We start from the raw sequence: 56,107 nt of genomic DNA on the forward strand, positions 1-56,107 counted from the left end.
ATGTTCCGCACCCGCACCCGCCGCGGTGACGTCGGGCGGCTGCGTGATCTGCTGGAGCTGCGCGAAATGATCGAAACCGAGCTGACCCGGCGGGTCGCCACGATGCACCGCCCGGAGCTGATCGGCGAACTCGAGGCGTGCGTGGCCCGGATGCGCCGCAAGGGCCCGGACAGCGCGGCGGCCGACCGGGAGTTCCACGACCTGCTCGGCGCGGAGGCGGGCTTCGCCCTCGCGCGCGAGCTGACCGGGTTGTTCTGGGACGTCTACCGCGCCACCGAAGCCGAGGTCGGTGGTCCGGCCTCGTCCCCGGCGAGCACGGCGAAGCGGCACCAGCGCATCGTCGACGCGCTGGTGCGCGGGGACGCCGACGCCGCCGTCGAAGCCATGCACCGGCACTTCGACGAAGTGCGCAAGCGCGCGAACGCGGGCCCCTACGGCGGCTTCGGCGAATCAACTCCGGGTTCGTGACCGGGCGATGCTCACCTGGGGGTGCAGCGGGCGTGGTTCCAGGCCCTCCACGTCCAGCACCAGATACCAGTGCGCGGTGGCGGGCACGGAGATCTTGAACAGCGGGGTGGTCGCCACGCCGCCGTGCATCTTGTAGTACTGCTTGCGCTGGTAGGCGTTGTAGTTGACCTCGGTCAGCAGGCGGACGTTGGCCATGGTGTTGAGGCGGACGGTGATCACCGTTTCGCGCTGCACCATGCCCAGGTCGAAAACTTTGTCGTGCACGGGATCCTCGATTCACCGGAAGCGGAAAAGGCGCTGGTCGCGGTGAATCGCTCAGTCGGGGCGGCTGCCCGGTTTGATGGAACGCCAGAGCGGCAGGTCGTCGCCGAGGTAGGAGACCACGTAGCCGAGGACGAGTTCCCGGCTCTCCGGCGCACTCCAGGCCGGAGGGCCGTGCGGGGTGGTGTTGGCGCCGCTGGACGCCGGGATCGGGGCCACGGGATGCGGCGCGCTTCCCTCGCCGGGCAAGGGGAACGGCTTCTCGGACGGCGAGGCCGAGCCGGTTTTCCGCGCGGTGGCGTGGCTTTCGATGGCCGGCGCCTCCGCGGTCTTCTGCTGGTAGGTGGTGGTGGTGGTGGTGGCCTGCACGTCGTCGTGCGCGAGGAAGACGTTCGCGGCTTGTGCGTGCTGCGATGGGGTCGGCTGGGGGAGCGGTCTCGCGGCTGTTTGCTGTTTCTGGCCGCCGCCTGCCTTGACGCACGCGCCGGGGAACCAGGCCGGACCGGAGGGGAAGCGGGGCAGCTGGGGTGCGGCTTCGACCACCTTGCTCACCGCTTCGCCGGTGAGGCCGAGGACCGGTGAGACCGTGCGCTCGACGAGACCGAGCAGCGGTGTGGTGGCCCGGACGAGGACGGCCACCGGTTCGCCGACGAGTTCGAGGATCGGCGCCACGGCTCCGGCCACCGCGTTGCCGGCGAGCCCGAGCACCGGTTCGAGCACGGTGGCCACTGGTCGAACCACTCCGGCCACCGTGTCGCCGGTCAGGTCGAGCACCGGCGACAGGACCTGCACCGGCTCTTCGAGGAGACCGAGCACGGGCGCCACCGCGTCGACCGCGTCGGCCACGGTGTGCTCGGCGAGGTCCACCACCGGCGCGACAGGCTCGAGGACGGTGTCCCGGGTGAGTTCGAGGATCGGCGCCACCGGTTCGGTCGCGGTGTTCACGGTTTTGCCGGCCAGGTCGAGGATCGGGGCCACCGGCTCGAGCGAGCCCTTGCCGAGCACCGAGCCGACCGGTTCGGCCACCGCGTCCGTGGTGGCGTCGAGGACCGGCAGTCCGGCCTTCGGCTTCACGGGCTCCGGCTTCACGGGCTTCGGTTCCGCGGGTTCTGTTTTCGTGGGCTTCGGCTTCGCTGGTTTTTGCCAGTGGCCCAGCAACGCGTCAATCGGATTCACCAGATCGTGTAAGGATTTCTCGGGCTGAGCCGGTGGCTCGACCAGTGGTTTCGCCTCCGCCGCGCTACTGAAAACGCACGAGACGGCGAACAACGCCAGCACCAGTCCGGCCAGCCACAGCAGCGCACGCACCAGCGTGTGCCGCTGCACTCTGCCGTCGGGCGAAGCCACCGCCGGACACCTCCGAAACCGGATGAACGCGCTCCCAGTACCCCCAGCCTCGATTATTCACGGCGATCCCGCTCGCCGGTGCGCCCGAACGGCCCAGCCTGGAAGAGGTTTGGCCTCCGCCGATCCGGGGGTACGCCCACCACCATGTGGTACGCGGTGAGCACTCCGGCAATCGTGATGATCCTCGCTCTGCTGCTCGAACGGTACGAGCGCAGATGCGATATCGACGCGCCACCCCGGCGTTCCCGTCGGCGTCAGACCTGGGACTCGGCCAGCAGCGCGAGCGCCAGCGCCTGGAGTTCCGGTCCGGCCTTGTCCGGCGTCCCGGTGTCGAACGGCGGGCGCGGGTCGTACTCGACGGCGAGTTGCAACGCCTGGGCCGTGCGGTCGTCGGCGAGCAGCGAGGCCAGGTAGAGCGCCATGTCCTGCCCGGCCGACACCCCGGCCGAGGTGATGATCTTGCCGTCGCGGACGTACCGCTCGTTGACGAAGGTAGCGCCGAGCGACTCCAGGTAGGCCTTGCCGGACCAGTACGTCGTCGCGCGCAGGCCGGTCAGCAGCCCGGCCTTGCCGAGGATCATCGAGCCGGTGCACACCGAGGTGGTCCACTTCGTGCGCCGGTGGATGCCGCGGATCCACTGCAGCACGCGGGGCCGCTCGAACACCGCGAGCACCGCCCGCTCGCTGCCGCCGGGCACCAGCAGCACATCGAGTTCGCGCACCTCGTCGATCGACTTCTCGGCGAGCAGCGCGACGTCGCCGGTGTCCGTGCGCACCAGGCCGGGACGTTCCGCGAGCATGGTCACGCTCGCCCCGGGCAGGCGCGCGAGGATCTCCGCCGGGCCGGTGGGGTCGAGCAGGCTGAACCGGTCGTAGAGCAGGATGCCGATCCGCGGCCCGGTGGCGGGGGCGGCGACGGCCGCCGGAGCGGCAACCGCGCCCACCCCCGCTCCGACGCCCGCCACGGTCGCGGCCCGCAGTACCGTGCGGCGTCGCATCAGCGCGTGTCCTCCACCCGGGACTTGCGCAGGCCCAGCAGCGCGTCCACCACCAGGAACCCGATCAGCGTCACGCCGAAGACCGGCAGGAACCAGGCCGCCAGCGCCCCGGCCACCACGAGCGCGACCAGCCCCGCCGGGGGCATCGACCGCCAGCCGCCGCGGGCGAAGGGCTTGCCCATGGCGAACCCGTCGCGGGTCGGCCTGCGGTGCCACCACATGCGGTAACCCAAGACGACCATGGTGATCAGCGCGAGGCAGACCACCGCCAGCACGAGCTGGTTCGGCAGCCCGAACAGCATGCCCATATGCGCGTCGATGCCCCAGCGCGCGAGTTTGGCGCCGAGCGGGTAGTCGTCGAACCGCAGCGTCTCCAGCACCTGGGCGCTCGCCGGGTCGATCGCCACGGTGTCCTGCTTCGACGGCCAGCTGGTCTCGATCTGCTTGACCAGGTAGACCTCGCCCTCCTTGGGCAGGGTGAGTTCGACCCGTCCGTCGAGGCCGTGCGCGCGGGCCGCGGCCAGCACCCGGTCCGGTCCGGCGTCGGTCACCGGTGCCGAGCCGCTGTGCTCGCTGTGCCCGGCGTGGCCACCGTGTTCGGCGTGCTCGGACATGCTGGCGGACAGCGCCGGTGTCTGCCACGACAGCGCCTGGCGCACGTCGGTGATGCTCTCCCCGGCGTACTGCGACCAGGTCAGCCCGGTCACCGACAGGAACAGCAGCACGATGGCGACCCACGAGCCGGTCGCGGCGTGCCAGGCCACCAGCTTCCGCCTGCCTTTCGCGCGCCGGTCGGCCGCGCGGTGCTGCCGCCGCTTCGACCACCACAGCACCAGCCCGCCGAGCACCACCACCCACAGCCAGCTCGCCGCGAGTTCGCTGTACAACCGGCCGAAGTCGCCGAGGTGCAGGCCGCGGTGCATTTGGTCGATCCAGGTGCGCACCGGCGTCGCCTGGCTGGACCCGTAGGTCTCCAGCACGCCGCGCACCTCGCTGTTGTACGGGTCGACGTAGGCGGTCAGCCAGTGGCTGGCTTCCAGATCGGGCCTGCTGAAGATGACCTGCGTGGTGTCGGTCGCCTCGGGGCCCGGCCGGACCCGCACCACCGTCGCGTCGGGCACCGCTTGGCGCGCGGCCGCGAGCTGGCTCTCCAGCGGCTGGGCCGAGGAGCCGGCGGGCACGGTCATCTCGTGGTCGTAGACGACCTGCTCCAGCTGCGGGGTGAAGATGTAGAGCAGCCCGGTCAGCGCGGCGACCAGCAGGAACGGGCCGATGAAGACACCGGCGTAGAAGTGCAGGCGCAGCAGCAGCGGACGCGCCGAGCGACGTCGCGCTCTCGCCGCTTCCGGGTCGGTTCCAACGAACTCGTCAGTGGTCACGTCGCTACAGTCGGCCGGAAGTCGCGGGAAGTTCCCGGAGATCCGGCGTTCGTCGCCTCAGCGGTGCGCGAGCACCAGCCAGGCGGCGGCCAGCCCGCCGGAGTTGGTCGCGGTGTGCACCGCCATCGGGGCCAGCAGGCTGCGCCCGGTGTGGCGCCACCAGTGCAGGAACACCCCGGCCCCGGCGGCGCCGAGCATCGCCAGCACGGAGATCAGCCACAGCGGGAAGCCGCCGAAGGCCTCGGCCACCGCGGCGTTGCGGACCAGGGCGAGCGAGGGCAGCAGGTGCCAGAGCCCGAACAGGCCGGCCGCGCCGAGCACCGGACCCCACCGCCAGCGCTGGTCCGCGCCGAGCAACGCGGGCAGCACGCCCCGGAAGGCGACTTCCTCGATCAGCACGGTGCCGAGCGGGATCCGGATCAGCGTCTGCCACAGGACCTCGGTCAGGTCGGGCGAGCCGACGCGGCCGTCGTCGAACAGCGGGCGCAGCGCCGGCACGGCGAGCGCGACGCCGAACGCCAGCAGCACCACGCCCATCCCGATCAGGCCGGCCACCGCGCCGCGGCCCAGGTGCCGCCTGCCCAGGCCCATCTCCGGCGACGCCACGCCGGACGCGCGGGCGAGCACCACGAGCAGCAGCGCGGCGATCGTGCCGCACACCGGGTACGCCCAGCCCGGGAGCACGCGGTTGGCCAGGAAGGTGGCGGCGGCGAGCAGGAGCACGGCCACCACGACGGCGAGCACGCGGGGACCACCGCCGGTGCGCACAGTCATGCCCCGACCGTAGATCGCCGCGCGCCGCTCCGCCGGGTCAGCTCAGGTCCAGGACGGCCTTGCCGCGGATCCGCCGGGACAGCAGGGCGTCCACCGCGCCGGTCGCCCGTTCCCACGGAACGCGGTGGCCGACCTGCGGGTCGAGCTCGCCGCGGCCGAGCAGTCGTGCCAGGTAGGCGAGGTCCTCGCCCAGCGGCACGGAGATCACGAACGGTTCGAGCCTGCGGTGGCCACCACGCAGGCGCTCGGCCTCCCAATCGATCGTGGTCGCCTCACCGGAAGCCTTGCCGACGGCCAGCGCGACCCCGCCCGGTTCGAGGCGGGCGAACGCCTCGGCCAGCAGCGGACCGCCGACGTTGTCCAGCACGCCGGTCAGCGGCTCGCCGGTCAGTCCGGTGACCACCTCCGCCGCACCCAGCCCGCGCAATCCCGCCCCCCGAGCGGGATCGCCGACGAGCGCGACGACCTCCGCGCCCGCACGGGCCGCCAACTGGACGGCGAACCGGCCGACGCCCCCGGCCGCGCCGGTGACCAGCACCCGCCGCCCGAGCACCGCGCCAAGCGCGCGCACCGCCTGCAACGCGGTGACCCCGGCGACCGGGAGTGCCGCCGCGGCGCCGAGATCCACGCCGTCGGGCACCACGGCGAGGTTCGCCGTGTCGACCGCGCGGTGTTCGGCCCAGCCGTCGCGCCAGCCGAAGGTCGTCACCCGGGCACCGGCCGGTGGGCCCGAGCCGTCCGCCGCGGGTTCGAGTACCACGCCCGCCGCGTCCCAGCCGGGCACTTCGCCGGGTTCGCGCTGCTGGGCGAGGTAGGCGACCTCACCGAAGTTGATCGAGACGGCCTTGATGCCGATCAACGCCTGCGAGGCGGTCGGCACGGGTTCGGGGACTTCGGCCAGCCGGAGGCCGCGGGGCGCGGCGGGATCGTGCACCAGCGCACGCATGGGAGTTCCTCTCCTGCTCAGCGGATCAGACCGGCGTGCTGTTCGAGGAACTTCGCCACGTCGCCGGGGTCTTCGAGGGGGAGCGGGTAGACCACCAGCCGGTCGACGCCGAGGTCGGCGTAGCGGCGGGCCTGCGCGGGATCCACGGCGACCGGGTCCAGTTGCATGAAGATGATCTCCAGCTTGCCCAGCCGAGCGGGCCGCTCGACCTCGTCGGCGGCGCGGCGGAGGCCTTCGAGGTGCCGGACGAGGTCGTCGGCGGTGCCGTTGCCGAACCAGCCGTGCCCACGGGAGACCGCCCGCCGGAACGCCGCCGGACTCGCCCCGCCGACGACGATCCGCGGCCCACCCGGCGACACCGGCCGCGGGTGCGCGTCGATCTCGGCGAAGTCTGCGAACTCGCCGTGGAACTCCGGGTTCGGCTCGGTCCACAACGCGGTCATGGCGTCGAGGTACTCGTCGGTGCGCTTGCCGCGCCGGGCCATCGGCACGCCGATCGCGGTCATCTCGGGTTCGAGGTACCCCGCGCCCACGCCGAGCAGCAGCCTGCCGCCACTGAGCACGTCCAGGCTGGCGGCCTGTTTCGCCAGCACCAGCGGATTGCGCTGCGGCAGGATCACGATCGCGCTGCCGACCTGGAGCCGCTCGGTGACCGCCGCGACGTAGGTCAGGTGGACCAGCGGATCGAGGAGGCCGTCGGTGGGCTCCATCGGCGAGCCGGGGGTCCGCGGGCTGGGCAGCACCACGTGTTCACCGGCCCACCAGGAGGTGTACCCCAGCTCTTCGGCCAGTCGCGCCAGGCGCCGCGTGTCGGCCGGTCCCAGCGTCGCTTTCATGTTCAACCCGTGCACACCCAGTTCCATGACGCCCATCGTGCGGTTGTCTCGTGGTTCTCGTCCAAGACCTGGTGTGATAGCCATCGGTTATCGAGACTCTCGCGTCACGCTTGCATGCCGCTGTCCCGGAGGCCGTAACACAGCGTCAGCTCGCGGCGTCTGACAAGACCAAACGAGCCACAGAGCGTGGCCACATTCGTCACCACTCCCGACTGGATAATCTTGATTATGGAAGCGCACCTGCGGGATCTCCGGTACTTCACCGCCGTGGCGGAGGAGTTGAGCTTCACCAAGGCGGCCACCGAGCGGCTGTACATCTCCCAGCCCGCGTTGAGCAAGCAGATCCGCCAGCTCGAGAACCTGATGCGCGTGACCCTGTTCAACCGCGACCACCAGCGCGTCACGCTGACCGCGGCCGGGGAGGCGCTGCTGCCGCGCGCGAAGCAGTTGCTCGGGTTGTGGGACGAGACCTGGCGCCAGGTGGCCGAAGCGGCGGCGGCCAAGGAGGCCACGCTGACGGTCGGCTTCCAGACGCGGCCCGGGCGCGGGCTGATGCCGCGTGTGACGGCCGAGCTGGCGAGGCTACTGCCCGGCTGGCGGCTGCTCTTCCGCCAGATCGCCTGGCGCGACTCGACCGCGGGCCTCGCGCGGGGCGAGGTCGACGTCGCGGTCGCCTGGCTGCCGGTGCCCGACAGCGGGGACCTGGCCTGGCGGGTGGTGGCCAGCGAGGACCGGTGGGTGGCGCTGCCGCGGGACCACCGGCTCGCCGAGATGGCGGAGGTGCCGTTCGCGGAGCTCGCCGACGAGCCGATCATCGCGCTGCCCGCGTCGGCCGGAGCCTTGCGGCGGTTCTGGCTGGCCGTCGACGAACGCGAGACACCGCCGCGCATCGCGACCGAGGCGGAGACCGCCGAGGAGACCTTCGAGGCCGTCGCCTCCGGGCTGGGCGTGGTGCTGCTCGCCGCGGGCAACGCCGCCATCTACGAACGTGACGACCTGGTGTTCCGGCCCGTCACCGGCCTCACCCCGGCGGAACTCGCCGTGGTCTGGCGAGCCGACGACGACCGCCGCGCCATCAAGGTCTTCGTCGAAGCCTTCTTCCAATGCCTGTGCGTCAGAAATCCCTGAACATGCCGTGAATGTGGCTTTCACGGCCGATTCCGCCGTGAAAGCCACATTCACGGCACCTGTCTGGCTTGGCGCGGGCGTCGTGGTGGCGGGTTTGTGGTGTTTTTCGGCTTTTTATCGGAAGCGGACGGCCGCCGCGAACTTGATGATCGACGGCATGGACCTCCCTTCCCTGACCGAACTCCGCACGCGCCGCAGCGCGAAGTGGCGGACCTTCCCGGACGACGTGCTGCCGCTGCCGGTGGCCGAACTCGACTTCCCGCTGCCCGGGCCGGTGGCCGAGGTGCTGCACGACGCGATCCGCCGCTCCGACACCGGGTATGCCGCGCCGACCGGCGAGCTCGCCGACGCCGTCACCCGCTACGCCGAGCGTTCCTGGGGCTGGCGGATCGATCCCGCGCACGTCCGCACGGTCGCCGATGTCGGGATGGGCATCGTGGAGGTCCTGCGGCGCGTGGCCGGTCCCGGCGATCGCGTCGTGCTGAGCCCGCCGGTGTACGAGCCGTTCGCCTGGTGGATCCGGGAAGTCGGCGCGGAGGTCGTCGAAGCCCCGCTGGCCGAGGGGCGCCTGGACCTGGAGGCACTCGACCGCGCCTTCGCCGGTGACGCGGCCGCCTACCTGCTGTGCAGTCCGCACAACCCGCTCGGCGTGGTGCACACCCGCGACGAGCTGGCCGCGCTCGCCGAACTCGCCGACCGGCACGGCGTGTACGTGCTGGCCGACGAGATCCACGCGCCGCTGGTGCTGCCCGGCGCGGAGTTCGTGCCGTTCCTGTCGGTCTCGGCCGCCGCGCGGCGGTGGGGGTTTTCGTTCCTGTCCGCGAGCAAGGGCTGGAACCTGGCCGGGCTCAAGGCGGCCACGGTGATCACCGCGGATCCGGCGCCGAAGCGCTATGTCGACCGGCTCTCGCCACATTCGCTCTTCCGCACCGGGCACCTCGGCGTCCTGGCCACGATCGCCGCGTTCGACGACGGCGGCCCGTGGCTCACCGAAGCGCTGGCGGTGCTCGATGACAACCGGCGGCTGCTCGGCGAGTCGCTGGGGCCCGCGATCGGCTACCACCCGCCCGACGCCGGATTCCTCGCCTGGCTGGACTTCCGAGCGCTGGGCTGGCGTGATCCGGCCGCGCACCTGCTCGCCGAGGCGAAGCTCGCGCTGAACGCCGGTCACCGGTACGGGCGAACCGGGATAGGGTTCGCCAGGCTCAACTTCGGCTGCGCGCCCGGCCTGCTCGCCGAGGCGGTCCAGCGGATCCACGCGTTGACCTCCGTTCGTCGGTAGTCGACGCGATCTCCTTGCTGTCAGTCTTTCACCGACCGTGAGAGCACAGTGGTGAGGAGATCCTGGGTGGCCACCAAGCGAATCCTGCGGCAGGCGGTGAGCACAGCCGTGGCCGGCGCCGCACTGGCCGCGACCGGCCTGGTCGCGGTGCCCGCCGCGCAAGCGGCCGACGACTACTACGCCGGTGCCGAGGGCAAGATCGGCACCGACCTGAAGGCGGCACTGCACACGATCATCAGTTCCGGCGTGACCACCCTGGACTACGACGACGTGTGGGAGGCGCTCAAGACCACCGACGAGGACCCGGCCAACGCGAGCAACGTGACCCTGCTCTACAGCGGGGAGTCACGCGGCAAGGACGCCAACGGTGGTGACTCCGGCGACTGGAACCGCGAGCACACCTGGGCCAAGTCCCACGGCGACTTCGGCACCTCGCCCGGCCCCGGCACCGACATCCACCACCTGCGCGCCACCGACGTCACGGTGAACAGCATCCGCGGCAACAAGGACTTCGACGCCGGCGGCGAGCCGGTCGACGGCGCGCCGGGCAACCTGACCGACGAAGACTCGTTCGAGCCGCGTGACGCGGTCAAGGGCGACGTGGCCAGGATGATCCTGTACATGGGCGTGCGCTGGGACGGCGGCGACGGCTTCCCCGACCTCGAGCCCAACGACCAGGTCGGCAACGGCGCGGCCCCGGCGATCGGCAAGGTCTCGGTGCTGCTGCGGTGGCACGAGCAGGACCCGGTCGACAGCGTCGAGCAGAACCGCAACGAAGCGATCTTCGGCATCCAGAAGAACCGCAACCCGTTCATCGACCACCCGGAGTGGGCCGACGCTGTGTATTAGGCCGCGCCTCCGGCGACGGCGGGGAGGTCGCTGTTGAGCCGGCGCGGGGCCGGGCTCGCGGCCCGGCCTTGAGGGCCGAACCACGAACCCGGCCCCGCGCCGGCGCGACCTCCCGGGAGCCGGTGGTCTTGACTGGGCGCCGGATCCCTGGTGGTCTGGACCAAAGATCATCATCAGGGAGGTCCGGTGCCCGCACGAATCCGAGCCACCGCGGTGGCCGCTGTTCTCGGCGTCGCAATGGGGCTGACGCCGGGTGCGGCGGCCGCCGCGGTCCCGCCGGGCCGGGAAAGCCGGTTGCCGGTGGTCACGCCGACACCGCAGTCGATCGACACCAACGGCCGCCAGGTGCGCGTGCCCGCGCGCGTCGGGCTGATCCTCGGCGAAGGCGCTGACGAGGCGACCGCGAACCTGGTGCGCCGCACGCTCGAAAGCGCTGGTGCGCGGGAGATCGTCGGCGAACGCGCCGAACTGACCGTGGTGGCGGGCTTGCTCTCCGACCCCGAGGTCTCCGGAGCGCTCGCGGAAGCCGGGGGCGCGAAACCCGGTGAGCCGCGGCCGGAGGGGTATTCGCTGGCAGCGCGGGCGAAGGGCCGTGGTGGCCTGATCGCCCTGGCGGGCAACGACGGCGACGGCGTGTACTACGCCGCGCAGACCCTGCGCCAGCTCGCCGGACCCGGCCGGATCGCGGCGGCGAAGGTGGCCGACTTCCCGCTGATGGCCCTGCGCGGCAGCATCGAGGGCTTCTACGGCGCCCCCTGGTCCCACGAAGACCGGCTCGACCAGCTCGCCTTCTACGGCGACATCAAGGCGAACACCTACATCTACACCCCCAAGGACGACCTCTACCTCCGCGAGAAGTGGCGCGAGCCCTACCCCGCCGCGGAACTGGCGAGGATCAAGGAACTGATCGACGCCGCGGCGGAGCACCACGTGCAGTTCACCTACGCGATCTCACCGGGGCCTTCGATCTGCTACAGCGACCCGGCCGATGTCCAGGCGCTGCGCGACAAGCTCGCTTCCATCCACGAGCAGGGCGCGGACAGCTTCTACCTCGCGCTCGACGACATCAGCTACACCAAGTGGAACTGCGCCGGTGACGAGCAGGTCTACGGCGCTCCCGGCCAGGAAGCGGCCGGGCGGGCGCAGGCCGATCTGCTCAACGGCGTCCAGCGCGACTTCCTCGACCCCGTCGGCGCGCAGCCGCTGCAGATGGTGCCGACCGAGTACTCCGACGTGGCCGACTCGCCGTACAAGAAGGTGCTGCGCGAGACCCTCGACGAGCGGATCGTGGTCCAGTGGACCGGCACCGACGTGGTGCCGCCGTCGATCAGCGTCGCCGACGCCGAGAAGGCCGCCCAGGTCTGGGGCCGCAAGGTGTTCCTGTGGGACAACTACCCGGTCAACGACTACGGCCAGACCACAGGGCGGCTGCTGCTGGCGCCCTACGACAAGCGCGAAGCCGGGCTGCACACCGCGCTCGGCGGCATCGTGCTCAACCCGATGAACCAGGCGGCCCCGAGCAAGGTGGCGCTGTTCGGCGGCGCGTCGTTCGCCTGGAACGACCAGGACTACGACGCCGGGCGCACCTGGCGCGCCGCGGCGGACTACCTGGCCGCGGGGGACGTGAAGACCGCCGAGGCGCTGCTCGCCTTCTTCGACACCCAGCACCTGGCGCCCACCTTCGGCGACGTCGTCTGGCAACCGCAGGCACCGGTGCTCAAGTCCCAAGTAGACGCCGTACGGGCGGCGCCGCGGGGCGCGGCGTTGCGGCAGCTGGACCAGTACGCGGACCTGCTCGCCGCGGCCCCGGAGCGGATCCGCGCCGGGGTGCCCGACCCCGCCTTCTCCGCGCAGGCGAAGCCGTGGCTGGACGCGCTGACCCTGTGGGGCCGGGCCTTGCAGTCCACTGTGGACGGCATCCGGCTGGCGGCCGCGGACCCGGCCGGTGCCGACCGCGCCTTCGCCGAAGCGGAGCGGCTGGCCGCCGAGGCGGCGGAAATCCGCACGATCCCCGGCACCACCCGCCCGCAGGGCCCGATCCGGGTCGCCGACGGCGTGCTGGACGCCTTCCTCGCGGACGCGCCCGGCCTGGTGGGGCGCCCCTGAGCGGAGTAACCGGGTTTGCCTCCGGCCGGGCGATGAGGAACCCTTGACCCCTGAACGAGTCTGTGGTCAAAGGTGAGGGTGTCCCGGGGTGCCGAACGAGCTGGAGCGACCCACCGGGGTAGCGGTGCGCCCGGAGGTGGCCGCCGCGGCCTGGTCGGCCGCTCCCGATCCCGCCGTGGTGCTCGACGCCGGCGGCCTGCTCGAATCGGTCAACGAGGCGGCGGCGCTGCTGTTCCCCGGCGCCGGAACCGGCCGGCCGGCCGGTTCCGTGCTGCCCACGTGGCTGGCCGGAGCCGGCTCCGCCGTGCCGGTCTCCGGGCAGGTGGACGGGCGCAGCTTCACCGCTCACCCGGTGCGCCACGAGGACGACCGGGTGAGCTGGTGGCTGGTCGAGGACACCGGCCTCCGGCTCGAACGCGAGCGCGCCGCCTTCCTCAGCGAGGCGTCGAACGCGCTGCTGTCCTCGCTGAACCTCAAGCGCTGCATGGAGGTGACCGCGGAGCTGTCCGCGCGGCACCTCGCCGACGCCACGGTGGTGATCTCGCCGGTGACGCGCCGCCGCTACCCGATGACCTGCTGCGTGCGCGGTGGCCGGCCGCAGCACACCGAGCTGCTGATGAACCCGGCGGACGTCCCCGGCCTGAGCGAGGCGCTGCAGGGGTTCCCGCCGGTGTCTTCGCGGTGGCTCGACCCGCAGCACGCGCCGGGCTGGCTCGTGCCGGAAGGCTTCGGCGAGGTCGGTTCCATCGTGGTCACGCCGCTGCCGGGGCAGGGCGTGCCCGCCGGCGCGCTGGTCCTGCTCCGCCACCGGGAACGTGAGCCGTTCGCCGATTCCGAGGAGGCCTTCGCCCGTCTGTTCGCCGCGCGGGCGGGCGCGGCGATGGCGGCGGCGCGCCTGTTCGCCGAGCAGGCCTCGATCACCGAAGCACTCCTGCGCGAGCTGCTGCCGCCGGTGCTGCCCGAGGTCGCCGGGGTGGAGTTCGCCGGTGGTTACCGGGCCTCGCAGGACACCGACCGGGTCGGCGGCGACTTCTACGACGTGCACCCCGCGCTCGCGGGCGGCGAGGAGACGCTGGCGATCCTCGGCGACGTCTGCGGCAAGGGGCTGGAGGCCGCCGTGCTCACCGGCAAGGTCCGCAACACCCTGCACGCGCTGCTCCCGCTCGCCGGCGACCACCACCGCATGCTGAGCCTGCTCAACGGCGCGCTGCTGAACTCGCACAGCACCCGGTTCGTCACCCTGGTGCTGGCTTCGGTGGCCAGGGACGGCACCGGGGTGCGGCTTCGGCTGACCAGCGCCGGGCACCCGCCACCGGTGGTGGTGCGCGCCGACGGCCGGGTCGAGGAGGTCCCCACGATGGGCACGGTGATCGGCGTGCTGCCCGAGATCGAATCGGTCTCCGCCGGGGTACGCCTGGAGCCGGGGGAGAGCTGCCTGCTCTTCACCGACGGCATCATCGAGGCGAAGGGCGGCCCGCTCGGCGAAACCATGTTCGGCGAGGAACGCCTGCGGCGGGTCCTGGGCGAATGCGCCGGCATGCCGGCCGAGGCCGTCGCGGAAAGGGTGCAGATGCTGGCCTCGGAATGGGCGGGCCGCAACCCGCACGACGACATGGCCGTACTGGTGATCACCGCCCCGCGCGGGCAGCACCTGACCGCGGTCGGCGGGCTCGGAAGAGGCAGGTACACCACATGAGCGCGCCGGTGGCGGCCGCCGTCGAACGGCTCTGGGACGCCGCGGTCGGCGGGGACGAGCAGGCCGCGGTGGAGGCGGTGTTCGCCGCCCTCGACGCCGGGCTGGACCTGGAAGCGGCGCTGCTCGACGTGGTCAGCGTGGTCCAGCGGCGCGTCGGCGTGGAATGGGCGGCCAACCGGCTGAGCGTGGCACAGGAGCACGCGGCCACCGCGATCAACGACCGGGTGATCGCCGCGGCGGTGCATTCGCGCCCGCGCCCGCGCCCGCGGGCGGTGCTCGGCCGCGTCACCGTGGCCTGCGTGGACGGCGAATGGCACGCGCTGCCCGCCCGCCTGCTGGCCGAGACGCTGCGGCTGCGCGGATTCACCGTCGACTACCTCGGCGCCCAGGTCCCGGTCCCGCACCTGATCACCCACCTGCACCGGACCGGCCCGGACGCGGTCGCGCTGTCCGGCTCGCTGGCGCCCCGGCTGCCCACCGCGCACGCCACCATCACCGCCTGCCAGGCCACCGGGGTGCCGGTGATCGCCGGTGGCGCGGCCTTCGGCCAGGAAGGCCGCTACGCCCGCCTGCTCGGCGCGGACGCCTGGGCACCCGAAGCCCGGGCCGCGGCGCAGCGCCTCACCGCCGGACCGCTGCCCCGGCCGCGCGGGGTGCACGAGGTCACCGACGACCTGCCGCACCTGGCCGACCAGGAGTACACGATGGTCACGCGCACCGCGGCCCGGCTGGTCAAGGCCGTCTTCTCCGGGCTGGAGGAGCGGGTGCCCGCCATGCGCGAGTACACCGAACTCCAGCGGCAGTACACCGCCGAGGACCTCGCGCACATCGTGGAGTTCCTGGCCACCTCGCTCTACGTCGGGGACGACGCGCTCTTCTTCGACTTCCTGACCTGGACCGCCGAGATCCTCTCGGTGCGCGGGGTGCCCGCGGAATCGCTGCGCCCCGCACTGGACCTGCTCGCCGTCGAGCTGCGCGACTTCCCCCGCGCGCACTCCCTGCTCACCGGCGCGCTCGGACACCTGGGAAAACCGGCATGATCTGCACCTGGACCACCACCCACGACGAGTGCACCACGGTGTTCCGGCTCGACGGGGACCTCGACCACACCACCACCGAGGAGTTCACCACGCTGACCACCGCGCGGCTGCCGGTGTTCCTGGACAACCGCGGCCGGGCGCTGGACCGGCTGCTCCAGGTGACCGGCACGTCCGGCTACCTGACCGGCGAGGCCACCGGGGTCGCCGAGCGCCACGGGCACGACACCTAAGCTGTGCCGAGCCGGATGTGCTTCCCGGTGCGCACAACGAAAAGGGGAGGACCGCATGCCCGCGGAGTCTGGTGACCAGCCGGCCGATGGCGGGCTGTGGTCGGTCGCGGTGGGCGAGCGCGACGGCGTCACGGTCGTCTCGCTCTCCGGTGAACTGGACCTGGCCGCCGTCGACGACATCCGGCAGGCGCTGGCCACCGCCCTCGGCGTGGGCGGCGAGGGCCTGGTGATCGACATGATCGGCGTGGGGTTCTGCGATTCGAGCTGCCTGCACGCCCTGCTGCGCGCGGCCGCCGAGGCGCGGGCCTCGGGCACCGGGTTCGCGCTGGTCGCCGTGTCGCCCGTGGTGGTCCGGCCGATCACCGTGCTGCAACTGAGCGAGATGCTGCCGATCACCGGCAGCGTCTCCGAAGCCATCGCCTGGGTCCGCGAGCGCTGAATCGGCCGTCGACGGCCGATTCGTGCGCACGGGCGAACCTGCTTGGGTGAGCTCTCCCGCGCGTCTACGCTTCCCGCCGTGAACGCGTCCGGGCAGGAGCCGACGACGGTGTACGGGCACGTCGGCGTGGTGCTCGACTCCCAGGCCGAGTACGAGGAACTGGTCGGGATGGCCCGTGCGCGCGGCGGGCACGCGGGGGAGAAGGTCATCGTCGTGGGCTCCGCCGAACCGTGGGGGCGTGGCGCGGCGCTGCTGGCCCCCTTCTCACTGGGCGCGGGCCTGGTCGGTGGGCTTCGGGCGGAGGTGAGCACCGCGCAGCGCGAGGGTTTCCGCGGCATCCGGGTGGTCGCCGACATGCGCGAACTCGGCCTGGATTCGCTGACGGCGCGCGAACTGCTGGAGTTCGAGCTGGACCTGGACCGCGTGGTCAGCGAAGCCGGGGCCACGATGGTCTGCGCCTACCGCAACGACGGGTTCACCCCGGCGGCGGTCGGCGCGGCGATGTGCGCGCACCCGCGGGCGTTCGGCGCGAACCGGGAGGACCGCGGGTTCCGGATGGGCAGCACCGGCCGTGGTGAATGGCGGATCAGCGGGGAGATCGACCGCTGGAACGCCGGCGCGTTCGAAGTGGCGATGATGACCGCGGCGGGCATGTCCGCGCGGATGCGCCTGACCTTCGACGACCTGCGGTTCATCGACGTGGCCGGGATGCGGGTGCTGGCCAGGGTCACCGCGGCGTTCCCCGCGCTGGGGCTGACCCTGGTCGACCCGCCCCCGTCGTTCCTGCGGTGCTGGGAGCTGTTCGGCTTCGCGACCGCGGGCCGGGTCACGACGGCAAGAAGGGCGGGGTGACCGGAACACCCCGGCGCCGCGCCCACCCCGAGCAGCGTGCCGAGTCCATAGTGGACAGAGCGGGTGGTGCCGTAGCCGAGCACCGCGAACGCCGCCGGCGGGAACTGGATGAGCCGGCCCGCCGCTGCCGCTGCACCCGCCGGACCTGGTCGCTGCCCCGCCCGGCTCCTGTTCGGCCTGGGGAGGTGATGACCCGATCGGGTCGTGCCGTTCCGGTTCGCCGGGTGTCCTACCGATGACCACAGTGGACATTCGAGCTTTCACGGGAGGAACCCATGAGCAGTGCCACCGCCAACAGCACCACGCCCGCGGACAGCAAGGGCTCGGTCGAACTGGTGAAGACCGACAGCACGCTGGTGACCAACGAGGGCGTCACCTCGATCGCCGACGCCGTGGTGCAGAAGATCGCCGGGCTGGCGGCCCGGGAGGTCCGGGGCGTGCACGCACTCGGCGGCGGCGCGGCCCGCGCGTTCGGGGCCCTGCGCGAGCGCATCCCGGGTGCCTCGGCCAGCGTCGGGCAGGGCGTTTCGGTCGAGGTCGGGGAGAAGCAGGCCGCGGTCGACCTGGAACTGGTGGTCGAGTACGGCGTGGGCATCGCCGAGCTGTCGAAGGTGGTCCGCCGTACGGTGATCGCTTCGATCGAGCGGATGACCGGGCTTGAGGTGGTCGAGGTGAACCTCCACGTCAACGACGTGCACTTCGCCGAGGACGACGCCGAGGAACCGGACACCGCGCGCGTGCGCTGACCGCCCGCCGTGCCGGGGCCTCGCTCGCCGAGGTGCGCGAGGACCCCGGCACGGCGGCCTGGACCACTTCAGCCTTGACCACCACGGAGTGAACGTCGCCGGGTGAACTGCGGCGGCCGTGCTGACGCTGCGCAGCGCACATCCACGACAGGTGTCGCTCCTTCGGGTGACGATCACGCTTCTGACCTGCAAAAGGCTTAATGCACGTGCATTCTCATCTGCTCCTGCGCGTGCTATGGTCATCGGCACATCCAGATGCACGTGCATCTGCATCACCTGAGCACTGAAGTCGGGAAGGTGGAGATCCAAGTGGAGCAGATTTCTAACGGCGTTTCGGCGGACAAGCTGATCGGCGCGCAGTGGCGCAAGAGCTCCCGCAGTGGTGCCGTGGGCAACTGCGTGGAGGTCGCTCCGCTCGCCAATGGCGAGATCGCGGTCCGCAACTCGCGCTTCCCGGCCGGTCCGGCGCTGGTCTACACCCAGGCCGAGATGGCCGCCTTCCTGGCCGGTGCCAAGGATGGCGAGTTCGACGACGTCCTGAGCTGACCCCCCGGCGACCCTGCCGGTCGCCGCTGTCCACAGTGGACGATACAACCGAAGTGTGAATGCTTTTCAAATTCCTACTTTGGTCCGTTGTGAGCTGACTTCAGTTCTCCCTACGCTCCGTCGTGTCGATGCCGAGCGAAGGGAACCGCCACCCGATGCGTACTCAGACGGGCAGTCCACGGCAGCACACCGAACCGGCAGGCCGCCGCCGGGGACGGGGCAGGTTGTCCTTCGCGTTCCGGTCGCTGGCAGGCGCGGCCGTGTTCATGCTGGTGCTGCCCCCGGCACTGGCCTTCGCCGACCCACCCCGCGCGCTGCCCTCGAGCGTCGCCGAGCCCGACGGCAAGTGGCAGCCGGCCTTCGACTACGACACCGACGGCTGCTACCCGACGCCCGCCATCGGCCCGGACGGCACGATCGCGCCCGGCCTGAACAACTCCGGCGCGCTCAACGGCAACTGCCGCGACCAGTCCGACCTGGACAACACGAACTCCTACGCCCGCGCCAAGTGCAACAACGGCTGGTGCGCCTACCTCTACGACCTGTACTTCGAGAAGGACCAGGCCGTGCCCGGCCTCGACGCCTTCGGGCACCGGCACGACATCGAGCACGTGGTGATCTGGGTGCAGGACGACCAGGCGCGCTATGTCGCCACCTCCGCGCACGGCAACTACGCCAAGCACGCCGCCGCGAACGTGCAGTGGGAAGGCACCCACGCGAAGATCGTCTACCACAAGGACGGCGCCGGCACGCACGCCTTCCGCGCCGCCTCCACCGGGGACGAGCCGCCGGAGAACCACTACCGCACCTGGCAGTACCCGGACCTGGTGAGCTGGAACAACTTCCCCGCCGGTATCCGCGACAAGCTCGTCTCCGCCAACTTCGGCAGCGCGAGCCTGGCGATCAAGGACGGCGCCTTCGAGTCGAACCTGGAAAAGGCGAAACCAAGCGGCATCCCCTTCAACCCCCACGGCTAGCCCGGCCCGCCCGCCCGAGTGCCGTGAATGTGGCTTTCACAGCGAAATCCGCCGTGAAAGCCACATTCACGGCACAACCCGCGCTTACGGTGGCGAGATGAACGAACCATTGCTGCGCCCCGCGACGTCGGCGGACGCGGCGTCGATCGCTCGCATCTGGTACTCCGGCTGGCGGGACGGTCACCTCGGCCACGTGCCGGACGCGTTGTTCGCCGTGCGCCTGTCGCCGCGAACGGGCACCGGAGTGCGTGGCTCGCCGTCGTCGCCGGGAACGCCCGCGCGCGCCGGTTCTACGAGCGCCAGGGCTGGACCGACGAAGGCTCGTTCGACCACGCCGCCCCGCACGAAGACGGCCCCATCCCGACCCCGGCCCACCGCTACACCAAACCGCTCGGCTGAAGCTCACCCCAGCAGCAGCGCGATCCCGGCCAGCACCGGGATGGACAGCACGGTGGTGAGCAGGATGACGTCCCTCGCCAGTTCGGTGTCCTGGCCGTGGGAGGTCGCATAGACGAACACGTTCTGCGCGGTCGGCAGCGCCGAAGTCACCGTGACGGCCAGCAGCGCGGTGCCGCTGAGCTGGACCAGGCTGCCGAGGCCGAAGGCCAGCGCCGGTTGCGCCACGGTCTTCAGCCCGACCGCCAGCCACACCGGCCCGGCCTGGGCGCCGGTGGCCGGGCGCGGGGAGCCGTGCAGGCTGGTGCCGTAGGCGAGCAGTGCGGCGGGCACCGCCAGCCCGGCGAGCAGTTCGACCGGGCGCAGCACCAGTTCCGGCGGACGCCAGCCGAGCACGGACAACGCCAGGCCGATCGCGCAGCCGAGCACCACCGGCGTCCGCAGCGGCTGGGTCAGCAGCCGCCGCCATGAGTGGCCGTCCCGGCCCGAAGCCAGCACGGTGAGCCCGATGGGCGCCATCACCAGCACCTGGAACAACAACACCGGGGCCACGTACGACGCGTCGCCGAGCACGTAGACCGCGATGGCCACACCGAGGTTGCCCGCGTTGACGTACGAAGACGCCAGCGCGCCCGTGGCCACCTGCGCGGCTCGGGGGCGTCGCCACCAGAAGACCACCGCGGCGTACAGCAGCGCGCAGAGCACCGCGCTGCCCGCGGTGGCCACCAGCGTGGTCGACACCAGCGCCGACGGGTCGGCGTCGATCAGGGTGAGCAGCAACAACGCCGGAGTGGCGACGAAGTACGACAACCGCGACAGCAGCTCGGCGGCGCCGGTGCCGAGGACGCCGGTGCGGGCGGTCACCCAGCCGACGGCGATCACCGCGAGCAGGGTGGTGAACCCGCCGAGTACCGCGTTCACGTGCGGATCATCAGGCCCCGCCGAACAGCACCGAGTCGGTGGTCCAGGCTCGCGCCTGTTCGCTGAGCGTGATGCCGAGCCCCGGGCGGGCGGACAGGTGCATCCGGCCGCCGCTGATCTCCAGCCGCTCGTTGAACAGCGGGTACAGCCAGTCGAAGTGCTCGACCCACGGCTCGTGCGGGTAGGCGGCCGCCAGGTGCACGTGGATCTCCATGGCGAAGTGCGGCGCGAGCTGCAGGTTCCGGTGCTCCGCCAGCGCGGCCAGCTTGAGGAACTGGGTGATGCCGCCGACACGCGGGGCGTCGGGCTGCAGGATGTCGACCGCGCCGTGGCGGATCAGCTCGTAGTGCTCGCCGACGCTGGTCAGCATCTCGCCGCTGGCGATCGCGGTGGTCAGCGCCCGCGCCAGTTCCGCGTGCCCCTCGGCGTCGTAGGCGTCCAGCGGTTCCTCGATCCAGACCAGGTCGAACTCCTCCAGCGCGCGGCTCGCGCGCATGGCGGTGGGCCGGTCCCACTGCTGGTTCGCGTCCACCATCAGCGGCGCGTCACCGAGGTGCTCGCGGATCGCGGCCACCCGCCGCAGGTCCTCGGCCAGGTCGGGCTGCCCGACCTTGATCTTGATGCCGCCGACGCCGGACTCCAGCGTGCGCGTGGCGTTGTCCTTGATCTGCTCGACCGACTCGTGCAGGAACCCGCCCGAGGTGTTGTAGCAGCGCACCGAATCGCGGTAGGCGCCGAGCAGCTTGGCCAGCGGCAGCCCGGCGCGCTTGGCCTTGAGGTCCCACAGCGCGACGTCGATCGCGGCCAGCGCCTGCGTGGCGGCACCGCTGCGGCCGACCGAGGCGCCCGCCCACACCAGCTTGGTCCACAACCTGCCGATGTCGCTGGGGTCCTCGCCGATCAGGTCCGGCGCGACCTCGCGCGCGTGGGCGAACTGGGCCGGGCCACCGGCGCGCTTCGAGTAGCTGAAACCGACGCCTTCCGCGCCGGAATCGGTGGTGATCTCCGCGAAGAGGAAGACCATCTCGGTCATCGGCCGCTGCCTGCCGGTGAGCACCTTGGCGTCGCTGATCCCGGTCGGCAGCGGCAGGGTCACCGAGGACAGCTTCACCGAACAGATCCGGTCGTGGGAGGACATGCTGCTCCTTCGTCGGTGGGTCAGCGGACCAGGCAGGGCCGCTGGGGGTCGAACTGCCAGCCGGGCACCAGGTAGCGCATGGCCACCGCGTCGTCGCGGGCGCCGAGGCCGTGTTCGCGGTAGAGCTCGTGCGCGGCGGCCAGCGCGTCGCGGTCCAGTTCGACACCGAGACCGGGGGCGTCCGGGACGGCGACCGCGCCACCGGAGATCCGCGGTGGCCGCCGGGTCAGCGCCTGGCCGTCCTGCCAGATCCAGTGGGTGTCGAGCGCGGTGATCGGGCCGGGGGCGGCGGCACCGGCGTGGGTGAACATCGCCAGTGAGATGTCGAAGTGGTTGTTCGAGTGCGAACCCCAGGTCAGCCCGGAGTCCGCGCAGAGCTGGGCCACCCTGACCGACCCTCGCAGGGTCCAGAAGTGCGGATCGGCCAACGGGATGTCGACCGCGTCGGCCCGCAGCGCGTGCGTCAGCTGGCGCCAGTCGGTGGCGATCATGTTGGTGGCGGTGCGCAACCCGGTGGCACGGCGGAATTCCGCCATCGTTTCACGCCCGGAAAACCCGCCCTCGGCCCCGACCGGGTCCTCGGCGTAGGCGAGCACACCGTGCAGGTCACGGCACAGCGCGATCGCTTCGTCGAGCTTCCAGGCGCCGTTCGGGTCCAGCGTGATGCGGGCGCCGGGGAAGCGCTTCGCCAGCGCGCGCACGGCTTCGATCTCTTGCTCCGCAGGGAAAACGCCGCCCTTGAGCTTGAAGTCGGCGAAGCCGTACCGCTGTTGCGCCGCCTCGGCGAGCGCGACCACCGACTCCGGCGTGAGGGCGGGCTCGCGGCGCAGCCGGTCCCAGTCGTCGGCGGGGTTTTCCTCGGCCACGTAAGGAAGATCGGTGCGTTCCCGGTCGCCGATGTAGAACAGGTACCCGAGCATCGGCACGGTGTCGCGCTGCTGACCGTCGCCGAGCAGTTCGGCCACCGGCACGCCGAGGTACTGGCCGTGCAGGTCCAGCAGCGCCGATTCCAGCGCGGTCACCGCGTGCACGGTGGTGCGCAGGTCGAAGGTCTGCCGGCCGCGCCCGCCGGCGTCGCGGTCGGCGAAGGTCGCCGCGACCCTGCGCAGCAGCGTGGCGAACCGCGCCACCGGCTGCCCGGTGAGGAGCGCGCCCGCCTCCTCGATGGTTTGCCGGATCGCCTCACCGCCGGGCACTTCACCGAGGCCGGTGCGGCCCTCGTCGTCGGTCACGATCGCCACATTGCGGGTGAAGAACGGGCCGTGCGCGCCGCTGAGGTTCAACAGCATGCTGTCGTGCCCGGCCACCGGCACCACCTCGACGGTGGCGATGGCGGGCCCGGTCATCGGGCGGCCTTCTCGATCAGGGTGGCCAGCTCGGCCAGTTCGCCCGCGGTGAGATCGGTCAGCGGCGGGCGGACCGGGCCGCCGTCGCGGCCGACGGCGGTCAGCCCGGCCTTGATGATCGAGACCGCGTAGCCCTTCGACCGGTCCCGGATGTCGAGGTAGGGCAGCACGAATTCGGACAGCTTGCGATAGACGGTGGTGTGGTCCTGGGCGCGGACGGCGGCGTAGAAGTCCATCGCGAACTCGGGCACGAAGTTGTACAGCGCCGAGGAGTAGGTGGAGACGCCGAGTTGCAGCAGCGGCAGGGCGAAGGTCTCCGCGGTGGGCAGCCCGCCGATGTAGATCAGCCGGTCGCCGACCCTGGCGTAGGTGCGGGTCATCCGCTCGATGTCGCCGACGCCGTCCTTCAGGCCGATCAGGTTCGGGTTGCGCTCGGCGGCTTCGGCCACGGTGACGTCGGACAGGATCGCGTTGGCGCGGCTGTAGACGACCACGCCGAGCCGGGTCGCCCGGCACACCGCGGTGATGTGCTCGACCAGCCCGCGCTGCGAAGCCTCGGTCAGGTACGGCGGGAACAGCAGGAGGCCGGACGCCCCGGCGGCTTCGGCGGCCTGTGCCTGCTCGACCGCGACGGCGGTCGCGCCGGTGGCCGGGGCGACGACCGGGAGGGCGCCCGCCACCTCGCCGACGGCCGCCCGGACCACCTGGTCGATCTCGGCCGGGGTCAGTGAGAAGCCCTCGCCGGTCCCGCCGGCGGCGAACAGCCCGGCCGCGCCGCAGTGCGCCTGCCAGGCCAGGTGCTCGCGGTAGCGCGGCTCGTCGAAGGCCAGTTCGGCGTCGAAGTGGGTCACCGGGAAGGACAGCAGCCCGGAGGTGAGCTGGGTGGCCAGAGCGTCGGGCTGCATCGGCGTCACGGTGTCTAGTCCCCTTGGGTCCGGTGGCTCCGCGTCGTGGCGCGGCGGTCACGGTCACCGTAAGTACCGAACTCGATGCTTGTCCAAGTGCGGTTTCGCATTGCTTGATACCCCGAGGGCATCAAAGCTTCCGATCGGGCTCACGGGAGCGGGGTGAAGTCCTTCAGCACCTCGAGCGCGCGCCACAGCGCCGGGTTCGGGGAGTCGCGCCGCCACAGCAGGTGCAGTTCCGCGGGCTGGGGCACGGCGGTCGCCAGCCGGACGAAACCGACGCCCGCGATGGACAGCCGGGCGGCCGAGGCCGGCACGAACGCGATGCCGCGCCCGGCCGCGACGAGCCACAGCATGGTCAGCACCTGGCTGACCGTGTGCACGGTGTTCTGGTGCGCGATCGGCACGATCCCGACCACCAGGTCGTAGAAGTACCGGGCTTCGGTGGGGGAGTGCATGATCACCGGCTCGTCGGCCACGTCGGCGGCGGTGACGTCCCGGCCCAGCCCGAGCAGCAGGTGCCCGGTGGGCGCGGCGATCAGCATCGCCTCGCGGTGCAGCAGGTGCGAGCTGAAGGTCTTGAGGTCGAACGGCGGCCGCGCGAGGCCGAGGTCGATCTCCTCGTTGCGCAGCCCGGCGACCTGCTCGCGGGTGACCATCTCGCCGAGGTCGACGTCCACCTCGGGCAGTTCGGCGCTGAGCCGGTTGAGCAGCCTGCCGAGCACGCCGTAGGTCGAGGCCGCGGTGAACCCGATGCGCACCATGCCGGTCGAGCCCGACGACACCCGGCGCGCCAGTTCCGGCGCGGCGTCGGCCAGCGACAGCAGCCGCCGCGCTTCGAGCAGGAACACCTCACCGGCGGCGGTCAGTTCGACGCGGCGGTTGTCCCGCACCAGCAACTGCGCGTCCACCGCGCGCTCGAGCTTCTGGATCTGGCGGCTCAGCGGCGGCTGGGTCATCTTCAACCGGGCCGCCGCCCGGCCGAAGTGCAGTTCGTCGGCCACGGCCACGAATCCGCGGAGCTGTTCCAGCGTGAACGTCATGCCCTGAAGGTATCAATCCATGCCTTATCGGATTTGGACAGACATCGAATGCCGCCAATACGCTTCCGGGCCTCTGGCCGCTTCTCGAAGGAGAGAACGACATGACCAGGAACCTCGGCGTACGCCGATGGGCCGGGCTCGGCCTCGGGTTCGCCCTGGCCGCGACGCTCACCGCGTGCGGCGGCAATCTGGGCAGTGGCGGGAACGCCCGGGTGCAGGACTACCCGAACGGCGACCCGGTCACCGTCTACGCGGGGGCGGATCCCGGCGGCAGCACCGATCTCATCGCCAGGGCACTGGCCGACGGCGTGACCGGCGACCTCGGCGTCGCGGTCACCGTGGAGAACAAACCGGGGGCGAACGGCGCGCTGGCGGCCAGGGAACTCAGCGGCAAGAAGCCGAACGGGCACACGCTGATGGTCTACAACGGCAGCCTCGCCTACATCACCCCGCTGGCCGTGCCAGGGAAGCAGGCGATCGACATCGCCGACTACGAGGTGGTCACCGGGGTCTCGCAGGACGACTACGTGCTGGTCACCGCGCCCGGTTCGGGGTTCGCCACGATCGAGGACCTCAAGCGCGCCGGGCGCCCGCTCACCTACGGCACCACGGGCGCGGGCACCGGCAGCCAGCTGGCGCAGGCGCTGCTGTTCGCGCAGGCCGGGCTCGACGGCACGGCGGTGCCGTTCGACGGTGGTTCGCCGACGATGACCGCGGTGCTCGGCGGGCAGGTCGACGTGGGCGCGGTCCAGCTGGGGGAGGCCAGCGAGCAGATCGTCGCCGGGCAGCTCAAGCCGATCGTCACCTTCGCCGAACGGCGGCCCGCGTACCTGCCGGGCACGCCGACCGCGGTCGAAGTGGGTTACCAGGTGCCGGTGCAGCAGTCCCGCGCGGTGTTCGCGCCGAAGGGCACGCCGGTGGAGATCCTGCAGCGGCTGCGGGCGGCGTTCCAGCGGGTCTTCGCTTCGCCCGCCTACCAGCGGTTCAACCAGGACAACCTGCTCACCCCGAACGAGGTCGACGGCGCCGAGCTGCGGCGGCAGTGGACCACGAACCTGGAGACCTACCGCGCGGTGGCGCAGCAGTACCGCATCGACCTGGGCAGTGCGAAGTGACCGCGCCGGAGGAGAACGTGACCGACCCAGCCGGAGCGCCGGAGGACCAGCCGCCCGCCGCCGGATCGCTGACCAACGCCATCACCGCGCTCGTGCTCGTCGGCGCCGGTGTCGCGGCGGTCGTGGCGTCCTGGACGCTGGGCGTGGGCACCGCCCGCGAACCCGACTCCGGTATGTGGCCGCTGCTGGTCGGCATCGCGCTGATCGTGCTGGGAGCCGCGCTGCTGGCGAAGTTCCGCACGCCGTCGGATGCCGAGCGCTTCACCCGGTCCGGCTGGCCGGTGCTCGGCGGCCTGGCGACGATGGTCGCCTTCGTCGTCGTGCTCGAACACGTCGGGTTCGAGATCCCGGCCGCGCTGCTCTGCTTCGCCTGGCTGCGCTTCCTCGGCCGCGAAAGCCTGCGAGTGTCCATTGTGGGCAGTCTCGCGGTGGTCGCGGTGTTCTACGCCGTCTTCGTCGGCGCCCTGTCCGTGCCCATCCCGCACCTGCTCTAGGAGGGTCCGTGGACCTGACCCCCGTACTGGCCGGCTTCGGCGTCGTACTGGAACCGGCGAACCTGCTCTACTGCCTGCTCGGCGTGGTCATCGGCATGCTGATCGGCGTGCTGCCGGGCCTCGGCCCCGCGGCCACCATCGCCATCCTGCTGCCGATCACCTACGGCATCGAGCCGGTGACCGCGATCATCATGCTGGCGGGCATCTTCTACGGCGCGCAGTACGGCGGCACGATCACCTCCGTCCTCCTGCGACTGCCCGGTGAGGCTTCCTCGGTGGTGACCGTGTTCGACGGGCACGCCATGGCCCGGCAGGGCCGGGCGGGCACCGCGCTCGGCATCGCGGCGATCGGCTCGTTCGTCGGTGGCACGGTCTCGATCGTCGCGCTGTCGTTCCTGGCGCCGCTGGTCGCCGGGTTCGCACTCGACTTCGGGCCGCCCGAATACACCGCGCTCGCCCTGCTCGGCATCCTGCTGGTTTCGACGGTCAGCAGCGGCAACCGGCTCAAGGCGCTGATCGCCGCCTGCCTCGGACTGCTGCTGGCGACCGTGGGCCGGGACGGGTTCACCGCGGCCGAGCGGTTCACCTTCGACAACCTGTCGCTGGCCGACGGCCTGGACTTCGTGCCGATCGCCATGGGCCTGTTCGGGCTCGGCGAGATCCTCTACAACCTCGAGCAGCGGCACCGCACGCCCGACGCGCCGGTGTCGGTGGCGAACGTCTGGCCGTCCCGAGCGGACCTGAAGCAGTCTTCGGGCGCCATCGGCCGGGGCTCGGTGCTCGGGTTCGTGCTCGGGATCCTGCCCGGCGGCGGCGCGACGCTTTCGTCGCTGGCCGCGTACGCGATCGAGAAGCGGCGCGCCAAGGACCCCAGCCGGTTCGGCAAGGGCGCGGTCGAAGGCGTCGCCGGGCCGGAGACGGCGAACAACGCCGCCGCGACCTCGTCGTTCATCCCGTTGCTGACCCTGGGCATCCCGGCGAACGCCACCATGGCGGTGATCTTCGGCGCGCTGCTCATCCAGGGCGTCACGCCCGGCCCGCAATTGGTCAGCGAGGAGCCGGAGTTGTTCTGGGGCGTGGTGAACTCCATGTACCTCGGCAACATCCTGCTGCTGATCATGAGCATCCCGCTGGTCGGGCTGTTCGTGAAGATCCTGCGCGTGCGCCCGGCCGTGCTCGCGCCGATCACCGTGCTGATCACCCTGGTCGGCGTGTACACGGTCAACAACGACGTGTTCGACATCGTGCTGGTGATCGCGTTCGGCGCGCTCGGGTACCTGATGAAGAAACTCGGGTTCGACCCGGGACCGCTGGTGCTCGCCTTCGTGCTCGGTTCGCTGCTGGAGGAGTCGCTGCGGCGCTCGCTGCTGATCTTCGACGGCAACCCGGCGGGCTTCTTCACCCGGCCGATCTCCGGGGTGCTGCTGGCCGCGTTCCTGCTCGTGGCGTTGCTGCCGGTGGTGCGGTCCCTGGTGCGGCGTCAGCGCCGGTCGCGGGAGAGGAGTTCGGCGAGCACCCGGGTGTAGCGCTCGGGGTCCACCCCGCCGGGCACGTCGCCGAAGAACTCCGCGGTGAGGAAGTAGCCGACGGTCGCGCAGAGCAGGACCGTCGCGGCGGCGGCCGGATCGCCGGACCCGGTTTCCAGGTCACCGGCGATCCCGGTCAGCCCGCCTTCGACGAGCACCTCCTGCACCCGGCGCACGAGGTGCGGCATGGTGGCGCGCTCGCGGATGAGGATTTCGATCAGCGGCCGGACCTCGCGCAGGAACTCGAGGTCACCGGCGAGGCGTTCGGCGAGCGGGCGGCCGGGATCGCGTTCACGCTCGGGCCGGATTTCGCGCAGCCGCGTCAGTTCCCGTTCCACCACCGCGTCCAGCACGGCCCGCTTGGACGGGAAGTGGCGGTGGAACGAGCCGGTGCCCTCGGCCAGGCCGACACCGCGCTCGAGCGAACTGATCGTGGTGCCCGCGAACCCGCGCTCGGCGAACTGCCGCAGCGCCTCGTCCATGATCCGCGCACGCGTCTCGCCGGGCATGTCCGCAAGGGTACTCTTGCGCGACGCAAGGGAACCCTTGCATACTCGCCGGTATGGCGATCCGATGGCGTGCGGCGGCCCTGCTCCTGCTCCTCCCGCTGGCGGTGCCCGGGCCGGTGGCCCAGGCCGCTCCGGCGGTGCCGATCCCGCGGGTGCCCGCCGGATTCCACTGGGGTGTGGCCACCGCGGGGTTCCAGTCCGAGGGGGCGGCGCCGGACAGCAACTGGCGGCGCTACGTCGACGGCGGCGCCGAAACGGTGCACGACCCGTACGCCAACGCCGTCGACTTCCGCAACCGCTACGCCGCCGACATCGCGCTGGCCGCGGACATGGGCGTGAACACCTTCCGGCTGAGCGTGGAGTGGCCGCGGGTCGAACCGCGGCCCGGGGAGATCGACCAGTCGGCACTGGCGCTCTACGACGACATGGTGCGCGAGGTCAAGGCGGCCGGGATGACGCCGATGATCACGCTGACCCACTTCACCCACCCCGGCTGGATCGTCGACCGCGGCGGCTGGACCAACGCGTCCACTGTGGACAGCTGGCTGAACTTCAGCAGGCTGGTGGTGCAGCGCTACGCCGGTCAGGGCGCGCTGTGGATCACCTTCAACGAGCCGACGATCTACCGCAGCTTCGAAGAGCGCAACGGGCGGCTGAACCTCTTCCAGTCCGACGCGATGATGCGGAACCTGGTCACCGCGCACCGCCGCGGCTACGACCTGATCCACCAGCTCGACCCGGGCGCGAAGGTGAGCAGCAACCTGGCGGTCAAACCGCCGCCGCTGCAGTGGTTCGACGACGCGTCCTTCGTGGACAAGGTGCGCGACAAACTGGACTTCGCCGGGATCGACTACTACTACGGCGCCAGCCTGGACAACCTGAGCGCGATCCACGGTGCCTTCGACGAGTTCTGGAAGATCGACCCGCAGCCGGACGGGCTGTACCACGCGCTGAAGACCTACCACCGCAAGTTCCCGGAACTGCCGCTGTACGTGGTGGAGAACGGCATGCCCACGGACAACGGCAAGCCGCGTGCCGACGGGTACAGCCGGGCGGACCACCTGCGTGACCACGTGTACTGGCTGCAGCGGGCGATCGCCGAAGGCGTCGAAGTGATCGGCTACAACTACTGGAGCATCACGGACAACTACGAATGGGGCAGCTACCGCCCGCGGTTCGGGCTGTACACAGTGGACGCCCTGACCGACCCGGCACTGACCCGCCGCCCGACCGAAGCGGTCCCCGCTTACCGCGACATCATCTCCGGCGCTGGAGTGCCGGCCAACTACCTGCCGAAGCGGCGGCCCGCGTGGTGCGCGTTCGCGGACCTGAGCACCTGCTTCGGCCCGGTCCCGCTGGCCACTCAGCCCGGCGCTTAGCCCCCAAGGCCACTTGCCCGGAAGGCGGTCACGGAGTCGAAAGCGGGCTGGGGTGGTGGGTGCCAGGGGCGGGCACCGGCGAGGAAAGCCGGGCGGCGGGCGGTGGGGGCCAGCGGGCCCAGCCGGGTGCCCGACGGCAGGACGATGCCGGTGCTGACCGCTTCGAGCAGGGTTTCGGCCATCGGCACGCCCAGGTCGTGCCACGGGTCGAGCCCGCGTTCGGCGGCCTCGCGGTCGAACACCACCACCGGCCAGCGGTCCGGGTCGTCCGCTGCCCAGGTGTCCCAGAACAGCCGGTCCGAAGCGCGGGTGGCGCCCCAGGCGAGCAGCCCGGGGGAGGGGCGGAACCGCTGCGCGGCGGTGCGGCACAGGTGGTGCGTCTGCCGCACCCAGGTGCCGTAGTCGAAGCGGCCCTCGCGCTCGCAGGGCGTGTGCAGCCACAGGGTGGCACCGATTTCCAGCGGACCGCAGGCCGACGCGAGCGTCCGGTAGTCGGCGGGCAGCCGGGTGCCGAGCCAGGACTCCACGGCCGGCCAGTCGACCGGCAACGGGCCGGGCGTGCCGAACAACGCCGTGAGTACCGAGACGTCCATGGCGATCCATGCTCACATGGCCACGGGCGGGCCGAATTCCCTTTCAGCACCAGCTGAAACTCCCCGCGGGTCACCTCGGGCGCGGCCGGTTCGTCAGTGAAGTGGTACATCCCCTTCATCGGCTAGGAGCGTCCGTGACCCTCGCGTTCTTCCTGATCACCGGCCTGACGATCGTGCTCAACCTGATCTTCGCCATCGCGGACTACCTGCGGGCGGATTTCGTGCTCGCGAACTCGAGCCGGGTGCACGTCCCGCACTCGTGGCTGACCATGCTCGGCACGGCCAAGCTCGCCGGTGCGCTCGGCCTGGCCGCGGGCTTGTCCGGCCTGCGGTACCTCGGCATCGCCGCCGGTGCCGGGCTGGTGCTGTTCTTCACCGGCGCGGTGCTCGCCCACCTGCGGGCCCGGGTGCTGGACACGATGGCGTTCCCGGCGGTGATCCTCGCGCTTTGCGGGGCCTCGCTCTGGCTCGCGATCGCTCACTGAGTGGCGAAGTGATTGACGAGGCGGGCACGTCCGGTCAAGCTGTCGTTTACAAATGTGGACGTTGTTCACATGTATGAATAGTGACGGCTTCTGGGGAAAGGTCTTGGGGCATGGACGTGACTCGTCGTCAGTTCGGTTTTCTCGCCACAGCGGTGCCCGTGGCGGCGCTCGCCGCCGGGGCGCCGGCGGCCGCCGCGGCGCCGGACGTGCCCGCCGCGATGCGCCGGGCGGCGGTGTTCTTCGACGAGCAGCTGTCCCACCGCGGTGGGTACGTCTGGAGCTACCTGCCGGACCTGTCCCGCACCTGGGGTGAGATGGAGGCCGGGCGCACCCTGTGCTGGGTGCAGCCGCCCGGCACGCCGTCAGTCGGGCACAGCCTGCTCGACGCCTACCACGCCACCGGCGACGAGGCGTTCTGGCGCGCCGCCGAACGCACCGGCCTCGCGCTGGCCGAGGTGCAACTGCCCGGCGGCGGCTGGAACTACGTGCACGACTTCGCCGGTGAGCACGCGCTGCGCCGGTGGTATGAAACCGTCGGCGCGAACGGCTGGCGCCTGGAGGAGTTCCAGCACTACTACGGGAACGCGACCTTCGACGACGCCGGGACGTCGACGGCGGCCCAGCTGATCCTGCGCCTGTACCTGGAACGCCGCGACCACCGGTTCCGCGCGGCGCTCGACCGGGTCATCCGGTTCCTGCTGAAGGCGCAGCTCAAGGGCGGCGTCACCGACGGCGGCTGGCCGCAGCGCTTCCCCCGGGTGTCCCGCGCGGTGTCCGACACGCCGTGGCCGGACGTGCTGCCGCCGTGGCTGCCCGCCGACATCCGGCACGGCATGGAGGACGGCGACTACACCGGCCACGTCACCTTCAACGACGACGTGCTCGGGGAGAACATCAAGTTCCTGCTGATGTGCATGTCCACCCTGGGCAAGGCCGAACTGGCCGGGCCGATCCGGCGGGCGATGGAGTGCCTGCGGCGGCTCCAGCAGCCCGGACCGCAGGCCGGGTGGGGACTGCAGCACCTGGCCCGGGCGGCGGGCGGGCGACCGGCTGGGGCGCCGGCGGGCGCGCGGTCGTACGAACCGCGGGCGCTGACCACCCACACCACGCAGACCAACGTGCAGCAGCTGTTCCACTACTTCCGGCTGACCGGGGAGCACTCGTACCTGGAGCGCGTGCCGGAAGCGCTGGCGTGGCTGGACAGTTGCCGGCTCACCGCGCAGCAACTCGAGGAAAACCCGTTGCTGGCGGGGAGGACGCACCCGACCTTCGTGGAACTGGGGACGAACCGGGCGCGGTTCGTGCACCGGTTCGGGTCGAACGTGCGCAACGGCGCCTACTACTCCGACCACGACCACCGGGCCACGCTCAGCCACTACTCCGGGGGCCGCTCGGTCGACACGGCCGCGATGCGGAAGACCTACGACGAACTGATGGCGCTCTCACCGCGTGAGGTCGCCGATCTGCGCGGGCGGTCGCCGCTCAGTGGTGAGGCGATCCCGTTGCCGCGGTACTTCTCCCTGCGCGACCTGCAGTTGACCGACCTCTTCCGCGACGCACCGTTGCCGCTGCCGGTGGTCACGGACGCGGATGCCTTCGCGCTGGTCGACAAGCTCGGCGGCGGCGACTACTGGCTCACGGCCACCGACGCCACCACGAACCCGTACCGGGGACCGGCACCGTCCACTCCGTACAACGGCAAGGCGTACACGAGCAAGCACGTGGGCGATCTGTACGACACCTCGCCCTACGACCCGGCCAGCCCGCCGGAGGAGCCGCCGTACCAGCCGGTGGAACGGCCGCAGGTGATCAGCACCAGCACCTACGTGGCGAACATGGGCAAACTCATCGCCTGGACCGCGAGCTAGCTCCTTGTATAACACCCTATACCGCGCCCCTTGATTGCTATGAGTGGGGCATTACTAGCGCCCACCCGTCGCCCGCCACCACCCTCAACGGAGCTGCGCGCTGTCTGCTCAATGCAAGTAAAGCCCCACTCATAGCATTCGACCAGGGCGGCTCGAAGGCGATTCGGGTTTTGCTGAATCGACTATGGGGCGGGACGGGCGCCAGTACTCTCCGCCCCATGCCCACGTTTCTCGAGTTGCAGGACGACGCCGCCCTGTTGTCGTTCGAACACCAGCTGCACCTGTCCGAGCGGGTCGGCGAGCACAACTGGCACGTCGACCTCGCCCAGCCCCGGTTCGACTTCGCCGGGGAGAACCCGCTCGTCTGCGACCGCGTGCACCTGCTCGGCAGCGCCGCGCCCGGCCCGCGGTCGTGGCTGTGGAGCTGGGCCAACCCGTTCGGCTACCGCGCCGAAGTGCTGGAGATCGCCTTGCGCGCCAAGGAGTTCGGCGAGCGGCACGGCATCCGCGAGCTGTCCGAGGCGGAGATCCCGTTCGACGCGCTGCCGGGTTCGCCGACGGAGCCCGCGCACGTCGCGTCGCTGATGATGGAGGCCGCCAAGGCCGCCACCGGCCACTGGTCCGGCTATCAGGGGCCGACCGGTGGCGGCACCCGCGCGGGCTTCCTGCTGGACCACCCCGAACTGAGCCTGCCGGCCCCCACCTCGCCCCGGACCATGCGCGTGCTGCAGCAGGGCATGATGGAACTCCGGTTGCACGACCACCGCCGCGCGGTCGGCTCGTACGCGGTCAACCGCGGCCTGGAGGTGTCCGGCGACGACGGTCCGATGTGGATCGCCGGGCCGGACTTCCGCATCGGCGTCGAGTTCAACGAGCAGAACTTGATGACGAAGATGTCGGCGACACTGGGCGCCCCGGGCTGACCGGTTCGAGCTTGGCCGGCCACCAGATGCGCCTGCCGAGATCGGTGGCGAGCGCGGGCACCAGCAGCGAGCGCACGATCAGCGTGTCCAGCAGCACGCCGAACGCCACGATGAAGGCGAGCTGGGCGAGGAACAGGATCGGGAGCACGGCCAGCGCGGAGAAGGTCGCCGCGAGGACCACCCCGGCCGAGGTGATCACACCGCCGGTCAGGGTGAGCCCGCGCAGCGTGCCTTCCCGCGTGCCGAGCCGCTTGGCCTCCTCGCGGACGCGCGTCATCAGGAAGATGTTGTAGTCGATCCCGAGCGCGACCAGGAAGACGAAACCGAACAGCGGCACCACCGGATCGGCGCCGGGGAAGTCCAGCACGTGGTTGAACACCAGCGCCGAGACGCCCATCGTGGTGGCGAACGAGAGCACCACGGTGGCGATCAGCAGCAGCGGCGCGAGCAGGGAGCGCAGCAGCAGGGCGAGCACGAGGAAGATCATCACCAGCACGATCGGGATGATCACCAGCCGGTCGCGTTCCGAGGTCAGCTGGGTGTCCAGCAGGGTCGCGGTCGGGCCGCCGACCTTCGCTTCGGCACCGTCGACGGAGTGCACGGCCGCGCGCAGGCGTTCGATGGTCGCGGTCGCCGCCGAGGAGTCCGGCGGGTCGGTGAGGGTGGCCTCGATCTTGGTCAGCGCGCCCGCCGGTTCGGCGCGCAGATCGGAGACGCCTTCGACGCGCGCGGCCGCTTCCACCGCCGGGGCCTGCGCGGTGTTCGCGATGATCACGGTGGGGGAGCCGGTGCCGCCGGGGAAGTGCCGCGAGAGGACCTCCTGCCCGGCGACCGAGTCGACCGGGGTGAGGAAGACGTCGGACTGCGCGGTGCCGGAAGCCTTGAGCTGCGGCAGGAACGCGGCCCCGGCGAGCAGCACCAGGACGGTGGCGATCCAGATCGCGCGCGGCGCGCGGGAGATCCACCCGGCGACCCGGCCCCACAGGCCACCGGTCTCCGGGTGCGGTGAGCCGAGCGCGGGGCGGAACGGCCAGAACGAGGCCCGCCCGCACAGCGCGAGCACCGCGGGCAGGAAGGTGATCGTGGTCAGCAGGGCGGCGCCGATGCCGATCGCGGCGACCGGGCCGAGGCCCTTGTTCGAGTTGAGGTCGCTGAACAGCAGGCACAGCACGCCGAGGATGACCGTGCCGGCGGAGGCGGCGATCGGCTCGATGGTGGCGCGCCAGGCCGACCGCAGCGCGATCTGCTTGTCGGCGGTGTCGCGCAGTTCTTCGCGGTAGCGCGAGACCAGGAGCAGCGCGTAGTCGGTGGCGGCGCCGAAGACCAGGATGAACAGGATGCCCTGGCTCTGCCCGTTGAGCGCGAGCACGTCGTTGTCGGCGAGCAGGTACACGGTCAGGCTCGCCAGCCCCAGCGCGAACACCGCCGACAGCAGCACCAGGAACGGCAGGATCGGGCTGCGGTAGACGATGATCAGGATCAGCGCGACCACCGCGCCGGCGACCAGCAGCAGGAGCCCGTCGATACCGCCGAAGGCCTCGCCGAGGTCGGCCGCCTGCGCGGCCGGGCCGGTGACCAGCACGGTCAGCCCGTCCGGTGCGCCACTGCCGAGCGCCGCACGCAGCGCTTCGACGCCCTCGCCGGGGTCGGTCCCGGCTTCGAGCAGCACCACCACCCGGGCCGCCTGGTTGTCCTGCGGGGCCGGGAGCACGGGCGACGCCCCGGCCAGACCGCGGGTCCGCTCGGCGAGGAACTGCTTGTCCGGCTCGGTCAGCCCACTGGCCCGCTCGATCACCACGATGGCCGGGATCGCTTGCGGCCCACCGAGTTGCTTCTGCAGTTCGGCGACCTCGGTGGCCTCGGCCGAAGCGGGGAGGAAGGCCGCGGAGTCGTTTTCGGCGACCTCGGCGAGCTTCCCGGCATAGGGTCCGCTCACCGCGCCGAGGGCGAGCCAGCCGACCACCAGCAGGGCCGGGAGCAGCCAGCGCAGGCGCGAGCGCGAGGTGGAGGTGCGATCGGCGATCATGGGATGATGTCCTCGTCTGTTACTTCGGCGAGCGGATATTTCGATGACCGAAACAGTAGGCCGGAGCCGGGCGAGCGGCAAATCGAAAGGGGTGGCGTGAGCGTGCACGAGGGCGCTGACCAGCGGCGGGTCGACGATGAGGTGCTGATCACCCTGGTCCGGCGGCTGACCGTGGAGTCCGACCGGTTCGCGGAGATGTTCGGGGAGGCACACGGCCTGCACCGCACCGACCTGAACGCGCTCGCGGTGATCATGGACGCGGCCCGGCACGGCGCGCCGATGAGCCCGAGCCAGCTCGCGACGGCGCTGCACCTGAGCGCGTCGGCCACCACCTCGGTGCTCGACCGCCTCGAGCGCGCCGGTCACCTGCACCGGGATCGCAGCGCCACCGATCGCCGGAAGGTCGAACTGCGGATGCACGAGCAGGCACGCGAGATCGGCTCGGCCTTCTTCCAGCCGCTGGGCAGGCGGTTCGCCGAAGCCTGGCAGGACCTCGGCGACGACGAGCGCCGGACGATCGCACGGTTCCTCGAACTGACCATCGACGCGACCACCGAAGTCCGCGGCGGGCTGACCGCGGATCCGTATAGTCCGTAGGCCCGGTTCCCTCGGCCCCGGCGGACAACGGAGTCCTCATGGCACACCCCGCAGACCACACAGCGCCCGCGACGAAGCGGAGGCGGACGCGTGAAGAGCGGAAGGTGCTGGCCAGCACCCTGGCAGGCACGACGATCGAGTGGTACGACTTCTTCATCTACGCCCAGGCCGCCGGCCTGGTGCTCGCGCCGCTGTTCCTGGCCCCGGTGAGCAAGGCCGCACCCGGGCTGGCCACGGTGATCTCGCTGGCCACCATCGGCATCAGCTTCCTGTTCCGCCCGCTCGGCGCGATCGTCGCCGGGCGCTACGGCGACAAGCTCGGCCGCAAGAAGATGCTCGTGCTGACCCTGGTGCTGATGGGCGTGGCCACCGCGCTGATCGGCGCGCTGCCCACCTACGACGACATCGGCGTGACGGCCCCGATCGTGCTGATCGTGCTGCGCATCGTCCAGGGGTTCTCGGCGGGCGGGGAGTGGGGCGGTGCCGCCCTGATGTCCGTCGAGCACGCGCCTGAGGGGCGTCGCGGGCTGTTCGGCGCCTACCCGCAGGTGGGCGTGCCGGTCGGGCTGATCCTGGCCACCGGGGTGCTGTGGATCATGACCACGGTGACCACGCCCGCCCAGTTCCAGTCCTGGGGCTGGCGGGTGCCGTTCCTGTTCTCCGTGGTGCTGATCGTGCTCGGCTACGCGATCCGGCGCGCGGTCGAGGAGAGCCCGGTCTTCCAGGAGATGCTGCGCCGCCGCAAGGAGTCCTCGGCGCCGCTGCGCGATCTGTTCAAGCACAACACCAAGCAGGTGGTGCTGACCGCGTTGATCTTCGTCGCCAACAACGCCGCCGGGTACCTGGTGATCGCCTACTTCATCTCCTACGGCACCGGCACGCTCAAGCTGTCGCGGCCCTCGGTGCTGCTGGCCATCGTGGTCGGTTCGTTCGGCTGGCTGGTCTTCACCCTCTACGGCGGCGCGCTTTCGGACCGGATCGGCCGCGTCCGCACCTTCCAGCTCGGGTACGCGCTGGTGTTCGTCTGGATGATCCCGCTGTTCCTGCTGATCGACACCCGCAACATCTGGCTGTTCGGCCTGGCGATCTTCGTGCTGACCATCGGGCTCGGCCTGTCCTACGGCCCGATGTCGGCGATGTACGCCGAGCTGTTCCCGACCGCGGTGCGGTATTCCGGGGTGTCGATCGGGTACGCGCTCGGCGCGATCCTCGGCGGCGCGTTCGCCCCGACCATCGCCGAACTGCTGGTGCAGAACACCGGCTGGGCGCCCTCGGTCGGGCTCTACATCATGGCGCTCTGCGTGGTTTCCTTCGTCGCGGTCTCGGCGGTGAAGGAAACCAAGGGCAACGACCTGAACGCCTGATCAGCAGCCCGGGGCGGGCGTGGACCTCGCGGTCGCGAACTCCACGCGCAGTTTGTCGTTGCGCGGCACCAGGAAGGCGGTGCCGCGCGACGCCCGCCAGTTCGCCGGGAGGAACACGTACTGGCCGCCGGACTGCAGGAGCAGCTTGAGCCCGGTGTACCGGAACTTGTAGGCGCTGTCGGGCTGGGCGCAGACGTCCTCGCGCACGCCCTCGGCGCTGATGTTGAGGCTCTGCGCGCTGTACAGGGTCGCGGCCGGTCTGGACCGGAGCCCGGCCGCGACCTCGAACGCACTGCGCGTGCTGGCCGCCCCCGCGTAGTCCGCGACCGCCCACATCAGGGCGAAGGCCGTCAGGAGGTAGGCGCACACCCATTCGGCCACCGACAACCGGGAACGCCGCCTGCCGGAGCTCGCACCCAGCCGGTGCCAGGCCCCGGCCAGCAACCCCACGCCGAGCGCGAGGCCCAGGCCCGGCAGCCCGGCGAGGTGCCGGAACGGCGCCGGGTCGTCGATCACCGCCACGGCCAGTCCGATGAGGACGGTGCCGGTGACCCCGGCCACCGGCGTGCCCACCCGCAGCAGCCGTTCCCAGGTGGCGGTGGAGAGCCGGTGCCGCAGCGTCCGCGTGAGGCCGAGCAGGAGGAACCCCGCGCCGGCCGCCGCGCCGATCGGCAGCACCAGCCCGTTGACCCCGCGGCCGAAGATCTCGTCCGCGGTCTGCCCCAGCACGGTGTAGTGCACGCGGAAGTAGCCGAAGTACGTCTGCGTGTAGAGCAGGCCGAAGTAGTACAGCAGCGCGGTCAGCAGGGTGATGTTCGCGGCCACCGACGCGAGCACCCTGGCCGCGCGGCCGGTCCTCGGCTCTTCGGCGGGCGGGCGTGCCCGCAGCCGGTGGTGGCGCGGCGCGGCCACCGGCTCAGGTGCCCGGACCGGACTTGGGTTCCGGCTCCGGTTCCGGCTCGGGTCCCGGTTCCTGCTCGGGTTCTGGCTGGGGATCGGGAACCTCCGGGTCGGGCTTTTCGGCTTCCTCCACCGGTTGCTCACCTGGCCGGCACTTCCTGGCCTGCACGACGATCCGGCCACCGGGCCGCACCGGCGACGGCGTGATCGAGGCGACGCAGTTGCCGGAACCTTCGATGACCACCTTCACCCCGCAGCTGTTCTCGCACTCGGTCGCCAGTTCCCCCAGCAGGGCGTTGCGCACCTCATCCGGAGTGGCCCCGCCGCCGTAGATGTCGTCGCTGTAGTTGATGGGGCTTCGCGGGACGTCCGCCGGCTCACCGGGTTCCCCCGGCTGCTCACCCGGCTCGCCGCCGCTGTCGTCCCCGGTACCGCCCGGCTCTTCAGCGGGCACCTCCGCGGTCTGGGTGCCGCTGGGTACCCCGGCCGGGTCCTCCGCCGGGTCGGTTCCGCCACCGCAGGCCGTCAGCACCAGGCACAGGGCGGCAATAGTTGTCCGTTTCATCGCTTTTTCACCTTCCCCTCACCGGGGAGGACGGTCACCGGGCCCAACCTGATACACCCTTCGCCCGGATGGCGGTACCGGTGTGGAGAAGGTGTCCACCTGTGCCGGTGGATCGTGGCCGGTCTCTCCCTGGGACGGGCGCGGCCGGACGTGCGAACTTGGGCGGATGCGTGCTCTGGTGGACGACCTGCGCCGGGAACTCCCGGCCGACCGGCTGGTGCTCGACCCCGATCTGGTCCCCGGTTTCGTGCACGACGAGGCCGAGTGGGCCCCGCACGGCACGCCCTGCGTCGTGGTCCGGCCCCGCACCGCCGAAGAGGTGCGGGCCGTGGTGCGGGCGTGTGTGCGGTACCGGGTGCCGCTCGTGCCGCGGGGCGCGGGCACGGGCCTGTCCGGCGGCGCGAACGCGATCGACGGCGGCGTGGTGCTCAGCACCGCGCTGATGACCGAGATCCGCGAGATCGACCCGGTGGAGCGGCTCGCCGTGGTGCAACCGGGCGTGGTCAACGACGACTTGCGGGCCGCGTGTGCCGAGCGCGGCCTCTGGTACCCGCCCGATCCGGCCAGCGCGCCGTGGTCGACCCTCGGCGGCAACGTGGCCACGAACGCCGGGGGCATCTGCTGCGCCAAGTACGGCGTTACCCGCGACTACGTGCTCGCCCTCGAAGTGGTCACCGGCACCGGGGAACTGGTCCGGCTGGGCAGGCGCACAGCCAAGGGCGTCGCGGGCTACGACCTCGCCGGGCTGATGGTCGGTTCGGAGGGCACGCTCGGTGTGGTCACCGAGGTGACCGTCCGGTTGCGCCCGCGGCGCGAGCCCGAGCACACCGTCGCCGGGTACTTCTCGTCCATTGTGGACGCGGGGCGGGCGGTGACCGCGGTGGGCGCGGCCGGGCTGACCCCGTCGGCGCTGGAGCTGATCGACCGGCACTGCCTGGCCGCGGTGGACCGGTGGAAGAACATGGGCCTGTCCGCGGACGCCGACGTGGTGCTGCTCGGCCGCACCGACGCCCCGGGCGCGGCGGGGGAGCGCGAAGTCGAGGCCATGCTGGCGTGCTTCGAAGGAGCCGGGGCGACCTGGGCCGCGCGCTCCACCGACCAGGAGGAGGCCGACGCGCTGTTCGCCGCGCGGCGGCTCGCCTACCCCGCGCTGGAGCGGCTGGGGCCGGTGCTCACCGAGGACGTGTGCGTGCCGCGGGCCGCGGTGCCGGAAATGCTGGCCCGCATCGAAAAGACGGCCGCGGAGTCGGACACGCTGATCGCCAACATCGCGCACGCCGGGGACGGCAACCTGCACCCGCTGCTGATCACCCCGCCGGGGGACGAGGACGCCCGCCGCCGCGCGCAGGCCGCGTTCGACCGGATCATGGCCGACGCCATCGACCTCGGCGGCACGGTCACCGGTGAGCACGGCGTCGGCCTGCTCAAACGGGACGGCCTGCGTGCCGAGCTGGGCCCGGCCGTGCTGGACCTGCACCGCGCGGTCAAGGAAGCACTCGACCCGCACGGCATCCTCAACCCCGGCAAGGTGTTCAGCCGCGCGCCCGGAGCGCGCTGAGCACGTCGTGCAGCCGCAGCGCCAACTGCACTTCGAGCGCGCGCCGCGGTTCGCGCCAGTCCGGCCCCAGCAGCCGGTCGACGCGGTCGAGCCGCTGGTAGAGGGTGTTCGCGTGGACGTGCAGCAGTTCGCAGGTCCGCGTGTGGTGGCGGGACTGTTCGAGGTAGGTCAGGAGCGTGGTGGCGAGGTCGCGCCGCCGGTCGCGATCGTGGGCCAGCAGCGGCCCGACGGTGTCGTCGATGAACACCCGCAGTTCGTCCCGGCCCGCCTGCCCGAACAGCGAACGGTAGATGCCGAGTTCCGCGTCACGGGCGCAGTCGCGGGCCCGGCCGAGGGCGAGCAGCACGGTAGCGGTCTGGCGGGCGGACTCGTGTGCGGTCCGGATCGCGTGGACGCCGCCGGAACAGGCCGAGACGCCGACCGCGCACGGCAGGTCCAGGCGGCGCAACCACTCGGCGACCCGCTCCGAGCCGGCCCCGGGCAGCAGCGCGACGAGGTGGCCGGTGTGCTCGGCCGACCAGCCGCCGAACTCCGCCGCGACCCGCGAGGCCAGTGCGGCGGCCTGCCGCGGCTCGGTGTCACCGGGATCGAAGACCGCGACGGTTCGCACCTCCGCGATCGAGATCCCGGCGCTGCGAGCGCGCCGCCGCAGCCCGGCTTCGTCGGTGCCGGGGGAGAGCAGGGCGCTGACGAACTCGCCGCGCGTGCGCATCTCCGCTTCCGCGCGGGACTGCTCCGAGGTGATCACCACCGCCACGGAGGTCGCGCCGAGGCCGAGCAGGCGTGCGGCCTCGGCGTCTTCGGCGGCTGATCCGCGGGCTACGAGACAACCGGCGTACCCGCTGCGCAGCTCGACCGGCGCGAGTACCGCGCCGGGTTCGCCCGCTTCCGGTACCCGCTCGTCCGGCGCACCGGCGAGCACTTCGTGGTCCGCGCCGAACACGGTGACCGGACCACCCAGCGCGCGGGTCAGTTCGGTGGCGATCTCGGCGTACCCACCACCACCGATCACCGCGGCGGTCAGTTGTTCGCGCAGTTCGTCCGCCCGTCGCAGGGTCGCGTTCGCGGCGCGCAGTTCGTCGACGAGCCGGCGGTGTTGCTCGAACAACCCGGCGTTGTGCAGTGCGACCGCCGCGTGCGACGCGAGCGCGGCGAGCAGCTCGACCTCGCCGCCGTGGAAGGACCGGGGACGGCGATCGGCGGCCAGCAGCACCCCGATCGCCTCGTCGCCGCGGATCAGCGGGACGCCGAGGATGCCGCCCAGCTGCTCGCTTTCCGCGGCCGCGTCCACCGCGGCGACGTGCTCGACGCGGGTGTCGCGCAGGTAGTGCTCGCTCCACATCGGCTCGCCGGTCCGCACCACGCGCCCGCCGAGTCCGCTGCCGTCCGCCAGTTCGATACCGCGCAGCACCGAGCCCATGGACCCGTCGACCACCTCGATGCGCAGGGTGCCGTCGGCCCGCCGGAGCATGAGGTAGGCGACGTCCACGTCGAGCAGGCGCCGCGCCTGCGCCGCGACCTCGCTGAGCACCTCGCCGGAGTCACGCAGCGTGGTCAGGCGGCGGGCGAGGTCGTTGAGCACGGTCAGCTCGGCGGCGTGCCGTCTCCGGGCGTCGAGCCGCCGGCGGATGGCGAAGGCCCGATCGGCTTCCAGCGCGACCCGCTCACGTTGCGCCCCGGATGTGCTGGTCAGCTGGTCGCGCCGGAAATCCTCCAGTTCGATGGCCGGGCGCTCGTCGGCGAGCAGGCGCAGCCAGGAGTCCGGGGTCGGCATGGGTCCATCATGGAGACCCCCTCCCGGATCGGCACCTTTTGCGGAGGTTCTGCCCATGGGGGCGTCCTCCGCCACGCGACACGAATGTGGCTTTGGGGGCGGATTCGGCCCCCAAAGCCACATTCGTGGCAGGCGCGCCCGGTCAGCCGCGGGCGGGGGTGCGTTCGAAGGAGACCCGGTGCAGGCGGCCGGGGTACTCGTCGGCCACGTACAGCTCCCCGCCCGCGTCCACGCCGAACGCGGTGACGTCGGTGGGGAAGGTGCCGATCTCACCGTCGGTGTAGGTGCCGTCGGGGTTCTCCCGGACCGCCCAGGCGGTGCCGCGGCAGAAGTCGGTGGCCACGTAGGTGCCCGCCACCAGGTTCGCGTACTGGCGGCCGCGGTAGACGTGCCCGCCGATCACCGCGCAACCCTGCTCACCGGAGACGTAGTCGAACACCGGCCCGGTGTACTTCGCCGACGCGGTGCAGCGGTCCTGGTTGTACACCACCGGACCCTCCATGCAGGACCAGCCGAAGTTCACCCCGCCCTGGTGCGCCCGGATGTGGTCCACCTCTTCGAACCGGCCCTGGCCCACGTCGCCGATCCACAGCGAACCGTTGTGCGGGTCGAACGAGAACCGCCACGCGTTGCGCAGGCCGTACGCCCAGATCTCCGTGCGCACCCCGGCGTTGCCGACGAACGGGTTGTCACCCGGCACGCAGTACGGCTTCGCGCCGCAGGTCCGGCTCACGTCCAGGCGCAGGATCTTGCCGAGCAGCGTGTCCAGCTTCTGCCCGGTGGCCAGCGGATCCCCGGCGCCGCCACCGTCGCCGATGGACCAGTACAGGTAGCCGTCCGAGCCGAACGCGACCTGCCCGCCGTTGTGGTTGGGGAACTGCGAGTGCTCCTGCGACAGCAATTCCTGCACCGAACCGGTGTCCAACCGAAGCCGCGCCAGTGTCACCGCGTGATCCGGTGCGCGCGTGTAGGCCACGTACGCCACGTTGCGGTCCTTCGACAGCGCCAGGCCGAGCAATCCGCGCTCGACCTCGGCCGAACTGATCCGCGCGCTGAGGTCCGCCACCGGTTTCGCGGCCAGGCCCGTGCTCGGGTGGTAAGAGCGGATCACCCCGCGCTTCTCGGTGACCAGCAGCCTGCCGTCACCGACCGGCACGATCGCCGTGGGGTTCTGCAGGCCCGAGGCCACTTCGGTGGTGACGACGCTGATCTCGTCCAGCGGCACGCCCGCGGCACGGCCCTGCTCCGCCCCGCCCGCCGCGGGCAGCAGTGGCCCCAGCAACGCGGTGACGGCGAGCGGAACGACCAGGGACAACCGTTTCCACGGGTGAAGTCGCGACATGTGGGCTCCAGACGCCGTCGGGGACTCGCAGACCATCGGTCCAATGGTCTGGTCCAATTCAAGCAGGCGCCCGCGTGCCGCGGTACCCCCGAAAAGGACGGCGCCTATTCCACGGTGACGCTCTTCGCCAGGTTGCGCGGGCGGTCGATCTCGCGGCCGAGGGTCTTCGCCAGGTGGTAGGCGAACAGCTGCAGGGCCACCGAGAGGGTGATCGGCGCCAGTTCGCGTTCCGCCCTCGGCACCCTGATCACGTCGGTGACCAGGCCCTCGGGCAGGTCGGCGTCGGTCACGGCGATGACCGGGCCGCCGCGTGCCTTGATCTCCTCGATGGTCGAAAGGTTCTTCGCGAGCAGGTCGTCGCCCGGCAGCACGACCACGGTCGGCATCTCCGGGTTGATCAGTGCCAGCGGCCCGTGCTTGAGCTCGGAGGCCTGGTAGGCCTCGGCGTGCACGTACGAGATCTCCTTGAGCTTCTGCGCGCCTTCCCTGGCCACCGGCCAGCCCTGCACGCGCCCGACGAAGAACATGTGCTCGGCCCGCGCGTACCGCCGGGCGATCTCGGCGATGCCCGCCTCCTGCTCGAGGATGCCGCTCAGCTGCGAGGGCAGCGCGAGCAGCCCGTCGACCAGCCGCCTGCCGTCGGCCATGGACAGGTCGCGGACGCGGCCGAGTTCCAGCGCCAGCAACGCCAGCGCCACGCCCATGTTCGTGAAGGACTTGGTCGCGGCCACCGAGATCTCCGGGCCGGCGTGCAGGAACAGCCCGCTGCCGCACTCGCGGGCGATCGAGCTGCTCACCACGTTGACCAGGCCGATCACCCGGCCGCCCTTGCGCTTGAGCTCGTGCACCGCGGCGAGGGTGTCCAGGGTTTCGCCGGACTGGCTGATCGCCACGTACAGCGTCTCCGGGTCGACCACGGGATTGCGGTAGCGGAACTCCGACGCCGGTTCGGCGTCGGCCGGGATGCGGGCGAGCTGCTCGATCAGCTCGGCGCCGAGCTGCCCGGCGTAGTAGGCCGAGCCGCAGCCGAGCAGCTTCACCCGGCGGATCTGCTGGTACTCCCGCGGGGACAGGCCGATGCCGTCGAGCCGGGCGGACATGAACCGGCGGTCCAGCCGCCCGCGCAGGCAGCGGTCCACCGCGCCGGGCTGCTCGCTCATCTCCTTGAACATGAAGTCGGGGTGCTCGCCCAGTTCGTAGTCGATCGACCCGGCTTCGAGCGCGGTCGGCGGGCGGGTGGTGGAGCGGGCTGTGATGTCGCCGGGGTCGCCGGTGTCGTTCATGGTGCTGGTCTCGTAGCCGTCGGCGGTCACCGTGGCCAGCTCGTCGTCCTCGAGGTAGATCACCTTCTCGGTGAACCGCACGAGCGCGGCGGTGTCCGAGGCGATCAGCATCTCCTTCTCGCCGAGCCCCAGCACGATCGGGCTGCCGCGGCGGACGGCGACCAGCTCACCCGGGTTCGCCGCGTCCAGCGCGATCACGCCGTACGTACCCTCCACTTGGGACAGTGCGTCTCGTACCTTGTCCGCCAGGGTGGGCTTGTCGCTGCGGGCGATCAGGTGGGCGAGCACCTCGCTGTCGGTTTCCGAAGCCAGCTCCACGCCGTCGGCGGTCAGCCGCGCGCGCAGTGCGTCGGAGTTCTCCAGCACGCCGTTGTGCACGATGGCGATGCGGCCGGTGGCGTCCAGGTGCGGGTGGGCGTTGCGGTCACTGGGTTCGCCGTGGGTCGCCCAGCGGGTGTGCGCGATGCCGGTGGTGCCGCTCAGCCCGCCGGGGATGACCCGGCGCAGGTCGGCCACCCGGCCCGCGGTCTTGTGCACCTCGAGCCCGCCGTCCCCGGCCACCGCGACACCGGCGGAGTCATACCCCCGGTACTCGAGCCGGTGCAGGCCCTCCACCAGCAAGGGCACCGCGTTCTTCGAGCCGACGTAACCGACGATGCCGCACATCCGCGAAACTCCTTCAGCCGTAGACGATGCGCCGGAGCTGCCGTTCCGACAGCTCCGGCGCCGCGACCGGGCGCACCGCGAGTTCTTCGCGCAGCAACGGCCAGATGCGGGCGTTCGGGAGCTGCCGGGCACGCAGCTCGGCATGGCGCCGGCGCACGTACTCCTCCGGTGTCTCGACGAAATAACCCATCACGTCGGAGACCACGCGCCTGGCGATGGCGGACGGCAGACCGCTGGTCCTGACCACGTGGCGCAGCAGGTCCTCCGGTACTTCGTCCCCCACGCCGGTCAGCATGGCACCGGCGCGGGGGCTGCCCCAAATCCCGTGCCCGGATTCGGGCACGTCACCACTTGTCGTGCACCAGCGGGCGGATCAGCTCGTCGTAGACCGCGCGGACGGTGGCCGCCGCGTCACCGTCCACAGTGGGCAGAGCCGTCGCGGCGGTGTTCGCGCGGGCCTGTTCCGGGTTCCTGGCGCCGGGGATGACCGTGGTCACGCCGGGCTGGTCGAGGATCCAGCGCAGGGCGAACTGGGCGAGCGTCCGGCCCTGGGGGACCACCGCGCGCAACCGGTCGACGGCTTCGAGGCCGACCTCGTAGGGCACCCCGGCGAAGGTCTCGCCGACGTCGAACGCCTCGCCGTGGCGGTTGAAGTTCCGGTGGTCGTCGGCGGCGAAGGTGGTGTCCTTCGTGTACTTGCCCGACAGCAGGCCCGAGGCGAGCGGGACCCGGACGATGATCGCGGCACCGGCCTCGGCGGCGGCGGGCAGCACCCGCTCCAGCGGCTTGAGGCGCAGGCAGTTCAGGATGATCTGGACCGAGGCGACGTTCGGCCTGGCCAGCGCGGTCAGCGCCTCCTCGCAGGTCTCCACGCTGACGCCGTAGCGAGCGATCCGGCCCTTCTCGACCAGGTCGTCGAGCGCGTCGAAGACGGCGTCGCTCGAATAGACCGGGGTGGGCGGGCAGTGCAGCTGGACCAGGTCGAGGGTGTCCATGCCGAGGTTGCGCCGGGACCGGTCGGTCCACGCCGCGAAGTTCGCGGCCGTGTAGTTCTCCGGCACCTGCTCGACGCGGCGGCCCATCTTGGTGGCCACGAACACCTCACCGGCGTGCTCGGCGCGGAACCGGCCGACGAGCTGCTCGCTGCGCCCGTCGCCGTAGACGTCGGCGGTGTCGAAGAAGGTGACGCCCTCCTCGGCCGCGGTCCGGAGCACGGCCAGCGCGTCGTCCTCGCCGATCTCGCCCCAGTCGGCTCCGAGCTGCCAGCACCCCAGCCCGATCGCGCCGACGCCCCGGCCGAGCCGCTTCACTTCGCGAGTTTCCATGCCGCGATTCTGGCACCGGCCTCAGGTGGTGGCCGCGACCAGTGGCCAGGAGAACAACGCGGCGACCAGTCCCGCGGCGGGGAAGGTGAGCACCCAGCCGCCGATGATGTTGCCCGCGGTGCCCCAGCGGACGGCGGAGAACCGGCGGGTGGCCCCGGCGCCCATGATCGCCGAGGTGATGGTGTGCGTGGTGGAGATCGGCGCGCCGAAGCCGAGCGCGGCCACGTACAGCACCGAACTGGCGGTCGCCTCGGAGGCGAAGCCCTCGGGCGGGCGCAGGTCGATCACCTTGCGGCCCAGGGTGGCGATGATCCGCCGCCCGCCGGAGTAGGTCCCCGCCGCGAGCACCGCGCTGATCAGGAAGTACACCCAGACGGGGATCTCCCAGTCGGTCTGGTAGCCACCGGCGACCAGCGCCAGCACCACGATGCCCATCGACTTCGCCGCGTCCTGCATGCCGTGCCCGACCGCCATCGCCGCGGCCGAACAGGTCTGCGCGACGCGGAAGCCGCGGTTGAGCTTCTTCGGGTGCCCGCGCCGGAAGATCCACAGCACCGCCAGCATCAGCAGGTAACCCAGCGCGAAGCCGAGCAACGGGGAGATCAGCATCGGCAGCACCACGTCCTCGACGATGCCGCCCCACAGCACCACGCCCGCCGCGGGCAGGGTGGCCCCGACCAGCCCGCCGACCAGCGCGTGCGACGAGCTCGAGGGCAGGCCGAAGTACCAGGTCACCAGGTTCCAGCCGATCGCGCCGAGCAGTCCGCAGCAGACCACGGTCAGCGCGGTGACCCCCGGCGGCAGCTGGACGATCCCGGCGCCGACGGTCTTGGCCACCTTGGCGCCGAAGAACGAGCCGACCAGGTTGCCCACCGCGGCCAGCGCCAGCGCGGCCCGGATGCTCAGCGCGCGCGTCGAGACCGAGGTGGCGATGGCGTTGGCCGCGTCGTGGAAACCGTTGGTGTAGCTGAACCCGACCGTCAGCGTGATGGCGGCGATGACCGCCACCAGTTCGGCGTCCACTCAGGACTCCTTGACCGTGATCGCCTCGACGGTGTTGGCCACCTGTTCGAAGGCGTCCGCGGCCTCCTCCAGCGCGTCGCCGATCTCCTTGAGCTTCAGCACGGTCAGCGCGTCGTACTCGCCGCTGAACAGGCGGACGAGCAGGTGGCGGTAGATCCGGTCGGCCCGGTTCTCCAGTTCGTTCGAGCCGACCCAGTAGTACTTGAGGTCGTTCTTGGCGGCGAAGTCCTCGAACGCGCGTGCCGCCAGGTCGCCGAGTTCGCGCAGCACCTCGAGCTGCTCGCACATCTCCGGCGGCGGGCGCTGGTCGTCGAAGGCGCAGTAGAGGTGGGCCAGCGTGGCGGCGCCTTCGAGGTGGTCGATCACGTCGTCGAGGCGGGCGCCGAGCCGGTACATGTCGTCGCGGTCGAACGGGGTGATGAACGAGGAGTTGAGCTTGTTGTACAGCTCGTGGGTGAGTTCGTCGTTCTCGTGCTCGATGTCGACGAGCTTGGTGCTCAGCGCCTCGGCGTCCAGCCCCGGTGTGCCCAGGTCGGCCATGGCTCCGGCGGCTCTGGCGGTGTTGCGGGCAGCCCGGATGTAGAACTCGAACAACTCGGGCTGCTTCGGCCGAAGTCGCAGGCGCATGATCACCGTTTACCCCCGGCGGCGAGCGTGGAAACCGCCCGGCCCGCGTGCCGCCGCCCTCGCCGGTGAGCCAGATCACCGGACTGGGTGCTTCATTACCGACAGGAAACCGTTAGGTTAGGGCAGCCTAAGCAAGCGGGTCGGTGAGAGGAGTTCCGGTGGAGGACGGTATCCGCGGCGGCGTCGCGGTGGTCACCGGGGCGGGCCGGGGGATCGGGGCGGCGGTCGCCGGGGCGCTGGCCTCGGCGGGAGCGACGGTCGCCGCACTCGACCTCGACGCCGGGGGACTGGCCGGGGTCGCCGCCGGGACGGACGGGCGGATCGTGCCGTTCACCCTCGACGTCACCGATTCCGCCGCGGTCGCCGACGTGGTCGAGCGGGTCGAGCGTGAACTCGGGCCGATCACCATCGGCGTTCCGGTGGCCGGGATCCTGCGGCCGGGTTCGGTGTGCGAGACCAGCGACGAGGACTGGGCCGCGACCTTCGCGGTCAACACCACCGGCGTGTTCACCCTGCTGCGGGAGATCTCCCGGCGGATGGTGCCGCGGGGCGAAGGCGCGCTGGTGACCGTCGGGTCCAACGCCGCCGGGGTGCCGCGGATGGGGATGGCCGCCTACGCCGCCTCCAAGGCCGCGGCCACCATGCTGACCCGCTGCCTCGGGCTCGAACTGGCAGGCTCCGGCATCCGCTGCAACGTGGTTTCGCCCGGCTCCACCGACACCGACATGCAGCGTCTGTTGTGGACGGACGAAAACGGGGCGGCGCGGGTGATCGCGGGTGACCCGGAGCAGTTCCGTGCGGGGATCCCGCTGGGGCGCATCGCCGATCCGGCCGACATCGCCGACGCGGTGCTGTTCCTCGTCTCGGCCAGGGCCCGGCACATCACCATGCAGAACCTCTACGTCGATGGCGGAGCGACACTGCGTGCGTGATCTCCGTGACCACCGCACGTCTTCCACTGAGATAAATCTTAGGTTAGGCTTTCCAAATAACGACAGTCTGCGGCGAGCGGTCACCACCGCCGAGTTGGCTTTGCGAAAGGGAATGACCAGTGTCCTCACCTGCTCTGGCGCGACCGCGTCCGGTGCACCGGGCGGCCGATCTGCTGGCCGCCTACCTGCCGGGTTCGTTCTACTTCTCCTCGGGCCGGGGGTCGCTGCTGGCGGACGGGGTGCACACGGCCGTGCAGGCCGGGCACGGGCAGCGGGCGCGGGCCGCGGCGGAGGCGCTCGTCGCCGCGGATGTGGCGGGGGTCGAGGAACCGGTCGTGGTCGGGGCGATCGGCTTCCGGCCTGACTCGGAGGCGAGCCTGGTCGTGCCCGCGGTGGTGCGCCGGGCAGGCCGACCTGGCCGGGAGGGGCCGGCGGGCGCGCTCGACGGCACCTCGTGGTCCATCACGCCGAAGCCGGAGCCGGAAACCTACGCGGCGAGCGTGCGCCGCGCGCTGGAGCTGATCGGCGACGGGGAACTGGGCAAGGTCGTGCTCGCCCGGTGCCTGGAACTGACCTCGGGCACCCCGGTCTCGGTGCCCGCGCTGCTGGCGAGGCTGGTGCGGGCGGACCCGGCCGCGCACGTGTTCGCCGCCGACGTGAGCGCCCCGGGGGACCCCGCGCCGCGCACGCTGGTCGGCGCGAGCCCGGAACTGCTGGTGTCGCGCCACGGCTCGACGGTGGTGGCGAACCCGCTGGCCGGATCCCTGCCGCGCGTCGCAGACGAAGCGGAGAACCGCCGCCGGATCGAGACGCTGCTGGCGTCGGCGAAGGACCGTGCGGAGCACGCCCACGTGGCCGCGCAGGTCGCCGACGTGCTGACCGGGTTCTGCGCCGGACTGGACGTGCCGGAAGAGCCGTCGGTGATCGGCACGCCGACCATGTGGCACCTCTCGACCCGCATCAGCGGGCGGATCGCCGACCCCGCCATCTCCTCGCTGGCACTGGCCGAAGCGCTGCACCCGACGCCCGCCGTCTGCGGGGTGCCGGTCGAACGCGCCCGCGACACGATCGCCGAACTGGAGCCCGAGGACCGCGGCTACTACTCGGGGCTCATCGGCTGGACCGACCTGCACGGCGACGGGGAGTGGGTGGTCACCATCCGCAGCGCCGAGGTGTGCGACCGCACGGTCCGGCTGTTCGCCGGTGCCGGGGTGGTCGCCGGTTCGGACCCGGCCGCCGAACTCGCCGAGACGAGCGCCAAGTTCCGCACCCTGCTGCGCGCGCTCGGCCTGGAGGGGGCGGCATGAGCGCCGACCACGTGGCCTGGCCGCCGGAAACCGCCGCGCACTACCGCGCCGCCGGGTACTGGCGCGGCCAGACCTTCGGCTCGCTGCTGACTTCGGTGGCCGAGGCCTACGCCGGGCGCACGGCCGTGGTGGGGGAGCGCGACGGCGAAACCTCGCGCTGGACCTTCGCCGAACTCGACGAACGGGCGCACCGGATCGCCGCGGGCCTGGCCGATTCCGGGGTCCGCGCGGGCGACCGCGTGGTGGTGCAGCTGCCGAACGTCCCGGAGTTCCTGCCGGTGGTGTTCGGGCTGTGGCGGGCCGGGGCGTGGCCGGTGTTCGCGCTGCCCGCCCACCGCGACAGCGAACTGCGGCACTTCGCCGCGCAGAGCGAGGCCGTGGCGATCCTGACCGTGGGCGAGCACGAGCGGCACGACCACGCCGCCACCGCACGGACCGTCGCCGCCGACGTGGATTCGGTGCGGGACGTGCTGGTCGTCGGGTCGCCGGAGTTCACCGACCTCGCCGCGACCGCGCCGCGCGAACTGCCGGACCCCGATCCGGCCGGGGTGGCGTTCCTGCAACTGTCCGGCGGGAGCACCGGGCTGCCGAAGCTGATCCCGCGGACGCACGACGACTACCTCTACAGCGTCCGCGAGAGCGCGCGGATCTGCGCGCTGCGCCCGGAAAGCGTGTACCTGGCGGCACTTCCGGTGGCACACAACTACCCGCTCAGCTCGCCGGGCGTGCTCGGCGCGCTGCACGCGGGCGCGGCCAGCGTGCTCGCCCCGCGCCCGGACGCGGACACCGCGTTCCGGCTGATCGAGTCCGAAGGCGTGACCATCACCGGGGTGGTGCCGCCACTGGCCGCCGCCTGGGTGCAGGCCGCCGCGCGCACCACCCGCGATCTGTCCACTTTGGACGTCCTGCTGGTCGGGGGCGCCAAGTGCGGCCGTGAACTCGCCGAGCGGATCGGGCCCGCGCTGGGTTGCCGCCTGCAACAGGTGTTCGGCATGGCCGAGGGCCTGGTCTGCTACACGCGGCTCGACGACCCCGAGGAGATCGTGCTCGGCACGCAGGGGCGCCCGATCTCGCTCGACGACGAGATCCGCGTGGTGGATCCGGGCGACCCGGCGGCGACGTCGGCGGACGTGGTGCCCGAAGGCGAGATCGGCGCGCTGCTGACCCGCGGGCCGTACACCATCCGCGGTTACTTCCGGGCCCAGGAGCACAACGCCACCGCGTTCACCGCCGACGGCTTCTACCGCACCGGCGACCTGGTCCGGCGGACGCCGACCGGGCACCTCGAGGTGGTCGGCCGGGCCAAGGAACAGATCAACCGGGGCGGGGAGAAGGTGGCCGCCGAAGAGGTGGAGAACCACCTGATGGCCCACCCGGACGTGCTCGACGCGGCCGTGGTCGCCGTACCGGACGAGTACCTGGGCGAGCGGACCTGCGCCTACGTGGTGCCGGTCGCCGGCGGCGCGCCGACCGGTGCGCAACTGCGCCGGTTCGTGCGCGAGCGCGGGGTCGCCGCGTTCAAGGTGCCCGACCTGGTCCAGGTGGTCGAGGCCTTCCCGGTGACCGGGGTGGGCAAAACCAGCAAGCGCGAACTGCGGGCGGCACTGGCCGCCGTCGCGAAAGGGTGAAGCGTGTCCCTGCCGAAGATCGATCCCTACCCGCTGCCCACCGCGGCCGAGCTGCCGTCCGGCCGCGTCGACTGGCGGCCCGACCCGGCCAGGGCGGCGCTGCTGGTGCACGACGCGCAGCGGTACTTCCTGGCGCCGTACGAAGGTGCGCCGATCCCGGAGATGGTCGCCAACATCGCCGCGCTCGTCACGGCGGCGCGGCAGGCGGGCGTGCCGGTGTTCTACACCGCGCAGCCGGGCCGCCAGGCCGCGGCCGACCGGGGGCTGCTGACCGAGTTCTGGGGTGACGGCATCAGCGCGGTCATCGACGACGACCCGCGGGCCGCGGACATCGTCGACGAGCTGGCCCCGGCGCCGTCGGACACCGTGCTGACCAAGTGGCGCTACAGCGCCTTCCAGCGCAGCACCTTCACCGAGCAGCTCGCCGGGCTCGGCCGCGACCAGCTGCTGATCACCGGCGTGTACGCGCACATCGGCTGCCAGGCCACCGCGGTCGAGGCGTTCATGCGCGACGTCCGGCCGTTCTTCGTCGCCGACGCGGTCGCGGACTTCTCCCGCGAGTTCCACGACCAGGCCTGCGAGTACGTCGCGCAGCGCTGCGGCGTCGTCACCACCACCGCCGGCGCGCTGTCCGCGCTGTCGGCGCCGATCCCCGCTGGAGCCCGACGATGAGCACCACCGGTTTGACCGCCGAGCAGATCCGCGCCGACGTGGCCGGCCTGATCGGCTGCGACGAGGCCGAACTGACCCCCGACGCCGATCTGCTCGACCTCGGCCTCGACTCGATCCGGATCATGGGCCTGATCGAGCGCTGGCGCGCGGCGGGCGCGACCGGCCTGGAGTTCGCCGACCTGGCCGAGCAGCCGCAGCTGGGGCACTGGACGGCCGTGCTGGCCGGGGAGCGCGCGTGAACCGCGCGGAGCAACGGCGCCGGTACCGCGAGCGGATCGCCGAGGTCCGCGCGGGCACGACCGCGGAGAAGGTGCCGTACCCGATCCGCATCCGCAAGGCCGAGGTGCTGCGCACCAGCGAGGTCGGCGCCGGGCTGATCCGGGTCACCCTCGGTGGTCCCGGGACCGCCGGGTTCGAGGCGCACTCACCCGACGAGCACGTGAAGCTGATCTTCCCGGAGGCGGACGGCACGCTGCGGCTGCCGGAGCCCGACGGCGACATGCTGCGCTGGCCCCGGCCGTCGCCGACCTCGCGTGAGTACACCGTCCGCCGCTACGACCCGGTCACCGGTGAGCTCGACCTCGATGTCGCGCTCCACGACGGGGGACTGGGCGCGGACTGGGCCCGGTCGGTGCGCCCGGGCGACGTCGCGCACGTGGCCGGTCCGCCCGGCGGGCTGATCGTGCCGCACAACTACGACCGCTACCTGCTCGCCGGTGACCTCACCGCGCTGCCCGCCATCGCCCGGTGGCTCGAAGAACTGCCGCGCACGGCGGCGGGCTGGGCGTTCATCGAGGTCGCCGGCGAGGGCGAGCAGATCGAGCTGCACCCGCCGGAGGACGTCGAGGTGCACTGGCTGCACCGCGGTGGCGCGCCCGCCGGGACCAGCGACGTGCTGGAGAAGGCCGTGCGCGCGGTCCGCGTGCCCGAGGGCGAACGGCTCTACGTCTGGCTGGCGGGTGAGGCGGGCGTGCTCAAGCCGCTGCGCCGCTGGGTGCGTGACGAACTGCGGCTCGGCCGCGGTGACCACGACATCACCGGCTACTGGAAGCGCGGCGTCGCCGACTTCGACGACGAGCACGAGCACGACCACCAGCACGAACACCACTGATCCCCGAGCAACTCCCCCTGTCACACCGCAACCCCGAGGAACAACATGTCCATCGCCAGAACCTCCCGAATCGCCGGCGCGCTGGTGCTCGCCCTCGCCGTGGCCGCGGGCTGCGGCTCGGGTGGAGCCGAGGAACCCAGTGCCGCCGCGGCGGAAACCCGCGTCTTCGCCGCCGACAACGGCGAGATCACCATCCCGGTCTCGCCGAAGCGCGTGGTGGCCACCGGGTACGCGGTGCCCGCGCTGCTGGAGGCGAACGCGCCGCTGGTGGGCATCTCGACCTGGCAGCGCGGGCTCCCGCTGATGACCCCGGAGGACCGCGCGAAGTACGACGGCCTGGCGAAGGTGGCCGGTGAGCAGGCGGCCGAGACCAACTACGAGGCCATCGCCCAGGCCGAGCCGGACCTGATCGTGATCGGCGTGCCGAAGCCGGTGCTGGCCGACATCGACGTCAAGCGGCTCGAAGCCATCGCGCCGGTCGTCGCGATCGGCCCGTCGGTGCCGTCGATGTGGCGCGACCTGTCCCGCAAGCAGGCCGACGCCGCCGGCGCGCTGGCCACCTTCGACGCCACCCGCGACGAGTACCAGGCCAAGGCCGCCAAGATCGCCGAGAAGTACGCCGGAGTGCTGCCGCAGCTCAAGCTCGCCCACGTCGGCGCGTACGGCGAGGTCGCCAAGGGCAACTTCCAGCGCGAGTTCAACGGCTCGTGGGGCACCAACATCGCGCAGGACGCCGGGGCCAACTACTACGGCCAGGTCAAGGTCAAGGGCGGCGGCTCGAAGGACGTCAGCGAGTACCCCTCGATCGAGGAGCTGGCCGCGGCCTACACCGAGGCCGACGTGATCACCTACTCGGTCGCCGCCGACGGCTCGGTGCCGCCGCCGGTCAAGTACGTGCTCGACTCGGAGCTGTGGAAGAACCTGCCCGCGGTCAAGGCGGGCAAGGCGTTCCCCCTGCGTTACACCGAGGCGGCCACCTACCGCGCGGCGATGAAGACGCTCGACGCGGTCGACGAGGCTTTCGCGCCGCTGCTGAACCCGTGACGCTCACCCTCCGCGAATCCGGCACGCGGTCGGGGTTGCTCATCGCGGCCCTGGCCGCGCTGGCGGTGGTGGCGGTGCTCAGCCTCGGTGTCGGGGCACACGGCGTCGCCCCTGGAGAGGTGGTGCGGGCGCTGTTCGGCGCCGCCGACGGGACGAATCCCGACCACCTGATCGTCCGGGACGTCCGCCTGCCGCGGGCGGTGCTGGCGATCGCCGCCGGTGCCGCGCTCGGCGTGTCCGGGGCGCTGGTGCAGGCGCTGTCCCGCAACCCGCTGGCCGAGCCCGGTGTGCTCGGGGTGACCTCGGGCGCGGGCTTTGCGATCACCGTCGGCGTCGCGCTCGGGATCTCCGGTGCCGCCGGGGAACTGGGGCTCGCCGTGGTCGGCGCGCTGCTCGCCTCCGCGCTCGTGTACTCGGTGGGCAGGCACTCACCGCTGCGCCTGGTGCTCACCGGCACCGCGCTGACCTTCGTGCTCACCGGGCTCGGGCTGGGCCTGCGGCTGCTGGACCCCGAGGTGTTCGACGTGTACCGCTTCTGGTCGATCGGCTCGCTGGCCGGTCGTGAGCAGGCGCCACTGCTGCTCCCGCTGGTGGTCATCGGCGTGGGCGTGCTGGGCGCGCTGCTGGTGAGCAAGCAGCTCAACGCGGTCGCGCTCGGCGAGGCGGTGGCCCGCACGCTCGGCGCGAACGTGGTGAAGGTCCGCTTCGCCGCGCTGGCGCTGATCACCCTGCTCGCCGGGGCGGCCACCGCGATCGCCGGGCCGATCCTGTTCGTCGGGCTGATGGTGCCCCACGTGGCGCGCCGCCTGGCCGCCGGTTCGG

General features: G+C 71.8%; 55 protein-coding genes (2 of these 55 only partly in view). 31 read left to right on the forward strand and 24 right to left on the reverse strand.

The features are described 5' to 3' along the window. A protein-coding gene (locus L3Q67_RS30255; RefSeq protein ID WP_499184830.1) for a FadR/GntR family transcriptional regulator crosses the window boundary here: on the forward strand, positions 1-468 show its 3' portion. Its footprint begins 243 nt before the window's first position; only the last 468 of its 711 coding nucleotides appear in the window; the start codon falls outside the window, past its left edge; the stop codon is at positions 466-468. Here the strand turns inward: L3Q67_RS30255 and L3Q67_RS30260 are convergent. The 7 genes from L3Q67_RS30260 to L3Q67_RS30290 form a co-directional block, all read right to left on the reverse strand. Then, positions 451-732, reverse strand: coding sequence for a DUF1883 domain-containing protein (locus tag L3Q67_RS30260; protein WP_499184831.1), 282 nt, complete (start codon positions 730-732; stop codon positions 451-453). The genes L3Q67_RS30255 and L3Q67_RS30260 overlap by 18 nt on opposite strands. A gap of 51 nt (positions 733-783) precedes the next feature. Then, positions 784-2,076, reverse strand: coding sequence for a hypothetical protein (locus tag L3Q67_RS30265; RefSeq protein WP_499184832.1), 1,293 nt, complete (start codon positions 2,074-2,076; stop codon positions 784-786). 254 nt (positions 2,077-2,330) lie between these two features. Then, positions 2,331-3,074: a DJ-1/PfpI family protein gene (locus tag L3Q67_RS30270; RefSeq protein ID WP_499184833.1), complete on the reverse strand. Its 744-nt coding sequence runs from the start codon at positions 3,072-3,074 to the stop codon at positions 2,331-2,333. Then, entirely contained in the window at positions 3,074-4,453 is a 1,380-nt protein-coding gene (locus L3Q67_RS30275; RefSeq protein WP_499184834.1) for a PepSY-associated TM helix domain-containing protein, read from the reverse strand. Before L3Q67_RS30275 ends, L3Q67_RS30270 begins: the two co-directional genes overlap by 1 nt. A 57-nt stretch (positions 4,454-4,510) precedes the next feature. Continuing rightward, positions 4,511-5,227, reverse strand: coding sequence for a CPBP family intramembrane glutamic endopeptidase (locus tag L3Q67_RS30280; RefSeq protein ID WP_499184835.1), 717 nt, complete (start codon positions 5,225-5,227; stop codon positions 4,511-4,513). A 37-nt stretch (positions 5,228-5,264) separates the two neighbouring features. Beyond that, positions 5,265-6,173: a zinc-binding dehydrogenase gene (locus L3Q67_RS30285; protein WP_499184836.1), complete on the reverse strand. Its 909-nt coding sequence runs from the start codon at positions 6,171-6,173 to the stop codon at positions 5,265-5,267. A 17-nt stretch (positions 6,174-6,190) separates the two neighbouring features. After that, positions 6,191-7,036 carry an LLM class F420-dependent oxidoreductase gene (locus tag L3Q67_RS30290; RefSeq protein ID WP_499184837.1) on the reverse strand — a complete coding sequence of 282 codons (846 nt, stop codon included), beginning with the start codon at positions 7,034-7,036 and terminating at the stop codon, positions 6,191-6,193. A 201-nt stretch (positions 7,037-7,237) separates the two neighbouring features. On the opposite strand from L3Q67_RS30290, the gene L3Q67_RS30295 reads away from it, so the two are divergent. The 12 genes from L3Q67_RS30295 (at position 7,238) to L3Q67_RS30350 (ending at position 18,900) form a co-directional block, all read left to right on the forward strand. Continuing rightward, positions 7,238-8,137, forward strand: coding sequence for a LysR family transcriptional regulator (locus tag L3Q67_RS30295; RefSeq protein WP_499184838.1), 900 nt, complete (start codon positions 7,238-7,240; stop codon positions 8,135-8,137). Between the two features lie 157 nt (positions 8,138-8,294). After that, on the forward strand, positions 8,295-9,419 hold the full coding sequence (locus tag L3Q67_RS30300) for a MalY/PatB family protein (RefSeq protein ID WP_499184839.1): 1,125 nt from the start codon (positions 8,295-8,297) through the stop codon (positions 9,417-9,419). A gap of 84 nt (positions 9,420-9,503) precedes the next feature. Then, positions 9,504-10,268, forward strand: a complete 765-nt coding sequence (locus L3Q67_RS30305; RefSeq protein ID WP_499191678.1) for an endonuclease I family protein — start codon at positions 9,504-9,506, stop codon at positions 10,266-10,268. Positions 10,269-10,454: 186 nt separating this feature from the next. Next, positions 10,455-12,374: a glycoside hydrolase family 84 protein gene (locus tag L3Q67_RS30310; protein WP_499184840.1), complete on the forward strand. Its 1,920-nt coding sequence runs from the start codon at positions 10,455-10,457 to the stop codon at positions 12,372-12,374. Between the two features lie 88 nt (positions 12,375-12,462). Then, positions 12,463-14,070: a PP2C family protein-serine/threonine phosphatase gene (locus L3Q67_RS30315; protein ID WP_499184841.1), complete on the forward strand. Its 1,608-nt coding sequence runs from the start codon at positions 12,463-12,465 to the stop codon at positions 14,068-14,070. Continuing rightward, positions 14,067-15,110: a cobalamin B12-binding domain-containing protein gene (locus tag L3Q67_RS30320; RefSeq protein ID WP_499184842.1), complete on the forward strand. Its 1,044-nt coding sequence runs from the start codon at positions 14,067-14,069 to the stop codon at positions 15,108-15,110. Before L3Q67_RS30315 ends, L3Q67_RS30320 begins: the two co-directional genes overlap by 4 nt. Next, positions 15,107-15,340 (forward strand): hypothetical protein, encoded by a 234-nt coding sequence (locus L3Q67_RS30325; RefSeq protein WP_499184843.1) that lies wholly within the window; start codon positions 15,107-15,109, stop codon positions 15,338-15,340. Before L3Q67_RS30320 ends, L3Q67_RS30325 begins: the two co-directional genes overlap by 4 nt. A gap of 55 nt (positions 15,341-15,395) precedes the next feature. Continuing rightward, the gene (locus tag L3Q67_RS30330; protein WP_499184844.1) at positions 15,396-15,779 is read left to right on the forward strand and encodes an STAS domain-containing protein; all 384 of its coding nucleotides are present in this window, start codon (positions 15,396-15,398) and stop codon (positions 15,777-15,779) included. A gap of 78 nt (positions 15,780-15,857) precedes the next feature. Continuing rightward, positions 15,858-16,631: an MEDS domain-containing protein gene (locus L3Q67_RS30335; protein ID WP_499184845.1), complete on the forward strand. Its 774-nt coding sequence runs from the start codon at positions 15,858-15,860 to the stop codon at positions 16,629-16,631. A gap of 275 nt (positions 16,632-16,906) precedes the next feature. Further along, the gene (locus tag L3Q67_RS30340; RefSeq protein ID WP_499184846.1) at positions 16,907-17,377 is read left to right on the forward strand and encodes an Asp23/Gls24 family envelope stress response protein; all 471 of its coding nucleotides are present in this window, start codon (positions 16,907-16,909) and stop codon (positions 17,375-17,377) included. Between the two features lie 309 nt (positions 17,378-17,686). After that, entirely contained in the window at positions 17,687-17,923 is a 237-nt protein-coding gene (locus L3Q67_RS30345) for a DUF397 domain-containing protein (protein ID WP_499184847.1), read from the forward strand. A gap of 266 nt (positions 17,924-18,189) precedes the next feature. Further along, positions 18,190-18,900 carry an NPP1 family protein gene (locus tag L3Q67_RS30350; RefSeq protein ID WP_499191679.1) on the forward strand — a complete coding sequence of 237 codons (711 nt, stop codon included), beginning with the start codon at positions 18,190-18,192 and terminating at the stop codon, positions 18,898-18,900. 402 nt (positions 18,901-19,302) lie between these two features. Here the strand turns inward: L3Q67_RS30350 and L3Q67_RS30355 are convergent, their stop codons facing one another. From L3Q67_RS30355 to L3Q67_RS30375, 5 genes are all read right to left on the reverse strand, one after another. After that, the gene (locus L3Q67_RS30355) at positions 19,303-20,217 is read right to left on the reverse strand and encodes an AEC family transporter (RefSeq protein ID WP_499184848.1); all 915 of its coding nucleotides are present in this window, start codon (positions 20,215-20,217) and stop codon (positions 19,303-19,305) included. A 10-nt stretch (positions 20,218-20,227) separates the two neighbouring features. Next, positions 20,228-21,355: a mandelate racemase/muconate lactonizing enzyme family protein gene (locus tag L3Q67_RS30360; RefSeq protein WP_499184849.1), complete on the reverse strand. Its 1,128-nt coding sequence runs from the start codon at positions 21,353-21,355 to the stop codon at positions 20,228-20,230. A gap of 20 nt (positions 21,356-21,375) precedes the next feature. Further along, positions 21,376-22,701, reverse strand: coding sequence for a glucarate dehydratase family protein (locus L3Q67_RS30365; protein ID WP_499184850.1), 1,326 nt, complete (start codon positions 22,699-22,701; stop codon positions 21,376-21,378). Then, positions 22,698-23,606: a 5-dehydro-4-deoxyglucarate dehydratase gene (kdgD, locus tag L3Q67_RS30370; protein WP_499184851.1), complete on the reverse strand. Its 909-nt coding sequence runs from the start codon at positions 23,604-23,606 to the stop codon at positions 22,698-22,700. Before kdgD ends, L3Q67_RS30365 begins: the two co-directional genes overlap by 4 nt. Positions 23,607-23,755: 149 nt before the next feature. Further along, a complete protein-coding gene (locus L3Q67_RS30375) occupies positions 23,756-24,649 on the reverse strand; it encodes a LysR family transcriptional regulator (protein WP_499184852.1) in 894 nt (297 codons plus the stop codon). A gap of 101 nt (positions 24,650-24,750) precedes the next feature. Between L3Q67_RS30375 and L3Q67_RS30380 the strand changes: the two genes are divergently transcribed. Genes L3Q67_RS30380 through L3Q67_RS30390 form a run of 3 tightly spaced genes read left to right on the forward strand, consistent with a single transcriptional unit; the run spans position 24,751 to position 27,784 of the window. Further along, on the forward strand, positions 24,751-25,764 hold the full coding sequence (locus L3Q67_RS30380; protein ID WP_499184853.1) for a Bug family tripartite tricarboxylate transporter substrate binding protein: 1,014 nt from the start codon (positions 24,751-24,753) through the stop codon (positions 25,762-25,764). After that, positions 25,761-26,258: a tripartite tricarboxylate transporter TctB family protein gene (locus L3Q67_RS30385; RefSeq protein ID WP_499184854.1), complete on the forward strand. Its 498-nt coding sequence runs from the start codon at positions 25,761-25,763 to the stop codon at positions 26,256-26,258. The genes L3Q67_RS30380 and L3Q67_RS30385 overlap by 4 nt, the downstream gene beginning before the upstream one ends. A gap of 8 nt (positions 26,259-26,266) precedes the next feature. Beyond that, positions 26,267-27,784 carry a tripartite tricarboxylate transporter permease gene (locus L3Q67_RS30390; protein WP_499184855.1) on the forward strand — a complete coding sequence of 506 codons (1,518 nt, stop codon included), beginning with the start codon at positions 26,267-26,269 and terminating at the stop codon, positions 27,782-27,784. Here L3Q67_RS30390 and L3Q67_RS30395 read toward each other — a convergent pair. Then, complete coding sequence (locus L3Q67_RS30395; RefSeq protein ID WP_499184856.1) at positions 27,739-28,293, reverse strand: TetR/AcrR family transcriptional regulator; 555 nt, start codon at positions 28,291-28,293, stop codon at positions 27,739-27,741. The genes L3Q67_RS30390 and L3Q67_RS30395 overlap by 46 nt on opposite strands. Positions 28,294-28,346: 53 nt before the next feature. Between L3Q67_RS30395 and L3Q67_RS30400 the strand changes: the two genes are divergently transcribed. Continuing rightward, positions 28,347-29,672 (forward strand): glycoside hydrolase family 1 protein, encoded by a 1,326-nt coding sequence (locus tag L3Q67_RS30400; protein WP_499184857.1) that lies wholly within the window; start codon positions 28,347-28,349, stop codon positions 29,670-29,672. Here the strand turns inward: L3Q67_RS30400 and L3Q67_RS30405 are convergent. Continuing rightward, entirely contained in the window at positions 29,669-30,265 is a 597-nt protein-coding gene (locus tag L3Q67_RS30405) for a hypothetical protein (RefSeq protein WP_499184858.1), read from the reverse strand. The two genes, L3Q67_RS30400 and L3Q67_RS30405, sit on opposite strands and share 4 nt — an antisense overlap. 134 nt (positions 30,266-30,399) lie before the next feature. On the opposite strand from L3Q67_RS30405, the gene L3Q67_RS30410 reads away from it, so the two are divergent. The 3 genes from L3Q67_RS30410 to L3Q67_RS30420 all read left to right on the forward strand — a co-directional run bounded on the left by L3Q67_RS30410 (position 30,400) and on the right by L3Q67_RS30420 (position 33,541). Continuing rightward, the gene (locus L3Q67_RS30410; RefSeq protein ID WP_499184859.1) at positions 30,400-30,750 is read left to right on the forward strand and encodes a DoxX family protein; all 351 of its coding nucleotides are present in this window, start codon (positions 30,400-30,402) and stop codon (positions 30,748-30,750) included. A 110-nt stretch (positions 30,751-30,860) separates the two neighbouring features. Continuing rightward, a complete protein-coding gene (locus tag L3Q67_RS30415) occupies positions 30,861-32,618 on the forward strand; it encodes a pectate lyase (RefSeq protein ID WP_499184860.1) in 1,758 nt (585 codons plus the stop codon). 218 nt (positions 32,619-32,836) lie between these two features. Continuing rightward, the gene (locus L3Q67_RS30420; RefSeq protein ID WP_499184861.1) at positions 32,837-33,541 is read left to right on the forward strand and encodes a DUF6882 domain-containing protein; all 705 of its coding nucleotides are present in this window, start codon (positions 32,837-32,839) and stop codon (positions 33,539-33,541) included. On the opposite strand, the gene L3Q67_RS30425 is transcribed toward L3Q67_RS30420, so the two are convergent. Further along, on the reverse strand, positions 33,486-35,567 hold the full coding sequence (locus L3Q67_RS30425) for an MMPL family transporter (RefSeq protein ID WP_499184862.1): 2,082 nt from the start codon (positions 35,565-35,567) through the stop codon (positions 33,486-33,488). The genes L3Q67_RS30420 and L3Q67_RS30425 overlap by 56 nt on opposite strands. Before the next feature lie 102 nt (positions 35,568-35,669). Between L3Q67_RS30425 and L3Q67_RS30430 the strand changes: the two genes are divergently transcribed. After that, entirely contained in the window at positions 35,670-36,164 is a 495-nt protein-coding gene (locus L3Q67_RS30430; protein WP_499191680.1) for a MarR family winged helix-turn-helix transcriptional regulator, read from the forward strand. A gap of 38 nt (positions 36,165-36,202) precedes the next feature. Continuing rightward, entirely contained in the window at positions 36,203-37,528 is a 1,326-nt protein-coding gene (locus L3Q67_RS30435; protein ID WP_499184863.1) for an MFS transporter, read from the forward strand. On the opposite strand, the gene L3Q67_RS30440 is transcribed toward L3Q67_RS30435, so the two are convergent. Both L3Q67_RS30440 and L3Q67_RS30445 read right to left on the reverse strand, forming a co-directional pair. After that, positions 37,529-38,440 (reverse strand): hypothetical protein, encoded by a 912-nt coding sequence (locus L3Q67_RS30440; RefSeq protein ID WP_499184864.1) that lies wholly within the window; start codon positions 38,438-38,440, stop codon positions 37,529-37,531. It lies immediately after the preceding gene. 4 nt (positions 38,441-38,444) lie between these two features. Then, complete coding sequence (locus tag L3Q67_RS30445) at positions 38,445-38,993, reverse strand: hypothetical protein (protein ID WP_499184865.1); 549 nt, start codon at positions 38,991-38,993, stop codon at positions 38,445-38,447. Positions 38,994-39,159: 166 nt separating this feature from the next. Between L3Q67_RS30445 and L3Q67_RS30450 the strand changes: the two genes are divergently transcribed. Beyond that, the gene (locus L3Q67_RS30450) at positions 39,160-40,551 is read left to right on the forward strand and encodes an FAD-binding oxidoreductase (RefSeq protein WP_499184866.1); all 1,392 of its coding nucleotides are present in this window, start codon (positions 39,160-39,162) and stop codon (positions 40,549-40,551) included. Here the strand turns inward: L3Q67_RS30450 and L3Q67_RS30455 are convergent. The 7 genes from L3Q67_RS30455 to L3Q67_RS30485 all read right to left on the reverse strand — a co-directional run bounded on the left by L3Q67_RS30455 (position 40,526) and on the right by L3Q67_RS30485 (position 48,591). Next, positions 40,526-42,325, reverse strand: coding sequence for a helix-turn-helix domain-containing protein (locus tag L3Q67_RS30455; RefSeq protein ID WP_499184867.1), 1,800 nt, complete (start codon positions 42,323-42,325; stop codon positions 40,526-40,528). The genes L3Q67_RS30450 and L3Q67_RS30455 overlap by 26 nt on opposite strands. 142 nt (positions 42,326-42,467) lie before the next feature. After that, positions 42,468-43,667, reverse strand: coding sequence for a PQQ-dependent sugar dehydrogenase (locus L3Q67_RS30460; protein ID WP_499184868.1), 1,200 nt, complete (start codon positions 43,665-43,667; stop codon positions 42,468-42,470). 104 nt (positions 43,668-43,771) lie between these two features. Next, positions 43,772-45,616: a glutamine--fructose-6-phosphate aminotransferase gene (gene glmS, locus L3Q67_RS30465; protein ID WP_499184869.1), complete on the reverse strand. Its 1,845-nt coding sequence runs from the start codon at positions 45,614-45,616 to the stop codon at positions 43,772-43,774. A 13-nt stretch (positions 45,617-45,629) separates the two neighbouring features. After that, positions 45,630-45,959: a hypothetical protein gene (locus tag L3Q67_RS30470; protein WP_499184870.1), complete on the reverse strand. Its 330-nt coding sequence runs from the start codon at positions 45,957-45,959 to the stop codon at positions 45,630-45,632. 1 nt (position 45,960) lies between these two features. After that, the gene (locus L3Q67_RS30475) at positions 45,961-46,941 is read right to left on the reverse strand and encodes an aldo/keto reductase (protein WP_499184871.1); all 981 of its coding nucleotides are present in this window, start codon (positions 46,939-46,941) and stop codon (positions 45,961-45,963) included. 21 nt (positions 46,942-46,962) lie between these two features. Continuing rightward, positions 46,963-47,964, reverse strand: coding sequence for an inorganic phosphate transporter (locus tag L3Q67_RS30480; protein ID WP_499184872.1), 1,002 nt, complete (start codon positions 47,962-47,964; stop codon positions 46,963-46,965). After that, positions 47,965-48,591, reverse strand: a complete 627-nt coding sequence (locus L3Q67_RS30485) for a DUF47 domain-containing protein (RefSeq protein WP_499184873.1) — start codon at positions 48,589-48,591, stop codon at positions 47,965-47,967. Positions 48,592-48,749: 158 nt separating this feature from the next. On the opposite strand from L3Q67_RS30485, the gene L3Q67_RS30490 reads away from it, so the two are divergent. The 8 genes from L3Q67_RS30490 to L3Q67_RS30525 all read left to right on the forward strand — a co-directional run. Further along, entirely contained in the window at positions 48,750-49,523 is a 774-nt protein-coding gene (locus L3Q67_RS30490) for a 2,3-dihydro-2,3-dihydroxybenzoate dehydrogenase (RefSeq protein WP_499184874.1), read from the forward strand. 119 nt (positions 49,524-49,642) lie between these two features. Continuing rightward, a complete protein-coding gene (locus tag L3Q67_RS30495) occupies positions 49,643-50,830 on the forward strand; it encodes an isochorismate synthase (protein WP_499184875.1) in 1,188 nt (395 codons plus the stop codon). Beyond that, positions 50,827-52,458, forward strand: a complete 1,632-nt coding sequence (locus L3Q67_RS30500; protein WP_499184876.1) for a (2,3-dihydroxybenzoyl)adenylate synthase — start codon at positions 50,827-50,829, stop codon at positions 52,456-52,458. Before L3Q67_RS30495 ends, L3Q67_RS30500 begins: the two co-directional genes overlap by 4 nt. Positions 52,459-52,461: 3 nt before the next feature. Then, complete coding sequence (locus tag L3Q67_RS30505; protein ID WP_499184877.1) at positions 52,462-53,130, forward strand: isochorismatase family protein; 669 nt, start codon at positions 52,462-52,464, stop codon at positions 53,128-53,130. Continuing rightward, positions 53,127-53,369, forward strand: a complete 243-nt coding sequence (locus L3Q67_RS30510) for a phosphopantetheine-binding protein (protein ID WP_499184878.1) — start codon at positions 53,127-53,129, stop codon at positions 53,367-53,369. The genes L3Q67_RS30505 and L3Q67_RS30510 overlap by 4 nt, the downstream gene beginning before the upstream one ends. After that, the gene (locus L3Q67_RS30515) at positions 53,366-54,241 is read left to right on the forward strand and encodes a siderophore-interacting protein (RefSeq protein ID WP_499184879.1); all 876 of its coding nucleotides are present in this window, start codon (positions 53,366-53,368) and stop codon (positions 54,239-54,241) included. Before L3Q67_RS30510 ends, L3Q67_RS30515 begins: the two co-directional genes overlap by 4 nt. A gap of 45 nt (positions 54,242-54,286) precedes the next feature. Continuing rightward, on the forward strand, positions 54,287-55,285 hold the full coding sequence (locus L3Q67_RS30520) for a TroA family protein (protein WP_499184880.1): 999 nt from the start codon (positions 54,287-54,289) through the stop codon (positions 55,283-55,285). Next, positions 55,282-56,107 carry the 5' portion of a FecCD family ABC transporter permease gene (locus tag L3Q67_RS30525; protein WP_499184881.1) on the forward strand. Its footprint extends 176 nt past the window's final position, so 826 of the gene's 1,002 nt are visible here — the first part of the coding sequence; it begins with the start codon at positions 55,282-55,284; its stop codon lies beyond the right edge, outside the window. Before L3Q67_RS30520 ends, L3Q67_RS30525 begins: the two co-directional genes overlap by 4 nt.

It is taken from the genome of Saccharothrix sp. AJ9571, assembly GCF_021725495.1.
GTDB lineage: Bacteria > Actinomycetota > Actinomycetes > Mycobacteriales > Pseudonocardiaceae > Amycolatopsis > Amycolatopsis magusensis.

Bases quoted from the DNA above. Each gene is read 5' to 3' on its own strand.
- L3Q67_RS30270 (WP_499184833.1), bottom strand. From the start codon at position 3,074: ATGCGACGCCGCACGGTACTGCGGGCCGCGACCGTGGCGGGCGTCGGA.
- L3Q67_RS30280 (WP_499184835.1), bottom strand. From the start codon at position 5,227: ATGACTGTGCGCACCGGCGGTGGTCCCCGCGTGCTCGCCGTCGTGGTG.
- L3Q67_RS30285 (WP_499184836.1), bottom strand. From the start codon at position 6,173: ATGCGTGCGCTGGTGCACGATCCCGCCGCGCCCCGCGGCCTCCGGCTG.
- L3Q67_RS30290 (WP_499184837.1), bottom strand. From the start codon at position 7,036: ATGGAACTGGGTGTGCACGGGTTGAACATGAAAGCGACGCTGGGACCG.
- L3Q67_RS30295 (WP_499184838.1), top strand. From the start codon at position 7,238: ATGGAAGCGCACCTGCGGGATCTCCGGTACTTCACCGCCGTGGCGGAG.
- L3Q67_RS30300 (WP_499184839.1), top strand. From the start codon at position 8,295: ATGGACCTCCCTTCCCTGACCGAACTCCGCACGCGCCGCAGCGCGAAG.
- L3Q67_RS30320 (WP_499184842.1), top strand. From the start codon at position 14,067: ATGAGCGCGCCGGTGGCGGCCGCCGTCGAACGGCTCTGGGACGCCGCG.
- L3Q67_RS30325 (WP_499184843.1), top strand. From the start codon at position 15,107: ATGATCTGCACCTGGACCACCACCCACGACGAGTGCACCACGGTGTTC.
- L3Q67_RS30330 (WP_499184844.1), top strand. From the start codon at position 15,396: ATGCCCGCGGAGTCTGGTGACCAGCCGGCCGATGGCGGGCTGTGGTCG.
- L3Q67_RS30340 (WP_499184846.1), top strand. From the start codon at position 16,907: ATGAGCAGTGCCACCGCCAACAGCACCACGCCCGCGGACAGCAAGGGC.
- L3Q67_RS30350 (WP_499191679.1), top strand. From the start codon at position 18,190: ATGCTGGTGCTGCCCCCGGCACTGGCCTTCGCCGACCCACCCCGCGCG.
- L3Q67_RS30360 (WP_499184849.1), bottom strand. From the start codon at position 21,355: ATGTCCTCCCACGACCGGATCTGTTCGGTGAAGCTGTCCTCGGTGACC.
- L3Q67_RS30365 (WP_499184850.1), bottom strand. From the start codon at position 22,701: ATGACCGGGCCCGCCATCGCCACCGTCGAGGTGGTGCCGGTGGCCGGG.
- kdgD (WP_499184851.1), bottom strand. From the start codon at position 23,606: ATGCAGCCCGACGCTCTGGCCACCCAGCTCACCTCCGGGCTGCTGTCC.
- L3Q67_RS30375 (WP_499184852.1), bottom strand. From the start codon at position 24,649: ATGACGTTCACGCTGGAACAGCTCCGCGGATTCGTGGCCGTGGCCGAC.
- L3Q67_RS30380 (WP_499184853.1), top strand. From the start codon at position 24,751: ATGACCAGGAACCTCGGCGTACGCCGATGGGCCGGGCTCGGCCTCGGG.
- L3Q67_RS30395 (WP_499184856.1), bottom strand. From the start codon at position 28,293: ATGCCCGGCGAGACGCGTGCGCGGATCATGGACGAGGCGCTGCGGCAG.
- L3Q67_RS30400 (WP_499184857.1), top strand. From the start codon at position 28,347: ATGGCGATCCGATGGCGTGCGGCGGCCCTGCTCCTGCTCCTCCCGCTG.
- L3Q67_RS30405 (WP_499184858.1), bottom strand. From the start codon at position 30,265: ATGGACGTCTCGGTACTCACGGCGTTGTTCGGCACGCCCGGCCCGTTG.
- L3Q67_RS30415 (WP_499184860.1), top strand. From the start codon at position 30,861: ATGGACGTGACTCGTCGTCAGTTCGGTTTTCTCGCCACAGCGGTGCCC.
- L3Q67_RS30420 (WP_499184861.1), top strand. From the start codon at position 32,837: ATGCCCACGTTTCTCGAGTTGCAGGACGACGCCGCCCTGTTGTCGTTC.
- L3Q67_RS30425 (WP_499184862.1), bottom strand. From the start codon at position 35,567: ATGATCGCCGATCGCACCTCCACCTCGCGCTCGCGCCTGCGCTGGCTG.
- L3Q67_RS30435 (WP_499184863.1), top strand. From the start codon at position 36,203: ATGGCACACCCCGCAGACCACACAGCGCCCGCGACGAAGCGGAGGCGG.
- L3Q67_RS30445 (WP_499184865.1), bottom strand. From the start codon at position 38,993: ATGAAACGGACAACTATTGCCGCCCTGTGCCTGGTGCTGACGGCCTGC.
- L3Q67_RS30450 (WP_499184866.1), top strand. From the start codon at position 39,160: ATGCGTGCTCTGGTGGACGACCTGCGCCGGGAACTCCCGGCCGACCGG.
- L3Q67_RS30455 (WP_499184867.1), bottom strand. From the start codon at position 42,325: ATGCCGACCCCGGACTCCTGGCTGCGCCTGCTCGCCGACGAGCGCCCG.
- L3Q67_RS30460 (WP_499184868.1), bottom strand. From the start codon at position 43,667: ATGTCGCGACTTCACCCGTGGAAACGGTTGTCCCTGGTCGTTCCGCTC.
- glmS (WP_499184869.1), bottom strand. From the start codon at position 45,616: ATGTGCGGCATCGTCGGTTACGTCGGCTCGAAGAACGCGGTGCCCTTG.
- L3Q67_RS30475 (WP_499184871.1), bottom strand. From the start codon at position 46,941: ATGGAAACTCGCGAAGTGAAGCGGCTCGGCCGGGGCGTCGGCGCGATC.
- L3Q67_RS30485 (WP_499184873.1), bottom strand. From the start codon at position 48,591: ATGCGCCTGCGACTTCGGCCGAAGCAGCCCGAGTTGTTCGAGTTCTAC.
- L3Q67_RS30500 (WP_499184876.1), top strand. From the start codon at position 50,827: ATGAGCGCCGACCACGTGGCCTGGCCGCCGGAAACCGCCGCGCACTAC.
- L3Q67_RS30510 (WP_499184878.1), top strand. From the start codon at position 53,127: ATGAGCACCACCGGTTTGACCGCCGAGCAGATCCGCGCCGACGTGGCC.
- L3Q67_RS30520 (WP_499184880.1), top strand. From the start codon at position 54,287: ATGTCCATCGCCAGAACCTCCCGAATCGCCGGCGCGCTGGTGCTCGCC.